The sequence below is a fragment of the Virgibacillus chiguensis genome (assembly GCF_900129865.1).
In the GTDB taxonomy this organism is placed as follows: domain Bacteria; phylum Bacillota; class Bacilli; order Bacillales; family Amphibacillaceae; genus Virgibacillus; species Virgibacillus chiguensis.
Genome location: NZ_FQXD01000004.1, coordinates 75,137 through 118,937 on the forward strand (window position 1 = coordinate 75,137; position 43,801 = coordinate 118,937).

Sequence of the window (43,801 nt, forward strand, 5' to 3'; positions counted from 1 at the left end):
CGCGCGGAAATTCGCTCACGCACGTCGTAAAATCGCTCCTCGCGCGGAAATTCGCTCATGCACGTCGCAAAATCGCTCATCGCGCGCGGAAATTCGCTCACGTACGTCGCAAAATCGCTCCCCCCTACGCGAGAATACGCTCATGTTCGAGGAGAAGTCAGAAGTCGCCTACCCTGCACAAGAAGTCGCTCGCTCTCTGCAGAAAAAGTGGCTTACGCAGTAAATCGTATGTCGGGTCGCGTCCGTTTGCTTCTCGAATGAAATGACTAAGCGTATGTAATGAGCACTGCTAAAGCAGGATTAATTTTCTGGATACATGTAACTATAGAAATGAAAGATCCGATCTAAAATTGTGAATTTTTTGTAGGTATAACAATTTATTTTGTTCTCCAAGTTTCAAAGCTTAAAGACATTCACTTGTTTATGAAGGTCTTTAGCTAATTCTGCTAACTCTTCAATATTGTGAGAAACTTGCTCCATGGTACCGGTCGTCTCTTCTGTAGAAGCTGCAACTTGTTCTACTCCAGCTGCTGATTCCTGTGAAACAGAAGCTATTTCTTTGACGAGTTGCTCCATGTCTTTACTTGTTTCTGTATTCTCTTTTAGTTTCATGGAAATAGCTTGCATTTTTTCAATCATACCCGTTATCGCATTATTCATTTGTTGGAAGTTAGCTCCTGTATCTTCAATCTGTTGCTTTCCAGTTTTTACTTCATCATAACCTCGATTTAAAGAAGAAACGACGTCGCTTGTCTCCGATTGAATCCGCTGCACGATGGTAGTAATTTCACCGACAGATTGCGCAACTTGTTCTGAAAGTTTTCGAACTTCATCTGCTACTACGGCAAAACCTCTACCATGTTCACCAGCTCTTGCAGCTTCAATGGCGGCATTTAACGAGAGCAAATTCGTCTGTTCTGCAATATCTCGTATAACTTTCACAAGTTTGGATATTTGACTTGACTGATTATCCAAGCCTTTTACTTGCGTTACTGCTTCTTCTACAATGGTGTCAATCTGGTTCATTTGCTGGACAGATTGTTGCATTAAGCTAGAACTTTCTGTCGTCCATTTTCGCACTTCGCTAGCATCTGTCATTACTTCGCTTCCTCTTTGTTCAGAAATGTGTACATTATCAACGAAGTGATTCATATTGTCAGATAGTTCACTTGCGCCTGTTGCTTGCATTTCTGTACCGCTAGCTAATTCTTCCATCGTTGTAGCGATTTGATGGTTACTTTCTTTCACTTCACTAGCTGATTTCGTTAATTGCTCACTTTGTGCTGATACAGAGGAAGAAACGTTTTGGACGCTCTGAATGATTGTTCGTATTCGATCTCGCATCCTATGTACAGCTTGAGCTAGTTGACCAATTTCATCCTTTGATTTAGTCTCTTCCTGTTGTATATGCAAATTTCCATTTGCTATATCTTTTGTAGTGTGAACAATGCTTTGCAATCTGGAAGTAATGCCACGGCTAATCATAATCATGAGTGGTATACCGATAGCTAGCGATAATAGATTGGAGAATGCTAGTATGTATACACTCCTGTTTGAGCTGTTTTCTGTTTCAGCAATGGCTCTAGCCTGTTGTTGTTGCGTTTGATCGAGGAGATTATTGACAAGTGTTAGTGTGTCTTCTCGCAATCCTCCCGAATAGTGACGAATAGTGTTAGCAAATTGCTCTCTTCCTTCTTCGACAGAGGTTACCATTCGCTCCAAAAATGCTTTATCAATGGACTCGTTTTTATCAACAATATCGCTAAGAATAGCTTTCTGATTTTTATCATCCATCGTTTTATCTAATTGTTGGGCAACTTTCTCGAATTCCTTTTGATAGGCTTCGAAGTTAGTAAAATATTTATCATTCCCAGTAATTAAATAGTCGGCGGATTGTACATCTTTCGCCTGAATAATGATTGCTAATTGGGAAATTTGGTCTGTTTGTTCCTGTAGTTCATTCACTCTATGAATATCTTGTTGTCCTCCTTTTAATTGCACATATACAATGATAGAAGAAGTAAGCATTAAAGCAATCGTTAAAAAGAAAACAGACAAATATTTTTTGTGAATGCGTAGATTTCCCCAAGCAACAATGACTTTCTTTTTCCAGTTCTTTTGCGTTTTTGCCTTTGTATGGACTTTTTTGTTTTTCATAGAACCCCCCCTGTTTTAGCATAATTCCTTTAGCCCCGTTGACTCGTCTGATTCGTTCATTACTAACCCGGCACCCACTTCATTGTTAAAAAAAAAATAAACTTATAGGCAATTTTTTAATTGTCTAGGAAATTACACTAGCGTTGCATAAACTAACTAAGTTATTTAGCCACGTCCGGCGCAAGCGCCCAGCAACTAGGCGACTTCACTCCATTGCCTTACGCTAAGTCATCATCGGTTCGTTCTAAATAGGAAGGCCGACTAAAGACGGGCTTGCCGCAGGGCGCCGGCAGCAGGAGCATGATTCCTAAAACTTTCGTTGATTCGTTCCAGTCGCTACGTTGCTAGCCGGGCGCCCTGAGCCTTTGTTCTTTGTTTCATATGATTAGTAGCGTGTTAAAAGTCTTGATGCAGTATGATTTTTTAACGTATGAGCATTTCACTATGTTCTTTTTAAAGGATGAAAAGAATATTTCTATCATTATAAATAATTCCACCTTTTTTAACATATCGACTAAATTTGAAAATAATTAAAGCTATTAGTGCAAATTTTTTTACAATAGGTGAGCAAAAAGGTTCGATCTCAGCAGGTAAGCGTTATGATTATAAATTGTTGAAACAAAGTTAGTAGAGAACTTCTCGCTACTTAAATAACTGACAACCGATGCTACCATTTGCGTTAAAAAGCCGTTCTCGTGTAAAATGTCAAATTGTGTGCGTAATTATAAAGATGTAGGTGATAAGATGCAAGCTTCTGCTTTTATAGCAAGCGAAAAAAACAAGCAAGAATTAGAGAAAGAACTAAATACATTGGAAGTACAAGTCTTTCGTATGCAACAAAATGTAAAAGAAATTGCCAAACAAGCTTCTATTGTTAGTATTGATCAAACAAAAGAGGCTAACTGGGTCATCATCTATGCAATTCGAAAAGCAAATTCGATTCAAATGATGCTTCATGAATGTACGAAGCCATTTCGTGGGAAATGGGATTCAGCTATTGAAGCTGAATATAAACGAGAAAATACCCTTCACATTTCTGATATTAAAGGGGAAGAAAATAAAGGCTACGGTTCTGTATTAATGAACCATTTAAAAGAGCTTGCTTATGATGAAAACAAACATTATATTACTGGTGATATCGTTAAACGTGATTTTGATCATGTGGAGCGGTTGAAATATTTTTACGCCAAGCATTATTTTGACATAAGTATTGATCATAAAGAAGAAAAAGGGAAAATCATTTGGTCTCCTTGCAAATAATCAAGATTTTCGCTGTCGTAGCTTTCCTTGGCCTGTGGGAAAGCGAAGTTGGAAGACCTCACAGAAAAAAGCGAACTCCTTTTTTTCGAGGAAGTTAAAGTTGAGAAAAACATGACACATAATTTATCGTTTTGTTTGACAACCTTTTTACCTTCCTATACCATTTAATATTGAACGATGGTCAATTAAATGGAGGATTACAAATGGTAGCTAGAAAAACAGTTTCGAAAGAACTTACGCGTGAAATGATTCTTGAAGCAGCGAATGACCTATTTGTAAAAAAGGGTTATCAACATGTGTCAATGAGGCAAATCGCTACTAAATTAAATTACAGTCATGGATCGTTATATTACCATTTTAAGAACAAAGCAGAGTTGTTCTTTGCAGTAGTTGAAAACCATTTTCAACTACTTGATGAAAGAATGTTTGCTATTCAGAGAAAAGAGCTCTCTAATGAAGAAAAATTGAAGCATTTAATGCAGGACTATATTGCTTTTGGACTGACTCATCAAAGTCATTATGAGATTATGTTTTTAATTAAAGATGAGGATGTGCGGACATTTACGGAAGAAGCGCCAATGAAAGCTTACCAAAGATTTGCCCACTTTGTTGCTGCGTGGAGTAGTAAAGCGTTATCCATTCAAGTAATTTGGTCAATGTTTTTATCCTTACATGGATTTGTAACGCATTATATACGACATGTAAATAATTATGAAGATGTTGAAGCAATGGCTAAACGTCATGTTAGTTTACTTCTACAATGGACAAAATGACGTAAATCGAACGTAAGTAATTGGGGAAAATTAGTTTTCTGGCAAGTTTTATGGGAAGTTGTCGTTTTCCTATACTATACATGTAAAAAGTTGAGTTATCAGAACTGAAAGCTGTACATAAAGACTTGGTGAAAGTTCCAAGTTTTTATTAAGCTTCTAATTGACCATTGGTTAATTAAACGAAGGGAAGTTGATACAATGAAAAAAGCACTTGTGCTAGGCGCTTCTGGCGGAATGGGATACGCATTAGTGAGGGAATTGATTCAGCGTGACTTTTCCGTAACAGTTTTCGCTCGTTCTAAAGAAAAGCTAAATAAGTTGTTTTCTCGTTATTCAGAGGTGACCATTGTTCATGGGGATGCGTTTAATCAAAAATTATTAGCACAAATATCCGAAAACCAAGATATCATTTTTCATGCAATTAATTTACCATATGGTGATTGGCAAGATAAGCTTCTTCCATTAACCGAGAACATATTACAAGCAACAAAGAAAAATAATGCAAAACTCGCAATTGTAGATAATATCTACGCATACGGAAAACATATGGAAGCGATAAAGGAAACAGCTATAAAACATCCGCATACGAAAAAAGGCAAGTTACGGCTACAAGTTGAGAAACAAATTATGAAATCGAATGTACCTTACGTGCTCGCTCATTTTCCTGACTTCTTTGGCCCTTATGCAGAAAATACGCAGTTGAATTTCACATTACAATCTGTAGCTGCTAACAAACGTGCTTGGTTCATTGGAAGCCATCATATAGAAAGAGAGCATCTTTTCACATTTGATGGAGCAAAGGCGTTGGTAAATCTATCATTACAGGACAAATCTTATGGGGAGCATTGGAACATACCAGCCGCTCGGCCTATAGAAGGCGTGGAGTTAATAAAGTTGATTCGAGATTTGACAGGATATGAGAAAAACGTAGGGACAGTAACTACGAACATGTTGCGGTTATTAGGGATATTTAATCAGCACATGCGAGAATTTGTAGAAATGCAGTATTTAAACCAACACCCTGTAATATTAATTGGGGAAAAGTACGAAGAAAGAATAGGCGCATTGCCGAGAACACCTTACAAAAAAGCGTTAGAACTGACGTTGAATGCTTATCAAAATGGGACAACTTAACAATACCAGCGAAAGGTAGAATACTATATATACGGTTCGTTTACAACATATAGAAAACCATTAACTCCGATAAACTGCCTAAAAAGAAGCCGTCATGCATGCGCTTTAACTTAAATCTGATAGCAGCCTCCGATTCGAGCAATTCGCCAGGGCTGTAATCGTTCAGAGTTTACGAACAGGACAAACATGGATGGAATAGGCTATAGGAAGAGCGAATAAATGGAGAGATGATGTATGGGAATATATGTGGTAAATCGAGGTGATACACTTTGGAAAATAGCACAACGCTATGGATTAGATGTACAACAAATACGTACACTTAATCAATTACCAGATGCAAACAAGCTCGTCGTTGGTCAAAGCTTGGTCATACCAGATCCAACAAAAGAATACGTTGTACAAACTGGTGATACATTAACTCAGATTGCAGAGAATTACCATGTTGCATTAGCTGATCTGGCCGCTGTTAACAACCTTACAGAAACTTCTATTATCTATGAGGGGCAATTGTTATCCTTGCCTTATTTTCTCTACCTTGTTGAGCCTGGCGACTCTATTTGGCAGCTTGCACACAGTTTTGGTGTAACAACAGCAGAAATTTTGCAGGTGAATTTCCTTGTTCAACCATCTAGTATTTATCCGGGGACTATTATACGAATTCCTTTTCCAGCAAAGCCTAACAAACAAATATGTGCCTATACTATCCAGTTAGATCAACAGGGGAAACAAGATATGTTAATGAATGGTCGATTGCTGACATACGTAAATCCATTTTCTTATCAAGTGAATGTAGATGGTAGTTTAACTTCTTTATCTGATGAACGCATTTTAGAAGCGGCAAAGGAAATGAATGTAGCACCATTACTTGTATTAAGTAATATCAAAGCAGGGGACTTCGATTCAGATACAGCAGCAACAATCTTACGAGATGTCCAGTTACAGGATAAAGTAATTACAAACGTGTTAGCTATTATGAACGATAAGGGATATAGAGGCATAAATATTAATTTTGAATATGTATATCCGGAAGATCGAGATCGGTATACGGAATTTTTAAAACGAATGGTTCGTCGTTTGCATCCTCTAGGATATCTTGTAACAACAGCAGTGGCACCAAAAACAAGTAGCGATCAAAAGGGATTACTATATGAAGCACATGATTATGAAGCACAAGGAAAAGTAGTCGATTTTATTAATTTGATGACGTATGAATGGGGATGGGCGGGAGGCAGGCCGCTAGCCATTGCGCCTATTAATGAAGTCGAAAAAGTATTGGATTATGCAGTTACTGTCATACCAAAAGAAAAAATAATGATGGGAATCCCTTTATACGGAAGGGATTGGAAGATACCTTGGCAAGAAGGAACCCGTGCTCGAACAATTAACGCACAGGAAGCTGTCGATTTAGCTTTCACTTATAAAGAAGCTATTCAATATGATGAAATTTATCAAGCGCCAAATTTTCGTTATACAGATGACAATGGGCAGAGGCATGAGGTTTGGTTTGAAGATGCCCGCAGCGTAAAGGCAAAATACGAACGAATAGCTAATTACGATATAAGAGGCGCTATGTTTTGGGTGTTAGGGATCCCGTTTGCCCAAAATTGGCCAGTCTTACAGAGTGAATTCCAAGTAATGAAAATATAAGGATTGACAAATAAAGTACGGTCGGATAAACTTAAAACAATTATAAAAGGGAGGTGAGGTAGATGAATCAAACTGGTGATATAACGAAAATGAAAGCATATCTTGCTATTCGTTATGCAATTTTTTCCAATAATCAAAGCAACGGGATACGTGTGTCCATTGCGAATTCAAAATAATGGAAAAAATCAGTGAGAGACATCTACCTAACCGGACGGAAATAAGTGTAACGTGTGTGAACAATTGTACTTAGTAAAGTGCAATGCTTATTTGTGGATTTATGAAACGGCGTAAGGAGAAAACTCTACTTACGTCGTTTTGCTATGATTTTTTTTACACTATAGGAAAGCATAAGATTTTCTTGGTTTATAGTATAAGAAAAACAAGGCTTTCGCCATAGACTTGGCGACAAGCCCAGTTTTTCTAAAGCATTCGTTCTCTATGAAGAATTGGTGATAAGCTACGTTTTTTATGAACTACATCAAGTTGTAATACCACACTGTAAAAAATGATTTAATTTAAGTGAGAGATGACAAGACTTATATTTTATCATCACAGGTTTATCATGCATATATTTCAACTAGAAGAACGGATTGCGTTTTAAGGTGTATCGTATAAGAAAAACGTCAGAAAACCTGTTTCTAAACGGTATTCATGAGCAGTTCATTTATTGTTGCCTAAATGAACGCGAAAATATCATTGGTTGGTGGCGTTTGCATATGCACCACTTTACTAGCTTCCCGTGCAAGAGGAACACGCTTTAAGAAAATCACTTACTAATAAAATGAAATCTTGTTCCTAACGTATAGGTAGCGTTGTCTCTTCTAGAGCGGAGGAAGAGAAAAAATGATAACAGTAAGTATCCAACAAGTGACCCAAATAATAGGTGCCAATCAAATTTTTGAACAGATTACTGCAGAAGTGAAGAAAGGAGACAGAATTGGTTTAATTGGAAGAAATGGAACGGGGAAATCGACTTTATTGCAGTTACTTGCGAAAAAAACCGAACCTGCTAAAGGAAGAATAACTTGGAAGAAAAATAGTTCCGTTGGTTTGCTGTTGCAAAATCCTATCAAGGAACAGGAAACAACGGTTGAAGGGCTATTAACGGAAGTGTTTACGGATTTAAACTTGCTAAAAGGTGAAATGGAACGTTTGGAAAGCTTGATGGCAAAAGAAGCAAACGTAGAAAAATTAACGAAGCTAATTGAAAAGTATGGAGATATGCAAGAAAGCTTTCAAGAACGTGGTGGTTATGAAATCGACGCTCGTATTCGGAGGGTCATGAGCGGCTTGCAGATAGAAGAATTGGCAACAAAGTGTTGGAAACATTTGAGTGGTGGGGAACGGACAAAAGTTGGTTTAGCTCAATTACTGCTGCAAGCACCAGACTTACTCTTGTTAGATGAGCCTACCAATCATTTGGATATTCAAGCAATCGAATGGTTAACGGATTTTATTCGCAATTACACAGGAACGGTAATGATTGTTTCCCATGATCGCTATTTTTTAGATGATACTGTCACAAAGGTTTGGGAATTAGATCAAGGAGAACTAAATACCTATGCGACGAATTATACGAATTATGTAAAAGAAAGAGAGGAAAGGCTGTTACAGGAATTTCAGCAATATCAAGATCAGCAAAAGAAAATAAAGAAAATGAAAGAAACCATCAAACGATTGAAAGAATGGGCAAATCAAGCGAATCCACCAAATGATGGATTACATCGCAGGGCAAAGAGTATGCAAAAAGCCTTGGATAAAATGACGCGGTTAAAACGCCCCATAATGGAGCATAAACGTATGCAAATCGATTTTAAAATGCAAGATCGTAGCGGAAAAGATGTTATTCGGCTGGAAGGCGTTTCAAAAAGTGTGCAAGATAAAATGCTTTTTCAGCACGTGAATATGCATGTACGCTTTCAAGAGCGAGTGGCAATTATTGGTGAAAATGGTACGGGGAAATCAACGCTATTACAAATAATAGTAGGGAAGATAGCAGCAGATGCAGGAGAACGGCAATTAGGTAGTCGTTTGTCTATTGGCTATTTGTCGCAGCATATGCTAGAGATGGAAGGGAAACGCACGGTAATTGATGAATTCCGCGAGCATGTTCCAATAGAGGAGGGGGAGGCAAGAAATATATTGGCTCAATTTCTGTTTTATGGCGCAAAAGTATTTCAAACGACGGAAAACTTAAGCGGAGGAGAAAAGACACGTTTGCGTCTTGCCCAATTAATGTATCAAAATCATAATATCCTAATTTTAGATGAACCGACAAATCATTTGGATATAGAGTCGAAAGAAATGTTAGAAGAAGCATTAGAACAGTTCGGTGGTACGATTATTGCTGTATCCCATGACCGTTACTTTTTGGATCGACTTTTTCCGATCACATATGTATTAGAAAATAAGCAATTGGAAAGATTTGAAGGAAATTACAGCTATGCTCGAAAACGTTGGCTCCATAACGGAATTTAACGTACTGGCGAAAGAAACCTTCCTCTCTAACCAACTGGAGGGGATAGTTTCGGTGAGGCGTTAAACGAAACATTTACTTGAGAAAATATATACTGCTAAGTGATATAAGGTTGAGTGGATAAAGAAGGCATAGTGCGATAATGAAGTCAAATATCCTTTCGCTCGTAAAATAATCAAGATAAAGAGGAGCCATCATTCTTTTATTTAGGGGAATGAAAGCGAAATTTCCCTAAGAAACAATGCTCCCTCAATTTCTTTAAGCATTTTAGTGGTCGAAGTAATTCACTCTGTAAATAAGTACTGTCACTGTATTTCGTGTAAAAAATGTGTCATGCTAGATTCTATTGCCCCTTTTCAATTAAAAGTCGCCTATTTGTTAAGAATTTTTTGGTTGCCATTGTTAATTGTGATACGATAAAAGTATCGGAATAGAGAGGGGCTAATCAATGCAGTATATTACCTTAAACAATGGTTTACGTATGCCACAACTTGGCTTTGGTGTATGGCAAGTGTCTGATGAAGAAGCAACAAAAGCAGTTGAAACAGCAATCGAAGTGGGGTATCGGTCCATCGATACAGCTAAAATTTATGACAATGAGCGTGGAGTTGGAAGAGCACTAGCTAATACCTCTGTGCCTAGAGAAGAATTGTTTATTACAACAAAGGTTTGGAATAGTGATCAAGGTTATGAAAACACGCTTCGTGCTTTTGAGGAAAGTCTCGATAAGCTTGGATTAGATTACGTAGATTTATACTTAATCCACTGGCCAACACCTGCATTTGATCAATATGTTGAAACTTATAAAGCGTTGGAAAAATTATATCAAGATGGTCGTGTGAAAGCGATCGGTGTTTGCAATTTTAACAAGGAACATTTACAACGGTTGTTGGATGAGTGTGAGGTTGTTCCAACGGTTAATCAAGTTGAATGTCATCCATACTTGCAGCAACAAGAGTTACAGCATTTTTGTGATCAACATCATATTTATGTCGAAGCTTGGAGTCCCCTTATGCAAGGTGGCGCAGTGCTACAGAATGAAGAAATTACAAAGATTGCCCAAGCGCATCAAAAAACGCCTGCTCAAATCGTGTTGCGTTGGCACTTGCAAGCGAATCATATTGTTATACCGAAATCGGTAACACCTTCACGAATAAAGGAAAACTTCGCTGTTTTTGATTTTGAACTGGGATCAGAGGAAATGGATGCCATTTCTAAATTGGAAAGAGGCGAACGAAAAGGACCAGAACCGAGTGAAATGAATAGTCGTTAAAACAAAAGCTGTCTCTTACGCTTAAAAGTAAAAGGCAGCTTTTTGTGTGTATCGTTTCAGCTAGAAAGGTTTGGAGATAAGGAAGCCCGCCACGCTGTGCGCTTTGTATGAAAATCGCTTGTAATTCCTATAAAAAATGCTATAAGACTCCCGCTGTAAATTTTGGCAGATGACAGCTGAACAAGTCTACGTGGACCTCCACCTCCGATTCGCGGGCAATTAGGTTTACCCTTGGACTAGGAAACAATTCGTGAGGGATAAAAGAAATCCATACGGATAAGAGTTTCACTTTACATAAGATAGTTCCTATTCGAATGTGAAACAAACGGTTAAAAACACTTTACAAATGAAGTTAAAATCAGTTATAACATAGGTAAGGTTCAACACGCGTTGTTCCATTTTGAAAGGAGTTGATGTTGATGCATGTATTCAATAAGGAAACAAACATAAACAAAATGGAGGAACGGTCGGAATAGGTAGATATCCACTTTGGCTTTCCTCCTTAACAACAGATGTTCAGTGCGAGAAAATTGTATTTTACGTAAAAACTGTTTTCTTACACGGTGGAACTTCCATTTTTGAAGGAGGAAAATAATTGAATAATAATTTAACCAAACTTGGTTGGAATGAGACTTTGTATACAGAAACTGACCCAGCAATTATTGCCCGGGTAATAACGGTGCAGAGAAATAGTTACCGCATTTCTGATGGAGAGATGGAGTATTTGGCTCACGTTAGTGGTAAATTTTTGAATGCGGCAAATGGAGCAATTGATTTTCCTACTGTTGGTGATTGGGTTGCAGTAGAAAAGCTGAGGCTAGAGAAAAAAGCCGTTATTCAACATGTTTTGCCAAGAAAAAGCCAGCTTGTTCGACAAGCGGCTGGGGGTAAAACAGAGGCGCAGCTAGTTGCAGCAAATTTAGATACGATATTTATCGTAAGTTCACTCAATGATGATCTCAATATACGCCGCATAGAACGATATATTGTAGCTGTTTACGAAAGTGGCGCTTCTCCAGTCATCGTGTTAACGAAAAAGGATGCGTACGAAGAAGAGCAGTTACCAGCGTTAATTGCTCAGGTAGAGACAGTAGCCATTGGCGTTCCAATTATTGTTGTGAGCAATATTACTGGAGAAGGGATTCAGGATTTAAATACCTACTTGAAACCTGCTGATACTGTCGCTTTAGTAGGGTCCTCTGGTGTAGGGAAATCGACTTTAGTCAATGTTTTATCCGAGCGAAATGTACAGAAAACGAAAGATGTTCGTTTGGATGATAGCAAAGGGCGACACACCACAACGCATCGTGAATTGTTCGTGTTAGCAAGCGGCGCTTTGTTAATTGATACTCCAGGAATGCGAGAATTACAGCTTTGGGACGGAGAAACAGCAGTAGATACTGCCTTTGAAGATGTAGAAGATTTTGCTAGTGCTTGTTTTTTTAGTGATTGTCAGCATGATACAGAGCCGGGCTGTCGTGTTCAAGAAGCACTTGCTTCAGGTGAACTCTCACAGGAGCGGTTTGATAGTTATCAAAAATTGTTACGAGAATTAGCATTTGAAAAAAGAAAGCAGGATCAAAAGGCACAGCTGGAAGAGAAAAACAAATGGAAACAGCGAGCAAAAAATATGAAAGCTACGTACAATCAACGTGGATACAAGTAGACAGAAATTTATGCTAAGGAGTATGCCAAAAGCTGTTTTAAGCTTTTGGCATCGTTCAATTTTATCCCGAATATAAGGTGCTGTAAGATTAACTTTTCAAGGATTGGAGATGTGAGTTGATCAAGTCTAAGTGGGGGAGAAAAGCATCTAAATCGCCCAATTCGTTCAGAGGACTCTAGGTCATACCCTTGTGGTACTAACAATCTATGGTGGATAGAGAAAACCTCCATTGATTGAAGGTTCACTTTTTATACCCAAGATCGTTAAAAAACACGTGACACAGCCTCTTCATAATGGTTAAAAAAAGCAGGTGCTTCTTTCGTTGAAATGCCATGATACATAACTTCTTTTATCGACTGATAATACCATTTCTGCTTATCCAAAGGCGCATGGAAGTGATCCCATACAGCCTCTCCAAAGGATTGCAAATCTGCCTCGATACTTAATAAATTGTCTAATTTATCCGCTATAATTAACTGCTTTACTTCCATATTTGATGTTTTTAATGTGTAAATCGTTTGCTGTTTTCGCTTTTCCCAAGGCAGGGTTTTATTTTCGGTATGCGCACAGACAAGAGAAGTAATGTGTTTACCAAATTGGATGGCGATTTCTTGTATGGTTGTAGCTGTATCTTCTACAACATCATGTAAATAACCTGCGCAGATAACTTCCTCACTGCAACCAGCTTCTTCAAGTATATTCGCAACACGAATAGGATGCGTGATGTAAGGTGCCTTGGAACCTTTTCTCCATTGTCCTTCATGTGCTTTAGTAGCAAATTCTTTTGCTTTATCTTTCATCATTTTAACGAATTCCTTTCACTTTTACGCTTGTTATGAAATGTACTTGTGCTTGTTTTATGAGACGATAAATTAAAAATGTTACCGTTTAAAACATATCTAATATTCAAAAAGGGCACTAAAAATGACGAATTGCATGTCTGAGAGGTTGCTACCTAGAAAATCTAAATCCATATTGCTGCATTTGGAACACAAAATGAATTCAGTTCGACTATTTCAAAGTTTAGCAAATTTATCTCGTCTTTTAACATCTTATACATTATACAAGGAATTCGACCTTATGGCTTTATACCATGCATAAGTTTTAAAAAATCGTCACAGTAAGATTTGAATCTAAGTTATGTTATCATAGAATGCAAGGTCGTAAAATTGGAGGTTTTTTAACATGGAAGAGGGAATAAATCGTAGAAAAACCGAACATATTCAGCTATGCTTAACAGAGAATGTAGAAGGTGTGAATAAATCGACGGGGTTAGAAGGTATTTCATTTATACATAATGCGCTTCCGGAGATTCATTTTGATGATATACAAATCAACACAACCTTTTTAAATAAATCGTTACAAGCGCCATTTTTGGTAAGTTCGATGACTGGTGGTTCAGAGCTTGCTGCTAAAATCAATCAAAACTTAGCGCTAGCTGCTGAAGAAAAGGGATGGGCTGTTGCCCTTGGTTCAACACGAGCTTTACTAGAAAGTGATGCCCACCAAGCTTCATTCTTAATACGCCAGCAAGCTCCGACAGTACCTTTAATTGCTAATTTAGGTGCTGTACAATTGAATTATGGTTATGGCGCTGAAGAAGCCCAGCGTATTGTGGATAGGACGGAAGCTGATTCACTTGTTCTCCATTTTAATAGTTTGCAAGAAGCTGTACAAGATGGCGGCGACTTAAACTTTGCTGATTTATTGCCAAAAGTAGAAGAAATTTGCAGTAAATTAACCGTGCCAGTTGGTGCGAAGGAAGTTGGCTTTGGTATTGATGGCTTCGTGGCTGAACAGTTGTACAATGCTGGGATAGCGTATATTGATGTAGCAGGAGCTGGTGGGACATCATGGAGCCAAGTTGAAAAGCTCCGTTCGCAAGATCCACTTCGCAAGGCTGCAGCTGAAGCTTTCAATAACTGGGGGCTGCCAACAAAAGATTGTATCGTGTCAGTAAGAAATAAGCTCCCAAAAGTTCCTCTTGTAGCAAGCGGAGGAATGAAAACGGGTGTCGATGCTGCAAAAGCCATAACTATTGGCGCAGATGTGATCGGTTTTGCACGTCAATTATTGCAGGCAGCAACCGAATCTGCCGAGGCAGTCATAACAACGATGGCACAAATAGAATTGGAATTAAAAATGGCTATGTTTGGAATTGGTGTAACTTCATTAGAAGCATTGCAACAAACGAGGCGCGTATCGATTATGGGGAATTCTCTGCTAGAAGAAAGCTAGTTGCTCAGCAACTAGCTTTTTAATTATTAACTTTTCTTTTTATAAATTCTTGCTACATCTTCACTTCTTCTGTATTCATATTTTTAGGTTCTTTTTTAATTGTTATTGCAAATAAGTCGGTTAAAATATAAGAAATAACGTTCCCCATCTTCTTTAAGCTGTTTCAAATCTTCCCATTGGAATTTTTCAGTTATATTCCTCGATTCTTTAGTAAACTCTTCTGCAGATAAGTTTAATGTAAAATCATCTAATGAATTCTTGTGTTGTTTAAGAATACCTTTAAATTGACTAATTATAGCATACTCATAAGATTTCCATACTACAGGGGTGAGAATTAAACATAACGATAACCCAAATATAAAATTATCTGTTGAGAGACGGCTAAATGCGAGTATATATACCAGAAATAGATAAAAAACCATTAGTTGCATTAATCTAGCTTTCCTATGGAACTTACTAATTTTTATTGCATTTTTTTGTTGAGCAATTAAATCTTTATCCGTTATATTAAATTGTGCAATCAAATACATCCATCTTTATCCGTTATATTAAATTGTGCAATCAAATACATCCTCCCCCTTTTCTTTTGAAAGAGCATTAATACCTTTTTGACATCTGTCGCTAAGGCTAAGATATTAACGGCATGGATGAAGATACATTTAGGGGTTTGTTTAAGATAGTGCAACGCCTTCATGAACAGCAAGCCAGATGTTCATCTTTGCATAAAAGAACACTCCTTGTCATAGATAGGATGGTGAATTATACTCGAAATAGAGTGAAATTTAATAAATTGGACAAGGAAGGAGTAAAAACAATGAAAAAAATCGGAGTAATAACGTTGAGCGGCACTTTACTTATTTTGGGAGCATTTTCTGTTATTACTTTTTCGAAGGATAGGACGGTAGATGAGGTGCTACAAGCTGTTATGGATAAGTATGAGGTGCAGGGTTACATTGTCGGCGAGGAGCCCGCAACAATCGATATAGATGTATATAGTGAGGAAGAAATAGAAAAAGTTGCAACATACATTAAGAGTAACCTTTCCGATGAAGATTTAAACCATTATGATATTGAAGTTTTTTCAGGTTGGGAAGATAAGTTAGAAAAAAGAGGCTAGATTTTTTATCTCTCTTGAGGGTGCGTTACATGATGAGATTAGGAATAAAAATAATGAAAAAGATAGTTCCAACCATCAAAGTTTTAAGGCTTATAGTATAAGCAAAACGACGGCGTCTCATTGCTAAAAGACTGATTATCTTGCAAAAAAATGTAAAATCACTTGAATTTACATTAATTTCGCTTGAATTTACACGAAAGTCGCTGAAGTTCACAAGTAAGTTGGTCGAAGTTCACAACAAAGTCGCTGAAGTTCACAATTGTAACGCATATCTCGTGGCTGCTAAGCAAAAATGTAGCCAATATCCTTACTATAGGAAAGCACAAAGTTTTAAGGTGGATCGTATGAGCCAGAAGAAGGCTTTTTTATGGAGATTTGCTGGTACAATCAAGCTTTTGCTATAAGACTTGGCGACAAGCCAAATTTTTCCTTGTCTAGGAAATTACACTAGCGTTGCATAAACTAACTAATTTATATAGCCACGTCCGGCTCCAGCGCCCAGCAACTAGGCGACTTCACTCCATTGCCTTCCGATAAGTCATCATCGGTTCGTTCTAAATGGGAAGGCCGACTAAAGACGGGCTTGCCGGAGGGCGCCGGCATACTCCTGTTGCAGTAGCACGGTTCCTAAAACTTTCGTTGGTTCGTTCCACTCGCTACGTTGCTAACCGGGCTCCCCGAGCCTTTGTTCAAGATCGTTCGCTGTTAATTGGAAGAAGCTACCTTACAAAGTGCAAGCTCTCTTTAGTTTTAAGAACCTATTTTTAAAATAATTAGTGACTTGTAATCCATATCAGATGATGTGGTTATTTTTTTTCGTGTTGTAAATACTACGACTAATTATTTAAGCGAGGAGGCAGGTTAGCATGGAACAAAATTTTCATCAACGTGAACATGACAAATTTGTTCCGATGACCTCCATTACAAGTGGAGGCGGTGTACAGGTGAAAGCCGATATATACTATTATACGGATCAAATGGTAAATATTGGTTTTGTAGGTCATCCTGAAAAAGGGGAATGGGTGCTTATCGATGCTGGATTACCTCATGCAGCTTCAGAAATTAAATCGGTTGTTGTAGACCGATTTGGAAAAGGTAGTAAGCCAGCTGCAATTCTGTTGACGCATGCTCATTTTGATCATGTAGGAGGGTTAGCTGCCTTATTGGAGGAGTGGGATGTTCCTATTTATGCACATTCTAAAGAACTCCCTTACTTACGTGGTGAAAAAAGCTACCCAAAACCGGACACGAGCGTAGAAGGTGGTCTACTAGCGAAAATGGCTAACCTATATCCGAATGAGCCGATTGATTTAGGTAATGCGGTGCAAGCCCTTCCTGAAAACAATCAAGTTCCTCATTTAGAAAATTGGAAATGGGTACATACGCCAGGACATACACCTGGTCATGTATCTTTTTATCGAGAGAATGATCGGCTATTGTTTTCAGGAGATGCGTTCATTACTGTAAGACAGGATTCATTTTATCGTGTGCTGATGCAAACAGCGGAAGTGAATGGACCACCTAGATACTATACAACCGACTGGAAAGCAGCATTTGAATCTGTACAAAAATTAGCAGAACTAAACCCTGAAATAGTGGTACCAGGCCATGGTGTGAGTATGAAAGGTAAAAAGTTAAAAAACGGCTTGGACAGGCTTGTTGAACAATTTACAGATCTAGCTATACCTGATTATGGAAAGTATGTAGATAAAGAAAATAACTTATATCAATAACGTGTCAAGTAAATTCCTTTGTTCACTATAGGAAGAATGAAGAGGTGCGATTATAGCAGTAATCACACCCTCTTTTTTACTTTATTATAAAAAAGAGGGTGCAAGCTATAGTTTTCCTACAGAAACTTAGAAAAGCCATTTTATCAAGAGGAAAGGATAAGCTTATTAAGTGCTCCCTGCTACATGTAAAATCTATTCTTATATTGTATTGATATGTACCAACAAATTGAGGATCTAAAACACCAGCTTCTATAAATTTAACGAAAAGCCGAGTTTATAGAGAGTTAATTAGTTGTAACTTTTATTAAATGCTCTAAACATATTGTGGTTTATGTCGTTATGCCTCTTGGATAAGCAGGATTGTTCATGCAATGGGAATAGCTATGCTACAATGAATTGAAAGTGAGGTGTATGTATGAAGATTGAGATATGGTCTGATTTCGTTTGCCCTTTTTGTTATATTGGAAAGAGAAAATTGGAGCAATCCTTAGAAACATTTGCATATCGTAATGATATTGTTGTTGAGTTTAAAAGTTATCAATTAGATCCTAACGCAGAAGAAAAGCCAAATCAAAATATGTATGAATATCTCTCAAATACAAAAGGGATTCCCATAGAACAAATAAAGCAAATGAGTAAACAGATAGAAAAGCAAGCAGCAGATGTAGGGCTGACATATCATTTTGATACCATGCAGCATACAAACACGTTTACGGCTCACCGCTTAGTAAAGTATGCAGCACGTCTGGGCAAAGGTAATAACATGGCTGAAGCGTTGATGCATGCTTTTTTCACTGATTCTCAATTAATCAGTGATCATGAAACATTACAGACCCTTGCTAGTAAAGTCGGTTTAAATAAAAAGAACGTCGCTGAGGTTATTTGTACGAATAGCTATGCTAGAGATGTAAAACACGACCAACATCAAGCGAGAGAAATGGGCGTTAAAGGGGTTCCGTTTTTTGTTTTTAATGAAAAATATGCGCTGTCTGGCGCGCAACCAAAAGAGGTTTTTGACCAGGTTTTGGAACAAGTTTGGCAAGAAGCGAAAATGGAAAACAGACTTCAATCATTGAACCCTAAAGGGTCAAAAACAATGTACTGTACAGATGAGGGTTGTTGTGAAATGGAAGAAGAATAAATAAACATGTTATTGGAAGCAGGTATCCTTTTAAAAATGTAGGAACCTGCTTTTTTAGTTATAGGAAGTCGCTTAACTTACTATGAAGCAACTTCTTTATAAATACATCTCCCACAATCAACAAACTGCTTAGTCTTCTTCTAAATATTCTTCCTTTCTTCAATCTTTACTTCCATTTATCCTGTGAGTCCATGAGCAAGCGATTTTTGGCATTTTTTCATTGACGTAATGAGGAAATCTGTTATACTATTACTTGAATCTAATTGATAATGAATATCATTATTGATTAGAACGAATCAAAGATAATAATGATTCTAAACAAAATGGGGAAGTGGAAAGTGAAGGGCAGTCTATGAAAATACGATATCTAACAATCATATTAATTATACTTTCCTTTGCATCTATCTTTGTTGGTGTATCAAACGTTTCTCCGCTAGATATATTTCAGCTAACGGAGGAGCAGGCAAAAGTATTAATGGTTTCAAGAGTTCCGAGACTTTTAAGTATTTTAATTGCTGGTATGAGCATGAGTATTTGCGGCTTAATTATGCAACAATTAAGCAGAAATAAATTTGTATCGCCAACAACGGCAGGAACATTGGATTCCGCCAGACTTGGAATATTAGTATCCATGGTGTTATTTACCTCTGCGAATCCATTTGAAAAGATGCTTGTTTCTTTTGCTTTTGCTCTGTTAGGTACGTTTGCATTTATGAAGATACTGGAAAAAGTAAAATTTAAAGATGCGATATTCATCCCATTAATTGGTTTAATGTTTGGAAATATTGTTAGTTCCATGTCTACCTTTATTGCTTATCGTTATGATTTAATTCAAAACATCTCGTCATGGATGCAAGGTGATTTTTCCATGATTATGACAGGGAATTACGAGCTCATGTTTGTCAGCATTCCAATATTAATTATTGCTTTCTTTTATGCAAATAAATTTACAATTGCTGGTATGGGTGAAGATTTTTCCAAAAACCTTGGATTAAACTATCGACAAGTCGTCAATTTGGGTTTAATTATCGTAGCACTTGTAACCGCATCCGTTGTATTGGCAGTTGGAATGATTCCATTTTTAGGATTAATTATTCCTAATATTGTGACTATATACCAAGGGGATCATTTGAAAAAAAGTTTGCTACATACCGCATTGTTAGGAGCCATTTTCGTTCTTATTTGTGATATTATCGGTCGAATTATTATTTATCCATATGAAATACCGATAAGTTTAACGGTAGGGGTCATCGGTAGCGGATTATTTATTTATCTGCTCTTTAGGAGAAAAAAATATGGGATATAAACAGAAGACAATTATTCTAACTCTCATCGCTATATTATTGACATTGCTTTATATTTTTTATGACCTTACTGGAAATATTGGATACATTCTACCGAGACGTATCATTAAAGTTGTGGCGATTCTTTTAACAGGGGCTGCGATTGGATTTGCGACAACGATTTTTATGACAATAACGAATAATCGTATTTTAACACCAAGTGTATTAGGACTGGATTCCCTTTACCTCTTGATCCAAACAGCTATTATCTTTGTAGTAGGGGCTAATTCGTTAGTTATGATGAATAGCCATGTGAATTACCTCGTTTCCATTGGAGGAATGGTTGTATTTTCATTACTCCTATACCGGTTGTTATTTTCAAGCGAGCAAAATAATATTTATTTTCTGTTACTTGTAGGAATGATCTTAGGAACTTTTTTCAGTAGTATTACTTCATTTATGCAAGTGTTAATTGATCCGAATGAGTTCATGGTAGCTCAAGATCGAATGTTTGCCAGCGTAAACAACGTAAACACAGACCTTGTCTATATATCTGTCGTTCTATTTGTACTCCTTCTTGTTTATATGATGCGTTATTACAAATACTTAGATGTATTGGCACTTGGGAAAGATAACGCGGTTAACTTAGGAGTTCCTTATGGAAGAGTCGTCAAGCATTTACTCGTTATCGTTGCTGTATTTATTTCGATGGCTACAGCTTTAGTAGGACCGATGACGTTTTTAGGGTTATTAGTTGTTAACTTAGCTTATGAATTTTTAAAGACATTCCGTCATTTTTATATTTTAATTGGTTCCATGCTCATAAGTATTATTGCATTAATTGGCGGACAGTTTATTGTAGAAGAAGTATTTACCTTTAAAACGACGATTAGTGTCATTATAAACTTTATCGGTGGTATTTACTTTATTTATCTTTTGTTAAAGGAGAATAAATCATGGTAGATATTAAAAATGTATTTAAGTCATTTAACCAGAAGAAAGTGATTGAAGATGTGTCTCTGACGATTGAAAAAGGAAAGATTACTTCCTTTATTGGTCCAAACGGTGCAGGGAAGAGTACGTTGATCTCTATGGTTAGTCGCCTTATCGCAAAAGATAATGGGGATATCTCGATAGACGGAAAAGACATTATGCAAACGAAAAGCAATGAGCTAGCGAAAAAAATATCCATTTTAAAACAATCTAACTCCATTAATTTAAAATTAACGGTACGTGAGCTCGTATCTTTTGGGCGCTTCCCCTATTCTCAAGGTAAATTAAATGATTACGATTGGGAAAAAGTTGATGAGGCGATTGATTATATGGAACTGCGCGATATGCAAGATAAGTTTCTAGATCAGCTTAGTGGTGGGCAAAGACAACGAGCACACATCGCCATGGTCATTGCGCAGGATACGGAATATATTTTGTTAGATGAGCCGTTAAATAATTTAGATATGCGCCATTCTGTGCAAATTATGAAAACGTTGCGTAATTTAGTGGATGAGCTTGGCAAAACTGTTTTAATTGTTATTCATGATATTAATTTTGCTTCTTGTTATTCGGATAATATTGTCGCGTTAAAGGATGGAAAAGTCGTTAAGCAAGGAAGAGCATGCGATGTCATTGATAAATGTGTATTAAAAGATATCTATGACATGGATATTGACATTAAGGATATAGATAATAAACGAATCTGTGTTTACTTTTAATGGGGGAAGGCTAGTTTGAAAAACAAAATAAAAATCCCACATCATGACTGACGACCAAGCCAAGTCATGATGAAGGATAGCGTATACATCTATTTTAACGAATGGATGTCGAAAGGTAAATGAATTTGCCTTATCTTGTCTGTAGGAAAATAGGAAACGGTTGGGTTGATGTACATATAACGCATTGTGTGAAATCCGAGTTTTCCTGAAGCATTTATAAGTATGATTAGAAATATTCTATGAACAATACTTAAGCAAAATAACAAAGAAAGAGGAGATTATATATGTTGAAAAAAACTGTATGGCTTATATTTGCAAGTTTGCTCGTGTTAACTTTAGCGGCTTGTGGTTCAAATAGTGAAGAAAAAGATAGTAGTAATAGTAAAGGTTCCGATGCGAAAGAGTCGGAAACAATGGAGATTAAACAAGAGCTTGGTGATACAGAAGTTCCCAAAAATCCTGAAAATGTTGTGGTGTTCGACTATGGTGTGCTTGATTCATTGGATATATTAGGGATTGATGTTGCAGGTGTAGCTAAAGGTGGTTTAATCCCATCTTATTTAGACAAGTATGCAAGTGATGACTATGAAAATATCGGTAGCTTGAAAGAGCCGGATTTTGAAAAAATTGCTGAGATTAATCCAGATGTTATTTTCATATCGGGTCGACAGTCCCCTGTTTATGATCAATTAGCTGAAATTGCTCCGACTGTTTATTTAGGTGTAGATCCAGCTAACTATATGGAGTCTTTCAAAGCAAATATGAACACACTAGGTGAGATTTTTGATAAGCAAGCAGAAGTAGAAGAAGAGCTTGCTGCTATTGATGCATCTATTGAAGAAGTGAAAGCGAAAGCGGAAGAAATGGATCAAAAAGCGCTTATAACACTAGCTAATGATGATAAAATCAGTGCATATGGCCCTAGCTCCCGTTTTGGATTAATCCATGATGTTTTTGGTGTTCCTCCAGTAGATGAAAACATCGAAGCGTCTACACATGGTATGAACGTTTCTTTTGAATACGTCATGGAGCAAAACCCTGATTTACTGTATGTGATCGATCGTAGTGCAGCGATTGGCGAAGAACCAGCTGCTAAAAATTTGGTCGAAAATGAATTAGTAAAAGGAACGAAAGCATATAAAAATGACAACATTGCTTACTTAGATCCAGAATTCTGGTATCTGTCCGGTGGTGGACTCGTCTCTGTCCAAGAAATGATTAAAGAAGTAGAAGCAAGCTTAGAATAAAAGGATTTGTACAAACAAGCCGAACAGTGATTGTTCGGCTTGTTTGCTATATAGGAAAGCCTATTTTTTATTCAAAATTGTATTTATTCATTCAAAACGCCCGCATTTCCTATTCCATTTATAGTAGCATCCTTCGTTGTTTATTTATCTTTTTACGTTATAGTTTTGCATATATTCTATTCATATGTCCTATCTATTTGAACTGTATATTAAATGTAGTGTAGAATGAATCAAGTAACAAATACCAAGTTGTGGCACAATAATGGAATAAATCTCTTATTTGTTGTTCAACTGTAAAGATAGGTGTTAAAACGAGACATAGTAGCTTTTTAAGACGATGATGTAAATGAAGCTACTTGCAAAGTTTGGACAAAATATGTTTGAATGAAAGGACATTCATAACGAGAAAGAGGGATGGATCGAATGAAAAAGTGGATTATATTTGCGATTACGATAACGCTAGTATTCCTACTAGCTGCCTGCGGAGGAGATAATGAAGAAGATAAAACCGCAGAACAAGATGAGCAACAAGAAGAAGGCAATACAGAAGAGGGAGGAGAAAAGCCTGAACCTGTTAAAATAACAGATAAGGAAAAAGTTGATGATGGAGAAACAGTTGTTTCCGTAAATGGCGAAGAAATTAAAGGTGATCGTTATAACCCAGCTTATTTACAGTTAAAAACAATGAATACGCAATTCAATCAAGATGTTAATGAGGATCAACTAAAAAAACAAACGTTAGATATGCTTATAAACCAGCAATTAATTAATCAAGATGCTGCTGATAAAGGCATCGAAGTATCTAATGATGACGTGCAGAAAGAATTTGATACGATTAAAAAAGAAGGCGAAGATCGTTTAAGCACTGCACTAGAGCAGTTCCAGCTTAATGAAGATCAGTTTAAAAACATGCTAAGAGATAATCTAATTACTTCTCAATATTTAGATGCTGAATTTGACATCAAAGTAACAGATAAAGAAGTGGAAGATTATTATAAACAAATGAAAGAACAAAATGAAGAAATAGGTAAGTTGGAAGATGTAAAAGATCAAATCAAACAAACCTTGAAGGATGAAAAAACAAACGAACAATTGCAAAAGCGAGTAGATAAATTAAAAGAAGACGCTGATGTAGAGACAATGATATAATCTAATAAGCGTTTCACTACATTATAGGGAACCATTTTGGTCAAACGATGCTTTGTGATCTACGAATCGTGATATACAGTGTTATAAAATCCTCCTTCAAGCATTGGAAAATGCAAATTGGACAAGTTTAAGTGGGAGATAGTAGCACTTGAAATTTTCGTTTGTTGTCTCCTAACAATCAGTGGGGGAAAGAACACCACTACTTATGGAATACGTTGTATGGGTAACCAGTCTGTTGGCGGTTACCCATTTTTAGATGCGAAAACGATTTCGAAACAAAAGTGAAAGTATTTACGTCTTCTGCATAATTTCATCCAACACTATCAAAAACTGCTGCATCATCTTGTCTGTACCAATGGTAATTCGCATATAATTTTCTATGCCAGATTTACGAAAATGGCGTATGAGAATTTTTTTCGCTTTTAAACGCTCATATAATTGTTCTCCATTATAATCAGGATGTTGGACAAATAGAAAATTAGTTGCGCTTGGGAGCACATGGAAACCGCGCTTTTCCATCTGTTCTTGCGTCCACTTCCGAGTTTGAATAATCTTCCAAGTCGTTTCTTTCAAGTAAGCAGCATCTTCCATAGCTGCTTTTGCACCGACTATAGCAAGCCGGTCTATCGTATAAGAATTAAAGGAGTCTTTTATACGGGTTAAAGCTTCGATTAAATTTGGATGCCCGATCGCGTAGCCAACACGTAATCCAGCCAAAGAACGTGACTTTGAAAAAGTTTTTACAACTAACAGCTGCTCATACTTATGCGTAAGTGTTACGGCAGATTCAGGTGCAAAATCAATGTAAGCTTCATCAATAATAACAACATTATCTGGATTATGTTGAATGATTGCTTCCAATTTTTCTAAGCTAGTAAAAATGCTTGTCGGCGCATTTGGGTTTGGTAGAATAACTCCGCCTTTTGTATGAAAAAAATCTTTTTCATCTATTGTGAAATTATTCATTAATGGTATTTCTTCATATGGAATTTGAAAAAGATTGGCATAGACAGGGTAAAAGCTATACGTAATTGCTGGAAATCGTATCGTTCGAGTTGGTGAAAATAACCCCATAAATGCGAACGCTAGTACTTCATCGGAGCCATTTCCAACAAAAACAGATTCCTTTTCCGTCCCTTCCTGTTTGGCAATGCTCTCTCTTAAACTGTCAACAGTTGGTGATGGATAAAGATGTAATGCTTCGTTCATCTCTTGTTTGATTGCTTCTTGCACATTTGGCGACGGAGGATAGGGGTTTTCATTTGTATTTAGTTTCATAATAGTTGGATCGTTGAATTGTTCACCCGGAACATATGGGGTTGATCGTTTAGCTGCTTCACTCCAATATTTCATTGCTCTCCATCCCCTTTTTGTAAATGCCTTTTTAACAATTCACGCTTAATATCTGTAACAGATACACCTAGTAGCTCCATTAATACAAGCGTATGATAGGTTAAATCAGCAATCTCCCATGTTACTTCGGATTTATCGTTATTTTTCGCGCCGATAATGACCTCACTTGCTTCTTCGCCCACTTTCTTTAAAATTTTATCCATGCCTTCTGCAAATAAGTATGTTGTGTATGCATTTGGCAAAGGATTTTCTTTACGAGTTTTAATTTTTTCTGTTAATTGTTTCGTCATGATAAATGAGGCAGGTTGGTCTTGGAAAACATTCTTATGAAAGCAGGTTTCTTCTCCTGTATGGCAAGCAGGGCCCTGTGGCTTCACTTGCAGTAGAATAGCATCTTGATCACAATCGATAGACATCGATTGTACCACTTGTTTATTTCCAGACGTCGCTCCTTTATGCCATAATTCTTGACGTTTTCGGCTATAGAACCATGCTTCTTTTGTCGCTATTGTTTTGTTAAACGCTTCTTCATTCATATACGCTAGCGTTAAAACCTGACCAGTATCTGCATCTTGTACAATGGCAGGAGCGAGTCCGTTATCATCAAACGTTATTTGCTTCATCATTATCTCTCCTTATATAGTGATTATGTATTGCTTTTTAAGCGTGCTTTTCATGGAACTCGCTCATGTTCGTCTGAAATGCGCTCACCTCACGCTGGGTTCGCTCATGATCGTTTGAAATGCGCTCATCCCACGCTAGATTCGCTCCCGATCGTCGAAATTTCGCTCATCTAACGCCGGATTCGCTCATCTTCGCCGTAATTCGCTCACGATCGTCTGAAATGCGCTCATCTCCGCTTGAACTCGCTCATGTTCGTCTTAAATCCGCTCATCTCCGCGGTACCTCGCTCATGATCGTCGAAATTTCGCTCACCCCACGTTGGATTCGCTCATCTTCGTGTGGACTTCGCTCATGTTTGTTTGAAATGCGCTCATCCCACGCTGGATTCGCTCACGATCGTCTGAAATGCGCTCATCCCACGCTGGACTTCGCTCACGATCGTCTGAAATGCGCTCGAACTCGCGTGGACTTCGCTCATGATCGTCGAAATTTCGCTCACCCCACGTTGGATTCGCTCATCTTCGTGTGGACTTCGCTCATGTTTGTTTGAAATGCGCTCCTCCCACGCTAGATTCGCTCACGATCGTCTGAAATGTGCTCATCTCACGCTGGGTTCGCTCATGATCGTTTGAAATGCGCTCGAACTCGCGTGGACTTCGCTCATGATCGTCGAAATTTCGCTCACCCCACGTTGGATTCGCTCATCTCCGCGTGGACTTCGCTCATCTTCGTCTGAAATGCGCTCATCCCACGCTGAACTCGCTCATGATCGTCGAAATTTCGCTCACTTATTGGCGGATTGTCCTAATTTTAACTTGGTCTTACTGTGATGCCTTGGGTAGCTAAATAAGCTTTTAATGCGGGAATAGGTATTTCTCCGTAGTGGAATACGGAAGCTGCTAGAGCTGCATCTGCATACGTCGGTTGTAAAACTTGCGAAAAATGTTCCATTTTACCAGCCCCTCCACTGGCGACGATGGGAATATTGACTGCTTGTGCAACAGCATGCATTAAATCTAGGTCGTAGCCGTTTTTTTCGCCATCTGTATTAATTGCGTTGAGCACAAGTTCTCCTGCACCGAGTGCTTCGCCTTGCTCAGCCCAATCCACGGCATTTAAAGCAGTTTGTTTTCTGCCCCCATGGATATAGACTGCCCATCTTCCGTCATTTGTTTGTTTGGCGTCAATGGATAGGACAATGCACTGCTTTCCAAATTTCTTAGCTGCTTCTTCAATCAAATCTGGTTGCTGTACGGCAGCACTATTTATCGAAACTTTGTCAGCGCCTGCACGTAATACGCTATGAATATCTTCTACGGTTCTTATACCACCGCCTACGGTAAAGGGAATCGCAATTTCAGCAGCGACTTGCTCTACTACATCGATGAAAATATCTCGATCTTCGTTTGAAGCTGTAATATCATAAAAGACAAGTTCATCAGCACCTGCCTTGTTGTACCGTTGCGCTAATTTTACTGGATCAGCAACATCTTGGATGTTTGTAAATTTTTTTCCTTTGACGACACGTCCTTTATCGACATCCAAACATGGAATAATTCGTTTAGTGAGCATGTTTTATTGCCTCCAAGCTCGCTTCTAAAGTAAGGGAATTGTCATAAAGCGCTTTACCAATAATTGCTCCATATAAATTCATTTCTGCTAATTGCTTTATGTCGGCAATCGTTGTTACCCCACCAGAAGCGATAATATTAATAGAAGTAATTGCTTGTAAGTTTTCTAATTCATGAAAATTGGGACCTTTTAGCATACCGTCTTTTAAAATGTCGGTGTAAATAAATGTTTGCAGTCCTAGACCTTCTAATTCTTGCACAAGATCAATGGCTTTTCTCTCACTTGTCTTTGTCCATCCATCTGTTGCGACATAACCATTTCGTGCATCGATCGATACAGCAACTTGATGAGGAAATGTAGACAGAGCAGTTTGCAAGAAAGACTGGTCTTTGATAGCGGCAGTGCCGAGGATGACGCGATCTATTCCCGCAGATAAGTAGTTTTCCACTACTTGTAAACTACGAATGCCTCCCCCTACTTGGATTGGCAGGGGGATCTTTTGAGCGATCTCTCTAATAATAGGTTCGTTCGTGGAAACACCTGATTTAGCTCCATCTAAATCGACGAGGTGAAGATAGGCAGCTCCTTGCGCTTCCCAATCTTTTGCCACAGTAACTGGCGAATCACTATACACATTTACTTGATCGTAATTTCCTTGTGTTAAACGAACGCATTTCCCGTCTTTAATATCAATGGCTGGAAATAGAATCATGTTATCATCTCCTTGAAATTTGCTAAAAGTTGTAACCCTGTTGCTCCGCTTTTTTCTGGGTGAAATTGCATACCAATAATATTGTTCTGTTGTACGATTGCAGGAATGTTTATTCCATAAGGTGTGCTAGCTACTAACGTATTCGTATCCACATCTGTAGCCGCATAGGAATGGACAAAGTAGACAAATGCTTCATCCGTCATTTGCTTCCATAAAGCACTATTTCGGTGTTTAATGAGATTGTTCCAGCCCATATGAGGAACCTTTACGTTATTAGGGATTTTTTTTACTTTTCCAGTTAAAAATCCGAATCCTTTCGTTACTCCGCCTTCTTCACTAGATTCATAGAACAATTGCATACCAAGACAAATACCTAGAAGCGGTTTGCCTCTGGCTGCCTCTTGTTTAATGAAGCTTGTTAATTCTTGATCGTCTAATGCATGCATGGCATCCTGAAAGGCGCCCACGCCCGGTAAAATGATGGCATCACTTTTTTTAATGGTTGTTTCATCAGTGGTAATTTGTGAATCTATGCCAACTTTATTTAGTGCAAATTGCAAGCTTTTTATATTACCAGCTCCATAATCAATAATAGAGATCATCGATTTGCTCCTTCCTTTACAATATAAGCTGTTGCCAGTCTTCCACTCCAATAATTGGAAAATGTGAGTCAATCACACGGATATGGGAGGTCTCAAAACCTGAAAAATTTAATTCATACAGCGACTATTCACTTACGATATAGAATAATCCACTTGGAGTGATAGCCCCCATTGATGGGAAACGCACTTATTCTATAAAGCGGATTTCGATATGCAATTATTGGCAATAAACTCGTCTTTTTACGAGCTACTTCAAAAACCAACTGTCTTCTGGAAGGAGTGAGTTGCCATTAAGCAAAAGGGAGATCCACTTTATAACGTTCCTTTTGTAGAAGGAATTCCTGTTATTTTTCCGCTTCTTTCTGTTGCAGTGTTAAGTGCTCGACCGAAGCCTTTGAAAATGGATTCAATAATATGATGCGTATTTTTTCCATGGACTTGGTGAATGTGTAAGGTTACCTTTGCATTGCTAGTAAATGCTTGAAAAAATTCCTCTACCAATTCTGTATCAAAGTTTCCAACCTTATCTTTTAAACCTTCTACTTTATAAACAAGGTAGGCTCTACCGCTTATATCCAAAGATACGGTGGATAACGCCTCGTCCATTGGTGTCGTAATACTTGCATAACGAGTAATGCCGGCTTTATCTCCTAGTGCATGGCGGAATGCTTTACCAAATGCGATGCCGACATCTTCTACGGAATGGTGTTGATCCACCTCTAAATCTCCTTGGCAAGAAATTTCTACATCCATTAATCCATGTTTCGTTGCAAGAGTTAACATATGATCAAAGAAACCAATCCCTGTTTGAATCGAGCTTTTCCCCGTACCGTCAATAGCCAGCTTTAAATCAATCGATGTTTCTGTGGTTGACCGACTTATATCATAATTTCGCATCTGTTTCCTCCTTTCGTATTTGTACGGATTGTGCATGTGCGGTTAACTGCTCTGTATTAGCAATCTCTATAATCGTATCTGCACTAGCAAGTAGTGAAGGTTTATCATAATAAATAACGCTTGATTTTTTCATAAAATCATACACACCGAGCGGGGAAGCAAATGTAGCCGTGCCGTTTGTCGGTAACGTATGGTTCGGACCGGCAACGTAATCGCCTAACGCTTCTGGTGAATAATTTCCTAAAAAGATAGCCCCTGCATGTTTGACCGCACCAAGTTTTTCCATTGGATTTGCAATCATGAGCTGTAAATGTTCTGGAGCAATATCATTTACGATGGAAAAAGCATCATCTAATGTATTAACGACAATGATTTTTCCGTGCTGGGCAAGTGATTTTTCAATAATTTCTTTTCTTGCTAAATTCTTTGTTTGTGAACGCACCGCTTGCTCAATGGCGTCTGCTTGTGTATCGCTTGTCGTTATACAAACGGCACGTGCTTCTTCATCGTGTTCTGCTTGTGAGAGTAAATCGGCTGCGACAAAGTTTGCGTTTGCTGTTTCATCAGCGACGACTAAAATTTCACTCGGCCCCGCAATCATATCAATGGCTACATCCCCATACACCCATTTTTTTGCACTTGCTACATAAGCATTTCCAGGTCCAGTAATCTTTTGTACTTTGGGTACGGATTCTGTGCCGTAAGCAAAAGCTGCGATTGATTGTGCTCCGCCAATCTTATAAATGTTTTCAACGCCGGCTTCTTTTGCCGCTACTAATACATAAGGATTGATTTTGCCATCTGCTTGCGGTGGTGTCGTAATATAAATATGCTTTACACCCGCAATTTTGGCTGGTATAGCGTTCATTAATACGGTGGAAGGATATGCTGCTTTTCCGCCAGGTACGTAAATGGCCACACGATCCAAAGGCGTAACCTTCTGTCCGACCACTTTTCCAGGCTCACTCATATCTAACCAGGATTGCTCTAACTGTTTTTTATGATATTGGGATATATTTTCTGCTGCATGTTTAATTGCCTTCATAAAAGCAGGAGAGACGGATTTTCTAGCTTCAGCAAACTCCTCCTCCGAAACGATGAAATCAAGGATTTGGACACGGTCAAATTTTTCTGTGAAAGAGCGAATGGCTGGATCTCCTTCGTTTCGAACGCGCTTAATAATTTCCACTACTGTTTGGTCTAGGACTGCTTCTTTTTCCTCCAAAAGTTGTGCGCTTCTTTCTTTCTTATCCCAATACTGATGTTTCGTTAAGCGTTCCATATCAATTCCTCCAACGTTTTTTATTTCGTTTGAAGCATTTTGCGGATGTTGTATAAAGCTAAATGGGGATAACAACATCTACATCCTTTTTCACACTATAGGAAAGTATAAAATTTAGGTTCCGTTTCCTTATCTTTGGCGCTAAGATAGTAAAACTTAGATTTATTGAACATAAAGGGGCTTTTACCCTCTCTTTTTAAGATGCTAAACATGTTTCAAGGGTTTGAAATGATGATGTTTAAGGATTTTGCAATTAGTAATGTGTTACATACAAATTCTGATTAAATGTAATAAAAAAGCATAAGCAAACGCTAAGCCGATTACGATGAAACATATTTGTAGGCGAGTCTTTATACAAATATGGAGAACTTCACCTCTAGTCGAAAGTTACACTAAGTTTTTCTGAACTTCTTGAATAAACGAATGGATTGCTTGTGATTTTAATGCAAAGCTTGCCTTGTTTACGATCAGTCTCGTGCTAATAGGTTCTACTTCCTCTAAAATAATTAAGCCGTTTTCCCTTAAAGTGTTGCCAGTTTCTACGATATCAACAATGACATCTGCTAAGCCGATTAATGGGGCTAATTCGACAGAACCGTTCAATTTCACAATATCTATTGATTTTCCTTTACGAGAAAAATAGTTTCGGGCAATGGTTGGATATTTTGTAGCAATTATTAATGGCTGCATCGTATCCAAAACTTGTCCGGGCTTTCCAGCAACGGCAAATTTACATTTTCCGAATTTTAGATCGAGAACTTCGTAGATTTCAGCTTGTGATTCTAAAATATTATCTTTACCTACAATGCCTAAATCTGCTGCCCCTTTTTCTACATAAGTAGGTACATCTACACCTTTTACAAAGATTAATGTAATCGTTTCATCACTGTTATAAAAAATTAGTTTTCTGCTAGAAGAAGTTAACTGTTGGAATGTAATCCCCATACTGTCTAGTAAAAGAATCGATTGATCTGCTGTGCGACCTTTGGCAACGGCGATTGTAAAAGCAGCCATTTAACTCCCCCTTTCTTGTAATAATTGGATTAATTCTGAAATATGCTGAAATGAAATAGCTTGCTTACCGTAATAAAGGTTATAGGAATCAGCTTCACAAATAATGTGTACGGTTTCTTTAGAAGCAGTATGTTGATCGCCATTTGTTGAGTAGGTGACGACGGCGTATCCTCGTTCGCGTAATGCTAGCGCGATAGCTAATGCTTCCTTTTGTGCGGCGACATCATAATAGATTGCAATAGGCTCTTCCTCTATTAATGTTGACAACAAACCGTGCTGTTTTGCTGCATGAAGTAACAAATCAACATCGAAGGCAAAACCGATTGCTGGAATACGAGCCCCGAAGTAATCCCCTAAGCTATCGTATCTTCCTCCCATAACGACAGGCTTTCCGACTTGGTTGACAAATCCTTGAAAAATAACATCGGAGTAGTAGTTCATATCATTGATAAGTCCAAGGTTAAACACAATATGATCTGTAAGTCCGTATGCTTGAATGCTGTTATACACATTAACCAAATAAGTTAATTCTGCTTGTAAGATCCCATTTAACCCGTGCCGCTTGATTTTTTCCATCACTTCATTTGGTTCTCCGTAAAGAAATGGAATATACTGCATTGCTTGTTTAACTGTTTCTTGAATAGGGAGGGTAGCTAAATAATCTACCATTTCTGCAATATTTTTCGTTTGAATATATGTTTGTAAGGGAGCAATTTGTTCATTAGATAAATTTGCTTGAGCTAGCAATGCTCGAAAAAAACCAGCATGGCCAATCTCCAATTTAAATTCTGGAAAACCACAATCTTTTAATATATGAATGGCAAGGGCAATGACTTCTGCATCACCAGCAGGGGTGCGGTTGTTAAAATATTCAACTCCTGCTTGTGTACGTTGTTTTTGATCGTCCTCAAATCGGTAACTGAAGACATCCATGATGTAAAATAGCCGAGTATCTTCACCACCATTCATTTGAGTGGTAGCAATTTGCTGTGTGATTGGAATGGTAACATCAGGTCGTAATACAAGTACTTTTCCAGAAGTATCCACCACTTTTATCATATCGTCTGTATTTCCAATTTTGGGATTTCCTACATAAAGGTCATAAGGCTCTAGCGCTGCTGTTTGTATTTGCTTATAGCCATAAGTTTTAAAGCGTTGTTTTAGTGTAGCAATAATTGCATCACGCTGTTGAAGTAAGCCATTACCCAAATAAGGTGTATGTAACAGAGGGTGCATCATTTGTATTTCTCCTTTCTTTTTAGGTTTTATCGTGTAAGCAAAGTAACGGTGCTTTAGCCATAAAGACTTGATGATAAGCCAAGCGTTTTTATAGTCTAGGAAATTATAAAAATTTTGCAACTGTGAATAAATGCCACGTCCGGCTTCAGTACCCAGCAACTAGGCGACTTCACGAAATCGCCTTACGATAAGTTATCATCGGTTCGTTCCTCAATAGGAAGACCGACTAAAGACGGGCTTGCCGAAGGGCGCCGGCATGCTCCTGTTGCAGGGGCATGATTCCTAAAACTTTCGTTGCTTCGCTCCAGTCGCTACGTTGCTAAATGGGTACCTGAGCCTTTGTTCTACTATAGGAAAGTATAAAAATTATTATTGATTATAGTATAAGAAAAACGAATGACGTACTATGCTTTAGAATGAATCGTCCATGGTGGCAAGTGTTGTTACCATGGATAGAAGGTTCACTTTGTTGTGAAAATAATTTTATTACTTTATCACTTTATCTAAGTAAAGTTATATAGTATTCTAATAACTATAGAATAAAATGTCAACTAAAAGGAGCGAAATTTTTATGTTTGATTTTCATATTCATAGTGATTTTTCCGCTGATTGCAATACGCCGATGGAAAAAACAATAGAATACGCTATAAAAGAAGGTTTACACGAAATTTGTTTTACGGAGCATATAGATGAAGATTACCCAGACCCTACGATTGATTTCTCGCTAGACCTTGCAAGCTATCATCAAAAAATCCAAGCAGTGCAACGAGAATACGGAGATCGAATTAAAATACGTAAAGGATTGGAAATTGGCGTTCAACCCCATTTAGTAAAAAATTGTAGCCAAACTGTTCATTCTGCACCGTTTGATTTTGTCATTTGTTCCATGCATACAACCGATAAGCATTCCTTGCATACAAGTGATTTTTTCGAAAAACAGCCTGTGGAAGAAGCATACCGAAAATATTATGAAGAACTGCTTTATTGCGTGTCACACTTTAAAGGCTTTCAAGTGATCGGGCATATTGATTTAGTGAAACGTTATACTAAAAATAAACCTGTTCAAGATCATTTTTATGATATATTGATGAACATTTTTGAAGAAATCATTTTTGCTGGAAAAGGAATTGAAATAAACACATCTGGTTTTCGCTATGGGTTACCAAGTGCGATGCCAAGTGAAGATATTTTAAAATTGTATCGAGAATGCGGCGGAGAAATCATTACGATTGGTTCTGATTCTCATCGTGCACAAACAGTTGGGTACGGTGTGTCTGATGGGCTAGAATTGTTACGACAGCTTGGTTTTCGATATGTTACAACCTTTCAAGATAAACAGCCAACTTTCCACCGTATTTAATGGTTTAAACTGGAAAGTTACTTAAAGTTTATAAAAAATTGTTTGAGTTTAGGAGAAAGTCGCTGAAGTTCACAGAGACATTGTTTGAAGTTCACAACTTTTTCGCTGAAGTCCCCCATCGTCAATTCTATCCGGAAGAGGATATATGTTTTTTCTATACAAAAAGCGTATGGAACATCTCGGTATGAATTTTCGAAAAACAAACATTGTTGCTATCTATATTTCTAAGTGTACAAAGTGTTACTTTATTATAATAGGAAAATCCGTTTCGACCGTGATATAATATAAACCGTGAGCGAAATTATAGGAGCAAACGAGGAAGAGGAAGGTTTTTTTGAATAAGAAACAGATATTAAGTTTGGCATCTTTTGGTCTAGTCATCATTGGTTTTATCGTGCTTATAGGCATGCCAAATAGAGCAATTTCCGATTTTAACAAAAGTCGCCCAACATTATTCGTGCATGGATATAAGGGTACTGAAAATTCATTTGGATTTATGCTACAGCGCTTTGAGCATGAGTATAAGTGGGGAAATAAAGCACTTATTTATTATGTAACCAAGCAAGGAGAAGTGAAAAAATATCAACCGCGTCTTGGGGAAGAAAAGCCCCTCTATGTCCAAGTGATTTTTGAAAATAATCGGGCTAGCTTTGAAATGACATCCAGTTGGTTAGCAAATGTACTAAAAGATATGCAGCAAACATATGGTGTCGATGATGTAAATATTGTCGGACATTCTATGGGTGGAATTGTGTCATTAGAATATATGAAGCAATTTCAAGGAAAATCGTATCCGTCTGTCCATAGGTTTGTGGCGGTAGGAAGTCCGTTTGATGGAATATACAGTGAAGAATATTTTCGTATTCATCATGATCCAGCAGCAACCGATTTACGACCTAATTCCAAAGCGCTACAACATTTAAGGGAACGTTCATTTCCAAATCATACAAAAGTTCTCAGCATTTCTAGTACAGGTGATATAGTTGCAGTACCTGAAAGTGTCCGCGCGATACGCAAAATGGTACCGAATCAACAATTGACAGAAATTGTCATTGACGATAATGTATTAGGACATAGCGATTTGCATGAAAGCAGAAGAGTAGATCGTTATATTTATGAATTTCTGTGGCAAGATCAAGTTCAATAGCTTACAATGGTATAGGCTGAATAAATGTTAAAGGAATGATAGGTGTGGAACGGAATCATCATATGTACGGTAAATTGACGGAAGTGACTTCCGAGAAAAATGTGATGGTGGATGAGCACTTAAGAAATCATACGTATACGAAGTTAGGTGGGAAAGCAGATTTCTTAGTTACACCAGAAACGTACGAAGAAGTGCAAGCAATTGTAAAGCTTGCCAATCAAGAAAAAATAGCTTTTACATTACTGGGAAATGGTTCCAATTTAATTGTTAAAGATGGCGGCATCCGTGGAATTGTTATGAATTTAAAAAAACTCTGTTCCATGTGGCGAGAAGAAGAAAAAATTATTGCGCAAAGTGGAGCAAAAATTATTGATGTTTCTCATCAGGCTTTACAGGAAAGCTTGCACGGGCTGGAATTTGCTTGTGGTATACCTGGTTCGGTTGGCGGAGCTTTATACATGAACGCCGGAGCTTACGGTGGAGAAGTGAAAGATGTGCTTGAAAGTGCAAAAGTGGTCACTCGAGAAGGGAAACTATTGTCATTACCTGCTAGTGCGCTTGATTTACATTATCGCACAAGTAATATACCTGATAAAGGATACATCGTATTAGAAGCAACATTTTCATTACAAAAAAGAGATGCAGCTGATATAAAAGCGGTGATGGATGATCTCACCTATAAACGGGAATCGAAGCAGCCGTTGGAATACCCTTCTTGTGGCAGTGTGTTTAAACGCCCCCCTGGATACTTTGCTGGAAAGTTAATTCAAGATAGTAATTTACAAGGGAAGCAAATTGGTGGTGCGCAAGTATCAACCAAGCATGCAGGTTTTATTGTAAACAAAAATAATGCTACAGCTACAGAATACATTGACTTAATACGTTTTGTTCAATCGACTGTAAAAGAAAAGTTTGGCGTAAATTTAGAACGCGAAGTACGAATTATTGGGGAAGACCCAAAATAATGGATAGCAGCAATCAAGTTAAAATTGGTTGCTGTTTTTTAGGTTTAAAATAGGAGGCTCATTTGCAATTACTTAGGAAAACACATTTATAAACTTTTAATAATGAAGCATAATAAGAAACATAAACGATGTAAGGAGGGATATGATGGGTGAACAATCGCAATTTCGTGCAGGTGATAAGGCGCCAAACAATGGTGTTTACATTGAATGCGGAGAAACGGGTAGCAATGTAAATGACCCACAGCAAATTCAATTAACAGCTGGGGAAAAATTTCCTGAAAATACAAATCATGATCGTGTTTGGATCAATAAACGACATCTTTCCAAACCTGGTGTTCAAGGACGTAGCAATAATTAGAGTAGCAGTATTCATAAGGAATAGACAATGTAGTTACTGCTTTCTTAAGAAACAAGCACCCATCCTACGTAAGGAAATGCAAGGTAGGGTGCTTGAAAATAATGGTTGGCAACATCTATACGTGCTAGAAAATTTTCATCATCGGTCATTGCCTGCTTCACACGACATAAGGCGTAATTAATCTAGGATCTTACACAAGATTAACGATACAAACTGTATGAGGAAAACTCTTTGCACCACGTCATTTTATTCTGGAACGAAGTAGTTTTTCCTATGATGCAAATTTAGATCGTGGGTCACTTCAGCTTACATATCGGTTCCATTTCGGAAACCTTTAAGCTATATCTTAGCGGTGTGAGATGAAAAAGTGTCACGGGATCCTTTGGTATAATCCACCTAGTATTCCTACGCTCGAAAGCGATGTAAAAATTCCTGTAAGCGTTCGTTATTAGAATGCTCTATAACTTCTCTAGCAGTTCCTTGTTCTGCGATCACACCTTCATCTAAGAACAGCACCTTATCAGCAATATCCAAAGCGAAATCCATTTCATGTGTCACGAGAATCATGGCCATATCATCGTTTTTAGCAATATCACGGATAACTTGTAGTACTTCGGCTACTAATTCTGGGTCGAGCGCGGAAGTGACCTCATCAAATAACATGATTTTTGGACGCATAACAAGTGCTCGTGCCATCGCTACCCGCTGTTTTTGTCCACCAGATAGTTGGCTCGGGTATTGATCGACTTTATCGCTTAGACCAACGCGCTCCAACATTTCAAGGGAGCGTTGCTTCACTGCTTCTTTCCCTTCTTTTTTTACATGTAGTGGAGCTGTCATGCAGTTTTCCAAGATTGTCATATGCGGAAACAAATTGAAATGTTGAAATACCATTCCAATATCACCACGTACTGCCCGTAGATGCTTTTCATTAGCTCGTACAAGCTTCCCTTTTTTCTCCATTTTCCACAGATTCGTACCATTTACGATGATATCTCCAGATGTAGGCTCTTCCAACGTCATAAGCATCCGAATGATCGTCGTTTTACCTGAACCACTAGGACCAATAATGGCTACTTTTTCTGCTGGTCGAATGTCTAAATCGATTCCTTTTAAAACTTTAACATCCCCGAAGGATTTGTGTACGTCATGAAATGAGACGATAGGTTCTATCATTATGCTGTCGCTCCTTTACTTCTCGTCAAAGCTTCTTTTTTATCAAAGCGTCGGTTCCATTTCTTTTCTAGCCTGTTTATGATTATAGCAGATGGGTAGCTCAAAGCTAAGAAAAGAATGGCCACAATGGTTAAGGGTTCTAGATAGGTCCAGTTTTCTGCTCCATAGCTATTCGCAATATGCAAAATACCTGCAACACCAATCGTTGATGCTAATGGAACCTCTTTAAACATAATAATGAAATAATTTCCAAGCATTGGGATGGTTGGCGGTATTGCTTGTGGTAAAATAATTTTTGTCCACTTTTGCCGCTTAGAAAAATTTAACGACTTTGCAGCTTCCCATTGTCCTTTCCCTACACCTTCTATTCCAGAGCGGTATACTTCTGCAATATAGGTGCTAAAATGGATTCCTAAGCCGAGTATAGCACTCGTAAATCCGTTTAAGGTAAAACCTATAACGGGAACCATTGGCCATGCGAAATAAATAAAAAATAGCTGGACTAAAGGTGGGGTAGAACGAATAAATTCCATCACCCATGTAATCAGCCAACGAAGCGGCCTGATCGGAATCTTTCTCATAAATAGCCATATAAATCCAAATGCAAGTGCAAATCCATAACAAGCTAACGTTAAGCCGAGGGTAATTCCAAGACCATCGATGATTTTTGGGAATGCTTCTGCAACTACTTCCCAACTCCAATTACTCATCCGCTAGCCACCCCCTTTTTTGAGAACGCCTCCATCTTACGAGTTAAAAAGATAAGCGGTAGGGCTAAAATAAAGTAGAATAGTAAGACAAGCAAGTAGACGGTAGGTGCTTGTGATAAATTTGTGCTACGAATAATATTTCCATGATAAAGAATATCTTCCATACCAATGAGGGATACGAGGGAAGTGGCTTTCAACATTTGAATGGAGTAATTCCCGAATTCAGGAAGCATCATGCGAATTGCTTGTGGGAAGATGACCAATCGCATTCGTTGAAAACGTGACATATTTAAAGCAGTTGCTGCTTCAGACTGCCCGTTTGCAACTGCAAGAATAGATCCACGGACAATTTCAGACATGTATGCCCCATAGTTTAAGGCAATTGCAATGACGCCTGCCCACCAATTGCTTCCTAGCTCAATACCAAATAGCATCGGAATCGCGTAATAAAGCCAAAATAATTGAACGATTAGCGAAGTCCCTCGAAATATCTCTACATAAAACCCTGTGAATTTACGGAGGAAGACATTGGAGGACATTCGGCATAGTCCAGCAATAAACGCAAATAAATAACCAAAAAATGCTGCACCAATTAAAACGGTAATGGTAATTGTTAGTCCTTTTGCTAAATCAGGGAAAATCTCAATGATTGCATTAATGTGTACCACTCCTTCGTGAATCTTAGGTTAGAGGTGAGTTTTCATCCTTCCCCCAGTCCGCTCAAAGATTTTAAGTTAGAAATTCCACTAGAATTAAACTGTGGGGAAGAAGCAATCCCCCACTAACTTAAAACCTTGTAACAGTAAAGGGATGCTTGGCTGTTATAATAGCCCCTTTTTTTGCTTTCTAAATTAGTTGTTTCCTAGGGGGCATAGCACAGTTCGAAATTTTACATTTCTCCGCTACAGATTTTTTCTGTTGTAATATCGTCGGCTACCATATTATTTTCTTCACTAAAACCATTCGCCTCTAGCAATTCTGCTACAGTACCATCTGCTTTTAATTCAGCCAGCTTTTCATTATAAGCATCGCGTAATTCTGTATTATCTAGGTGAAAAGCAGCAGCTCCATAGCTTGGAACACCCTCTACATCTGGTTGTTCAAAACCTTCCACGAATTCAAGCTGATCAGAGTTAGCGGATTCAAGAGCCATTTTAATGGTCATTTCTGTTCCAGTTGTCGCATCTGCCCGACCAGATTCTACTGCTGAAAAAGTCGCGGGAATATCTTCTGCATTCGTAATTTGCTCTTCACTTACACCTTCTGATTTTAAAAATTCATTTTCTGTAGCACCGGACATGACAGAAACAGTAACATCTGGATTGTCCGCGATATCTTTATAGCTTTTTAAATTTAACGGATTCCCTTTTTGTACAATTAACCCTTCACCATACATCATTTCTGGTTCACCAAAAGCAGCATTTTCACAACGATCAGGATTAATTGCCATTCCTGCTGTTATAACGTCAAACTGTCCTGCTTTTAAGCCAGGAATTAATTGCCCGAAATCCGCTAGCTTACTGTTCATTTCTTCAATTCCTAATTCTTTGAAGACGGCTTTAGCAATATCAACCGCGGCGCCTTTGAGTTTACCATCTTCCTCATAAGCATATGGTTTTTCGTTGGCAAAGCCGATAGTAACTTTTCCAGATTCTTTTAGTTCATCTAATTTGTTTCCATTTGCTTCACTGTCCCCTTCCCCTGATCCGCAAGCTGTGAGCACAAATAGGCATCCTAAAACAAATGTAAGTAAAATTCCTTTCATAAATCCCATTTCCTCCCTTGTGATTTCCCTTCTGTAAACGAATTGACAGTATCTGTTCCAAAAGAAGATAAAATTTTATAAAGCAGTCCGTTTAGCGAGAACATTGTAAATGAACGCCAACACACGCCATTATCTGACTTTTTAAACAGTACTAGTAAAAATGTTACAGGTATTTTACGGCGACCACAAACGCTATATTTTTTGATAATTTTTAATTAATTGTTAAAACCATGGATCCTACAAGGATAAGTCTAACTAACGTATATATACTGTACGATGATCAACAATCCTACCCTATGGTCAAAAATTTTCCCCGGTGAATTGATATGAATAGACGCCCGTTTCAATTCCATGTATGATTCATGTTAAGGGGGGACGAATCATGCATATCGTTGTTTTAGGTGCTGGTGCATTGGGAGCTTATTTTGGGTTGCGTTTTCAAGAGGCAGGTGCAAAGGTGACGTTTTTAGTGCGACAAAAAAGAGCTAACCAACTGGAGAAGTATGGATTAGCTATGCAAAGTCCGCACGGGAATATATTTGCTAAGGAATTAAATTGGGAAACAGATCCATCCGCTATCCCAAGCGCTGATGTCATTTTAGTAAGTGTAAAAGGGTACCATCTCCGTGGCGCATTAGATCAGCTGCGCCCGCTTGTAAATAAAGGGGCTTATGTTTTGCCGGTCTTGAATGGGATTGAACATATCTCTATTTTGCAACGGGAACTTGGCAAAGATAACGTACTCGGCGGATTAGCTTTTATTATTGCTACATTAAATGATAAAGGTCATGTCGTTCATACTGGTGATTTTCACGATCTGATCTTTGGAGCGCTCGGTGCAAAACAAGAAAAAGTAATCGCAAACTTAGAAGCGTTGTGTGATAAAGCGATTGTAGGAGGAAAACAAACCAATAATATTTTGTATGAATTATGGAAAAAGTATATGTTTATTAACGCTTTCTCTGGTATTACAACAGCGACGAACTTACCAATAGGAGTGGTTCGAAAGCATGAAGAAACTTTCCAAATCGCTATACATCTATTAGAAGAAATGAAACATGTAGCCATGAAGTATGGTGTTGAAATCACAGATCAAGATGTGACAGAAGCAATAAAGTTAATGCAGCAACTTGATGCTGATGCTACTTCGTCTATGCACCAAGATTTACGGAAAGAGTTACCGCTTGAACTCAATCATTTACATGGTGGCGCCATTCGTTTAGCAAAAGCGAAGCAGTTGGAGCTTACATATATGAAAGTTATTCATGGTATCATTAAACCGTTTGAAAATAGGACGTAAAGTGAGGTATAGTTATGTCAACGATAATGATTGTAAGTACGATATCTTTCGTAGTAGTTATTCTCGTACTTGTTTTATCTTTAATCACCATAAAAAAAGGGTACGCATATAAACATCAAATCGACCCTTTGCCTGAAGAAGGCAATGACAACAATGAGAAAGGCACTTAAGAAGGGGAGAGTACATTATGAAATTTTGTACCATTGGCACAAGTTGGATTACAGAAGCATTTATTGAAGCAGCCCACCGTAGTGGAAAAGCGCAGTTAGTGGCCGTCTACTCAAGGAAATGGGAATCTGCACAAGCGTTTGCTAATAAATATGGAGAAGTTAGTGCATTTACAAATATTCAGGAAATGCTGGCAGATGATAACAGTGATTTTGTTTATATAGCATCTCCGAATATTTTGCATCCGGATCATATTAAACTAGCCATACATAGCGGAAAGCATGTATTTTGTGAAAAGCCGATGGTGTTTACCGATAAGCAGTGGCAAGAAATTGCTCAACTATCTAAAGAACATCAAGTATTTGTGTTTGAAGGATTTCGTCACTTGTTTTCACCGAATTACGAGTGTCTAAAAGAAGCATTAACAAGCATAGGCACCATCCGTAGCGCAATGCTCCAATATATGCAATATTCATCTCGGTATGATAAGTATAAAGACGGAGCAGAACCGAATGTATTCTCGCAACAATTTGCAGGAGGGGCGTTAATGGATTTGGGCGTTTACCCGTTAAGCATGGCTGTTGACTTATTCGGTAAACCTATAAATGCAACATACCACCCTGTTTTACTAGAAAATGGCATTGATGGAAGTGGAACGATGGTCCTTACATATGAAGGGTTTGTCGTAACTTTATTAACTTCTAAGATAACGAATGCATTTATGAAATCCGAAATACATGGCGAAGAAGGTACACTGATGATAGATGCTATTGCACCGATATCTCAAATACAGTTTTATGATAGGAAAACAGCGCGTGTCAGCGAACTGGCAAACGAGCAATATGATGCAGATATGATATTTGAAGTGGAAGCATTTGTGAGAATGGTGACAAATAATGATTGGGATTCGCATGACGCCTTTTTAGAAAGAAGCAGAACTGTTGCACAATTAACAACAAAAATGAGACAGGAAAATGGCATCCATTTTCCTGATGAATAAGGATCGATAGTAAAGGTCGCACAAGAATGCGACCTTTACTATCGATATCGGAGAGCCATTCTTGTTCGATAGAAACTCGCTCTCGTTTGTCGCACGTGAATCGCTCCTGCTCGTCGTAACTCGCTCGCTCTCGCGAGAAGTTCGCTCCTGCTTGTCGCAAAATCGCTCGCTCTCGCGTGAATCGCTCCTGCGCGTCGTAACTCGCTCGGCCTCGCGAGAAGTTCGCTCCTGCGCGTCGTAACTCGCTCGGCCTCGCGAGAAGTTCGCTCCTGCGCGTCGTAATCGCTCGGCCTCGCGAGAAGTTCGCTCCTGCTCGTCGCAAAATCGCTCGGCCTCGCGTGAGATTCGCTCCTGCTCGTCGCAAATTCGCTCGCTCCGCACGTGAATCGCTCCTGCGCGTCGGCAATTCGCTCGCCCTCGCGTGAATCGCTCCTGCTCGTCGCAAAATCGCTCGCCCCCGCGTGAGATTCGCTCCTGCTCGCCGTAACTCGCTCGGCCTCGCGAGAAGTTCGCTCCTACGCGTTGCAAAATCGCTCGCTCTCGCGTGAGAT

At 38.2% G+C, this 43,801-nt stretch carries 39 protein-coding genes; 23 read left to right on the forward strand and 16 right to left on the reverse strand.

Annotated elements, in window-relative coordinates; translation table 11 throughout:
- Window positions 1-396: 396 nt before the first annotated feature.
- The gene (locus tag BUB45_RS19775; RefSeq protein WP_073006359.1) at window positions 397-2,157 is read right to left on the reverse strand and encodes a methyl-accepting chemotaxis protein; all 1,761 of its coding nucleotides are present in this window, start codon (window positions 2,155-2,157) and stop codon (window positions 397-399) included.
- Window positions 2,158-2,859: 702 nt separating this feature from the next.
- Here BUB45_RS19775 and BUB45_RS06100 point away from each other — a divergent pair.
- The 7 genes from BUB45_RS06100 (at window position 2,860) to rsgA (ending at window position 12,386) form a co-directional block, all read left to right on the forward strand.
- Complete coding sequence (locus tag BUB45_RS06100) at window positions 2,860-3,417, forward strand: hypothetical protein (RefSeq protein ID WP_244527666.1); 558 nt, start codon at window positions 2,860-2,862, stop codon at window positions 3,415-3,417.
- Window positions 3,418-3,620: 203 nt separating this feature from the next.
- Complete coding sequence (locus BUB45_RS06105; RefSeq protein ID WP_073006363.1) at window positions 3,621-4,190, forward strand: TetR/AcrR family transcriptional regulator; 570 nt, start codon at window positions 3,621-3,623, stop codon at window positions 4,188-4,190.
- Between the two features lie 198 nt (window positions 4,191-4,388).
- Window positions 4,389-5,324, forward strand: a complete 936-nt coding sequence (locus BUB45_RS06110; protein WP_073006365.1) for an SDR family NAD(P)-dependent oxidoreductase — start codon at window positions 4,389-4,391, stop codon at window positions 5,322-5,324.
- Between the two features lie 234 nt (window positions 5,325-5,558).
- Window positions 5,559-6,971: a LysM peptidoglycan-binding domain-containing protein gene (locus BUB45_RS06115; RefSeq protein ID WP_073006367.1), complete on the forward strand. Its 1,413-nt coding sequence runs from the start codon at window positions 5,559-5,561 to the stop codon at window positions 6,969-6,971.
- Between the two features lie 843 nt (window positions 6,972-7,814).
- Window positions 7,815-9,449, forward strand: coding sequence for a ribosomal protection-like ABC-F family protein (gene abc-f, locus BUB45_RS06120; protein ID WP_073006368.1), 1,635 nt, complete (start codon window positions 7,815-7,817; stop codon window positions 9,447-9,449).
- A gap of 446 nt (window positions 9,450-9,895) precedes the next feature.
- Window positions 9,896-10,720, forward strand: a complete 825-nt coding sequence (locus tag BUB45_RS06125) for an aldo/keto reductase (RefSeq protein ID WP_073006370.1) — start codon at window positions 9,896-9,898, stop codon at window positions 10,718-10,720.
- A gap of 595 nt (window positions 10,721-11,315) precedes the next feature.
- Window positions 11,316-12,386 (forward strand): ribosome small subunit-dependent GTPase A, encoded by a 1,071-nt coding sequence (gene rsgA, locus BUB45_RS06130; protein ID WP_073006372.1) that lies wholly within the window; start codon window positions 11,316-11,318, stop codon window positions 12,384-12,386.
- 263 nt (window positions 12,387-12,649) lie between these two features.
- Here the strand turns inward: rsgA and BUB45_RS06135 are convergent, their stop codons facing one another.
- Window positions 12,650-13,186 (reverse strand): HD domain-containing protein, encoded by a 537-nt coding sequence (locus BUB45_RS06135; RefSeq protein WP_073006704.1) that lies wholly within the window; start codon window positions 13,184-13,186, stop codon window positions 12,650-12,652.
- Between the two features lie 385 nt (window positions 13,187-13,571).
- Here BUB45_RS06135 and fni point away from each other — a divergent pair, with 385 nt between their 5' ends.
- Window positions 13,572-14,624 (forward strand): type 2 isopentenyl-diphosphate Delta-isomerase, encoded by a 1,053-nt coding sequence (gene fni / locus BUB45_RS06140; RefSeq protein ID WP_073006374.1) that lies wholly within the window; start codon window positions 13,572-13,574, stop codon window positions 14,622-14,624.
- Between the two features lie 95 nt (window positions 14,625-14,719).
- Here the strand turns inward: fni and BUB45_RS06145 are convergent, their stop codons facing one another.
- Window positions 14,720-15,148, reverse strand: coding sequence for a hypothetical protein (locus BUB45_RS06145; RefSeq protein ID WP_073006376.1), 429 nt, complete (start codon window positions 15,146-15,148; stop codon window positions 14,720-14,722).
- A gap of 290 nt (window positions 15,149-15,438) precedes the next feature.
- Here BUB45_RS06145 and BUB45_RS06155 point away from each other — a divergent pair, with 290 nt between their 5' ends.
- The 8 genes from BUB45_RS06155 (at window position 15,439) to BUB45_RS06195 (ending at window position 24,006) form a co-directional block, all read left to right on the forward strand.
- Window positions 15,439-15,741 (forward strand): YolC/YozM family protein, encoded by a 303-nt coding sequence (locus BUB45_RS06155; protein ID WP_073006380.1) that lies wholly within the window; start codon window positions 15,439-15,441, stop codon window positions 15,739-15,741.
- 866 nt (window positions 15,742-16,607) lie between these two features.
- Window positions 16,608-17,474 carry an MBL fold metallo-hydrolase gene (locus BUB45_RS06165; RefSeq protein WP_073006384.1) on the forward strand — a complete coding sequence of 289 codons (867 nt, stop codon included), beginning with the start codon at window positions 16,608-16,610 and terminating at the stop codon, window positions 17,472-17,474.
- A 415-nt stretch (window positions 17,475-17,889) separates the two neighbouring features.
- Window positions 17,890-18,615 carry a DsbA family oxidoreductase gene (locus BUB45_RS06170; RefSeq protein ID WP_073006386.1) on the forward strand — a complete coding sequence of 242 codons (726 nt, stop codon included), beginning with the start codon at window positions 17,890-17,892 and terminating at the stop codon, window positions 18,613-18,615.
- 352 nt (window positions 18,616-18,967) lie between these two features.
- Window positions 18,968-19,921, forward strand: coding sequence for an ABC transporter permease (locus BUB45_RS06175; protein WP_073006388.1), 954 nt, complete (start codon window positions 18,968-18,970; stop codon window positions 19,919-19,921).
- Entirely contained in the window at window positions 19,911-20,861 is a 951-nt protein-coding gene (locus BUB45_RS06180) for an iron chelate uptake ABC transporter family permease subunit (protein WP_073006390.1), read from the forward strand. The genes BUB45_RS06175 and BUB45_RS06180 overlap by 11 nt, the downstream gene beginning before the upstream one ends.
- A complete protein-coding gene (locus BUB45_RS06185; RefSeq protein WP_073006391.1) occupies window positions 20,855-21,610 on the forward strand; it encodes an iron ABC transporter ATP-binding protein in 756 nt (251 codons plus the stop codon). The genes BUB45_RS06180 and BUB45_RS06185 overlap by 7 nt, the downstream gene beginning before the upstream one ends.
- A 287-nt stretch (window positions 21,611-21,897) precedes the next feature.
- Window positions 21,898-22,857 carry a siderophore ABC transporter substrate-binding protein gene (locus tag BUB45_RS06190; RefSeq protein ID WP_425303957.1) on the forward strand — a complete coding sequence of 320 codons (960 nt, stop codon included), beginning with the start codon at window positions 21,898-21,900 and terminating at the stop codon, window positions 22,855-22,857.
- A 423-nt stretch (window positions 22,858-23,280) separates the two neighbouring features.
- Complete coding sequence (locus BUB45_RS06195) at window positions 23,281-24,006, forward strand: SurA N-terminal domain-containing protein (RefSeq protein ID WP_073006395.1); 726 nt, start codon at window positions 23,281-23,283, stop codon at window positions 24,004-24,006.
- Between the two features lie 291 nt (window positions 24,007-24,297).
- On the opposite strand, the gene hisC is transcribed toward BUB45_RS06195, so the two are convergent.
- The 9 genes from hisC to BUB45_RS06240 form a co-directional block, all read right to left on the reverse strand.
- Window positions 24,298-25,359 (reverse strand): histidinol-phosphate transaminase, encoded by a 1,062-nt coding sequence (gene hisC, locus BUB45_RS06200; RefSeq protein WP_073006397.1) that lies wholly within the window; start codon window positions 25,357-25,359, stop codon window positions 24,298-24,300.
- On the reverse strand, window positions 25,356-25,985 hold the full coding sequence (gene hisIE / locus BUB45_RS06205) for a bifunctional phosphoribosyl-AMP cyclohydrolase/phosphoribosyl-ATP diphosphatase HisIE (protein ID WP_073006399.1): 630 nt from the start codon (window positions 25,983-25,985) through the stop codon (window positions 25,356-25,358). The genes hisC and hisIE overlap by 4 nt, the downstream gene beginning before the upstream one ends.
- Window positions 25,986-26,793: 808 nt before the next feature.
- Complete coding sequence (hisF, locus tag BUB45_RS06210) at window positions 26,794-27,555, reverse strand: imidazole glycerol phosphate synthase subunit HisF (protein ID WP_073006401.1); 762 nt, start codon at window positions 27,553-27,555, stop codon at window positions 26,794-26,796.
- Window positions 27,545-28,267 (reverse strand): 1-(5-phosphoribosyl)-5-[(5-phosphoribosylamino)methylideneamino]imidazole-4-carboxamide isomerase, encoded by a 723-nt coding sequence (hisA, locus tag BUB45_RS06215; protein ID WP_073006403.1) that lies wholly within the window; start codon window positions 28,265-28,267, stop codon window positions 27,545-27,547. Before hisA ends, hisF begins: the two co-directional genes overlap by 11 nt.
- A complete protein-coding gene (gene hisH / locus BUB45_RS06220) occupies window positions 28,264-28,869 on the reverse strand; it encodes an imidazole glycerol phosphate synthase subunit HisH (RefSeq protein ID WP_073006405.1) in 606 nt (201 codons plus the stop codon). The genes hisA and hisH overlap by 4 nt, the downstream gene beginning before the upstream one ends.
- 312 nt (window positions 28,870-29,181) lie before the next feature.
- Complete coding sequence (hisB, locus tag BUB45_RS06225; protein WP_073006407.1) at window positions 29,182-29,766, reverse strand: imidazoleglycerol-phosphate dehydratase HisB; 585 nt, start codon at window positions 29,764-29,766, stop codon at window positions 29,182-29,184.
- A complete protein-coding gene (hisD, locus tag BUB45_RS06230; protein ID WP_073006706.1) occupies window positions 29,753-31,048 on the reverse strand; it encodes a histidinol dehydrogenase in 1,296 nt (431 codons plus the stop codon). The genes hisB and hisD overlap by 14 nt, the downstream gene beginning before the upstream one ends.
- Window positions 31,049-31,435: 387 nt before the next feature.
- Window positions 31,436-32,062: an ATP phosphoribosyltransferase gene (gene hisG / locus BUB45_RS06235; RefSeq protein WP_073006418.1), complete on the reverse strand. Its 627-nt coding sequence runs from the start codon at window positions 32,060-32,062 to the stop codon at window positions 31,436-31,438.
- On the reverse strand, window positions 32,063-33,301 hold the full coding sequence (locus tag BUB45_RS06240; protein ID WP_073006420.1) for an ATP phosphoribosyltransferase regulatory subunit: 1,239 nt from the start codon (window positions 33,299-33,301) through the stop codon (window positions 32,063-32,065).
- A 571-nt stretch (window positions 33,302-33,872) separates the two neighbouring features.
- Here BUB45_RS06240 and BUB45_RS06245 point away from each other — a divergent pair.
- From BUB45_RS06245 to BUB45_RS06260, 4 genes are all read left to right on the forward strand, one after another.
- Window positions 33,873-34,661 (forward strand): histidinol-phosphatase HisJ family protein, encoded by a 789-nt coding sequence (locus tag BUB45_RS06245; RefSeq protein WP_073006422.1) that lies wholly within the window; start codon window positions 33,873-33,875, stop codon window positions 34,659-34,661.
- 334 nt (window positions 34,662-34,995) lie between these two features.
- On the forward strand, window positions 34,996-35,808 hold the full coding sequence (locus BUB45_RS06250; protein ID WP_073006424.1) for an alpha/beta fold hydrolase: 813 nt from the start codon (window positions 34,996-34,998) through the stop codon (window positions 35,806-35,808).
- 62 nt (window positions 35,809-35,870) lie between these two features.
- Window positions 35,871-36,773 carry a UDP-N-acetylmuramate dehydrogenase gene (murB, locus tag BUB45_RS06255; RefSeq protein WP_425303958.1) on the forward strand — a complete coding sequence of 301 codons (903 nt, stop codon included), beginning with the start codon at window positions 35,871-35,873 and terminating at the stop codon, window positions 36,771-36,773.
- Window positions 36,774-36,918: 145 nt separating this feature from the next.
- The gene (locus BUB45_RS06260; protein WP_073006428.1) at window positions 36,919-37,131 is read left to right on the forward strand and encodes a YjzC family protein; all 213 of its coding nucleotides are present in this window, start codon (window positions 36,919-36,921) and stop codon (window positions 37,129-37,131) included.
- A gap of 405 nt (window positions 37,132-37,536) precedes the next feature.
- Here the strand turns inward: BUB45_RS06260 and ehuA are convergent, their stop codons facing one another.
- From ehuA to ehuB, 4 genes are all read right to left on the reverse strand, one after another.
- Window positions 37,537-38,307 carry an ectoine/hydroxyectoine ABC transporter ATP-binding protein EhuA gene (gene ehuA / locus BUB45_RS06265; RefSeq protein ID WP_073006430.1) on the reverse strand — a complete coding sequence of 257 codons (771 nt, stop codon included), beginning with the start codon at window positions 38,305-38,307 and terminating at the stop codon, window positions 37,537-37,539.
- Window positions 38,307-39,017, reverse strand: a complete 711-nt coding sequence (ehuD, locus tag BUB45_RS06270; RefSeq protein ID WP_073006432.1) for an ectoine/hydroxyectoine ABC transporter permease subunit EhuD — start codon at window positions 39,015-39,017, stop codon at window positions 38,307-38,309. Before ehuD ends, ehuA begins: the two co-directional genes overlap by 1 nt.
- The gene (locus BUB45_RS06275) at window positions 39,014-39,676 is read right to left on the reverse strand and encodes an amino acid ABC transporter permease (RefSeq protein WP_073006707.1); all 663 of its coding nucleotides are present in this window, start codon (window positions 39,674-39,676) and stop codon (window positions 39,014-39,016) included. The genes ehuD and BUB45_RS06275 overlap by 4 nt, the downstream gene beginning before the upstream one ends.
- Before the next feature lie 230 nt (window positions 39,677-39,906).
- Window positions 39,907-40,782 (reverse strand): ectoine/hydroxyectoine ABC transporter substrate-binding protein EhuB, encoded by an 876-nt coding sequence (gene ehuB, locus BUB45_RS06280; protein WP_073006434.1) that lies wholly within the window; start codon window positions 40,780-40,782, stop codon window positions 39,907-39,909.
- A 382-nt stretch (window positions 40,783-41,164) separates the two neighbouring features.
- On the opposite strand from ehuB, the gene BUB45_RS06285 reads away from it, so the two are divergent.
- The 3 genes from BUB45_RS06285 to BUB45_RS06295 are packed head-to-tail and all read left to right on the forward strand — an operon-like array spanning window position 41,165 to window position 43,250.
- Window positions 41,165-42,082, forward strand: coding sequence for a ketopantoate reductase family protein (locus tag BUB45_RS06285; RefSeq protein ID WP_073006436.1), 918 nt, complete (start codon window positions 41,165-41,167; stop codon window positions 42,080-42,082).
- 14 nt (window positions 42,083-42,096) lie between these two features.
- Window positions 42,097-42,252 (forward strand): YtzI protein, encoded by a 156-nt coding sequence (gene ytzI, locus BUB45_RS06290; protein ID WP_073006437.1) that lies wholly within the window; start codon window positions 42,097-42,099, stop codon window positions 42,250-42,252.
- Between the two features lie 17 nt (window positions 42,253-42,269).
- Complete coding sequence (locus BUB45_RS06295) at window positions 42,270-43,250, forward strand: Gfo/Idh/MocA family protein (RefSeq protein ID WP_073006439.1); 981 nt, start codon at window positions 42,270-42,272, stop codon at window positions 43,248-43,250.
- The last annotated feature ends 551 nt before the right edge of the window (window positions 43,251-43,801 follow it).

Coding starts and splice junctions, on each gene's coding strand:
- BUB45_RS19775 (WP_073006359.1), bottom strand. CDS start 2,157: ATGAAAAACAAAAAAGTCCATACAAAGGCAAAAACGCAAAAGAACTGG.
- BUB45_RS06100 (WP_244527666.1), top strand. CDS start 2,860: ATGTCAAATTGTGTGCGTAATTATAAAGATGTAGGTGATAAGATGCAA.
- BUB45_RS06105 (WP_073006363.1), top strand. CDS start 3,621: ATGGTAGCTAGAAAAACAGTTTCGAAAGAACTTACGCGTGAAATGATT.
- BUB45_RS06110 (WP_073006365.1), top strand. CDS start 4,389: ATGAAAAAAGCACTTGTGCTAGGCGCTTCTGGCGGAATGGGATACGCA.
- BUB45_RS06115 (WP_073006367.1), top strand. CDS start 5,559: ATGGGAATATATGTGGTAAATCGAGGTGATACACTTTGGAAAATAGCA.
- abc-f (WP_073006368.1), top strand. CDS start 7,815: ATGATAACAGTAAGTATCCAACAAGTGACCCAAATAATAGGTGCCAAT.
- BUB45_RS06125 (WP_073006370.1), top strand. CDS start 9,896: ATGCAGTATATTACCTTAAACAATGGTTTACGTATGCCACAACTTGGC.
- BUB45_RS06135 (WP_073006704.1), bottom strand. CDS start 13,186: ATGAAAGATAAAGCAAAAGAATTTGCTACTAAAGCACATGAAGGACAA.
- fni (WP_073006374.1), top strand. CDS start 13,572: ATGGAAGAGGGAATAAATCGTAGAAAAACCGAACATATTCAGCTATGC.
- BUB45_RS06155 (WP_073006380.1), top strand. CDS start 15,439: ATGAAAAAAATCGGAGTAATAACGTTGAGCGGCACTTTACTTATTTTG.
- BUB45_RS06165 (WP_073006384.1), top strand. CDS start 16,608: ATGGAACAAAATTTTCATCAACGTGAACATGACAAATTTGTTCCGATG.
- BUB45_RS06170 (WP_073006386.1), top strand. CDS start 17,890: ATGAAGATTGAGATATGGTCTGATTTCGTTTGCCCTTTTTGTTATATT.
- BUB45_RS06175 (WP_073006388.1), top strand. CDS start 18,968: ATGAAAATACGATATCTAACAATCATATTAATTATACTTTCCTTTGCA.
- BUB45_RS06180 (WP_073006390.1), top strand. CDS start 19,911: ATGGGATATAAACAGAAGACAATTATTCTAACTCTCATCGCTATATTA.
- BUB45_RS06185 (WP_073006391.1), top strand. CDS start 20,855: ATGGTAGATATTAAAAATGTATTTAAGTCATTTAACCAGAAGAAAGTG.
- BUB45_RS06195 (WP_073006395.1), top strand. CDS start 23,281: ATGAAAAAGTGGATTATATTTGCGATTACGATAACGCTAGTATTCCTA.
- hisC (WP_073006397.1), bottom strand. CDS start 25,359: ATGAAATATTGGAGTGAAGCAGCTAAACGATCAACCCCATATGTTCCG.
- hisIE (WP_073006399.1), bottom strand. CDS start 25,985: ATGATGAAGCAAATAACGTTTGATGATAACGGACTCGCTCCTGCCATT.
- hisF (WP_073006401.1), bottom strand. CDS start 27,555: ATGCTCACTAAACGAATTATTCCATGTTTGGATGTCGATAAAGGACGT.
- hisA (WP_073006403.1), bottom strand. CDS start 28,267: ATGATTCTATTTCCAGCCATTGATATTAAAGACGGGAAATGCGTTCGT.
- hisH (WP_073006405.1), bottom strand. CDS start 28,869: ATGATCTCTATTATTGATTATGGAGCTGGTAATATAAAAAGCTTGCAA.
- hisB (WP_073006407.1), bottom strand. CDS start 29,766: ATGCGAAATTATGATATAAGTCGGTCAACCACAGAAACATCGATTGAT.
- hisD (WP_073006706.1), bottom strand. CDS start 31,048: ATGGAACGCTTAACGAAACATCAGTATTGGGATAAGAAAGAAAGAAGC.
- hisG (WP_073006418.1), bottom strand. CDS start 32,062: ATGGCTGCTTTTACAATCGCCGTTGCCAAAGGTCGCACAGCAGATCAA.
- BUB45_RS06240 (WP_073006420.1), bottom strand. CDS start 33,301: ATGATGCACCCTCTGTTACATACACCTTATTTGGGTAATGGCTTACTT.
- BUB45_RS06245 (WP_073006422.1), top strand. CDS start 33,873: ATGTTTGATTTTCATATTCATAGTGATTTTTCCGCTGATTGCAATACG.
- murB (WP_425303958.1), top strand. CDS start 35,871: ATGTACGGTAAATTGACGGAAGTGACTTCCGAGAAAAATGTGATGGTG.
- BUB45_RS06260 (WP_073006428.1), top strand. CDS start 36,919: ATGGGTGAACAATCGCAATTTCGTGCAGGTGATAAGGCGCCAAACAAT.
- ehuA (WP_073006430.1), bottom strand. CDS start 38,307: ATGATAGAACCTATCGTCTCATTTCATGACGTACACAAATCCTTCGGG.
- ehuD (WP_073006432.1), bottom strand. CDS start 39,017: ATGAGTAATTGGAGTTGGGAAGTAGTTGCAGAAGCATTCCCAAAAATC.
- ehuB (WP_073006434.1), bottom strand. CDS start 40,782: ATGAAAGGAATTTTACTTACATTTGTTTTAGGATGCCTATTTGTGCTC.
- BUB45_RS06285 (WP_073006436.1), top strand. CDS start 41,165: ATGCATATCGTTGTTTTAGGTGCTGGTGCATTGGGAGCTTATTTTGGG.
- ytzI (WP_073006437.1), top strand. CDS start 42,097: ATGTCAACGATAATGATTGTAAGTACGATATCTTTCGTAGTAGTTATT.
- BUB45_RS06295 (WP_073006439.1), top strand. CDS start 42,270: ATGAAATTTTGTACCATTGGCACAAGTTGGATTACAGAAGCATTTATT.